The organism is Synechococcus sp. HJ21-Hayes (assembly GCF_024345835.1).
Taxonomy (GTDB): Bacteria; Cyanobacteriota; Cyanobacteriia; order PCC-6307; family Cyanobiaceae; genus Vulcanococcus.
On record NZ_JAGQBW010000002.1, the window covers coordinates 1 to 54,825 of the forward strand.

At 61.8% G+C, this 54,825-nt stretch carries 63 protein-coding genes and 1 pseudogene (1 of these 64 only partly in view); 35 read left to right on the forward strand and 29 right to left on the reverse strand.

Going from position 1 to position 54,825, the window contains the following annotated elements; translation table 11 throughout:
- The 3 genes from KBZ14_RS01895 to KBZ14_RS01905 form a co-directional block, all read right to left on the reverse strand.
- On the reverse strand, positions 1 to 202 hold a 202-nt coding region (locus tag KBZ14_RS01895), incomplete at its 3' end, for an IS3 family transposase (RefSeq protein WP_255116601.1).
- Between the two features lie 154 nt (positions 203 to 356).
- Positions 357 to 626, reverse strand: coding sequence for a transposase (locus KBZ14_RS01900; RefSeq protein ID WP_255116602.1), 270 nt, complete (start codon positions 624 to 626; stop codon positions 357 to 359).
- A 388-nt stretch (positions 627 to 1,014) separates the two neighbouring features.
- Positions 1,015 to 1,422 carry a VOC family protein gene (locus KBZ14_RS01905; RefSeq protein ID WP_255116603.1) on the reverse strand — a complete coding sequence of 136 codons (408 nt, stop codon included), beginning with the start codon at positions 1,420 to 1,422 and terminating at the stop codon, positions 1,015 to 1,017.
- A 126-nt stretch (positions 1,423 to 1,548) separates the two neighbouring features.
- Between KBZ14_RS01905 and KBZ14_RS01910 the strand changes: the two are divergent.
- Positions 1,549 to 1,755 (forward strand): annotated as a pseudogene (locus tag KBZ14_RS01910) (leucine zipper domain-containing protein); the annotation flags it as partial.
- Positions 1,756 to 1,791: 36 nt separating this feature from the next.
- Here the strand turns inward: KBZ14_RS01910 and KBZ14_RS01915 are convergent.
- The 3 genes from KBZ14_RS01915 to KBZ14_RS01925 all read right to left on the reverse strand — a co-directional run bounded on the left by KBZ14_RS01915 (position 1,792) and on the right by KBZ14_RS01925 (position 3,181).
- Positions 1,792 to 2,451 carry a DDE-type integrase/transposase/recombinase gene (locus KBZ14_RS01915; protein ID WP_315856116.1) on the reverse strand — a complete coding sequence of 220 codons (660 nt, stop codon included), beginning with the start codon at positions 2,449 to 2,451 and terminating at the stop codon, positions 1,792 to 1,794.
- A gap of 226 nt (positions 2,452 to 2,677) precedes the next feature.
- A complete protein-coding gene (locus tag KBZ14_RS01920) occupies positions 2,678 to 2,878 on the reverse strand; it encodes a DUF1651 domain-containing protein (protein ID WP_255116606.1) in 201 nt (66 codons plus the stop codon).
- A 9-nt stretch (positions 2,879 to 2,887) separates the two neighbouring features.
- Entirely contained in the window at positions 2,888 to 3,181 is a 294-nt protein-coding gene (locus KBZ14_RS01925; RefSeq protein WP_255116607.1) for a galactose oxidase, read from the reverse strand.
- A gap of 96 nt (positions 3,182 to 3,277) precedes the next feature.
- Here KBZ14_RS01925 and KBZ14_RS01930 point away from each other — a divergent pair, with 96 nt between their 5' ends.
- The 5 genes from KBZ14_RS01930 to KBZ14_RS01950 all read left to right on the forward strand — a co-directional run bounded on the left by KBZ14_RS01930 (position 3,278) and on the right by KBZ14_RS01950 (position 8,517).
- Positions 3,278 to 3,604, forward strand: coding sequence for a hypothetical protein (locus KBZ14_RS01930; RefSeq protein ID WP_255116608.1), 327 nt, complete (start codon positions 3,278 to 3,280; stop codon positions 3,602 to 3,604).
- Positions 3,605 to 4,396: 792 nt separating this feature from the next.
- A complete protein-coding gene (locus tag KBZ14_RS01935) occupies positions 4,397 to 5,596 on the forward strand; it encodes a site-specific integrase (RefSeq protein WP_255116609.1) in 1,200 nt (399 codons plus the stop codon).
- Between the two features lie 703 nt (positions 5,597 to 6,299).
- Complete coding sequence (locus KBZ14_RS01940) at positions 6,300 to 6,746, forward strand: DUF2493 domain-containing protein (protein ID WP_255116610.1); 447 nt, start codon at positions 6,300 to 6,302, stop codon at positions 6,744 to 6,746.
- A 76-nt stretch (positions 6,747 to 6,822) separates the two neighbouring features.
- The gene (locus tag KBZ14_RS01945; RefSeq protein WP_255116611.1) at positions 6,823 to 7,455 is read left to right on the forward strand and encodes a siphovirus Gp157 family protein; all 633 of its coding nucleotides are present in this window, start codon (positions 6,823 to 6,825) and stop codon (positions 7,453 to 7,455) included.
- Between the two features lie 114 nt (positions 7,456 to 7,569).
- Positions 7,570 to 8,517, forward strand: coding sequence for an RAD52 family DNA repair protein (locus KBZ14_RS01950; protein ID WP_255116612.1), 948 nt, complete (start codon positions 7,570 to 7,572; stop codon positions 8,515 to 8,517).
- Between the two features lie 76 nt (positions 8,518 to 8,593).
- Here KBZ14_RS01950 and KBZ14_RS01955 read toward each other — a convergent pair whose 3' ends face one another.
- Entirely contained in the window at positions 8,594 to 8,791 is a 198-nt protein-coding gene (locus tag KBZ14_RS01955; protein ID WP_255116613.1) for a hypothetical protein, read from the reverse strand.
- An 842-nt stretch (positions 8,792 to 9,633) separates the two neighbouring features.
- Here KBZ14_RS01955 and KBZ14_RS01960 point away from each other — a divergent pair.
- Positions 9,634 to 10,095: a hypothetical protein gene (locus KBZ14_RS01960; RefSeq protein WP_255116614.1), complete on the forward strand. Its 462-nt coding sequence runs from the start codon at positions 9,634 to 9,636 to the stop codon at positions 10,093 to 10,095.
- A 30-nt stretch (positions 10,096 to 10,125) separates the two neighbouring features.
- On the opposite strand, the gene KBZ14_RS01965 is transcribed toward KBZ14_RS01960, so the two are convergent.
- Positions 10,126 to 10,602 carry a hypothetical protein gene (locus KBZ14_RS01965; RefSeq protein ID WP_255017223.1) on the reverse strand — a complete coding sequence of 159 codons (477 nt, stop codon included), beginning with the start codon at positions 10,600 to 10,602 and terminating at the stop codon, positions 10,126 to 10,128.
- A gap of 385 nt (positions 10,603 to 10,987) precedes the next feature.
- Positions 10,988 to 11,650 carry a hypothetical protein gene (locus tag KBZ14_RS01970; RefSeq protein WP_255116616.1) on the reverse strand — a complete coding sequence of 221 codons (663 nt, stop codon included), beginning with the start codon at positions 11,648 to 11,650 and terminating at the stop codon, positions 10,988 to 10,990.
- Positions 11,651 to 11,735: 85 nt separating this feature from the next.
- Between KBZ14_RS01970 and KBZ14_RS01975 the strand changes: the two genes are divergently transcribed.
- Positions 11,736 to 12,197 (forward strand): helix-turn-helix domain-containing protein, encoded by a 462-nt coding sequence (locus KBZ14_RS01975; protein WP_255116617.1) that lies wholly within the window; start codon positions 11,736 to 11,738, stop codon positions 12,195 to 12,197.
- 23 nt (positions 12,198 to 12,220) lie between these two features.
- On the forward strand, positions 12,221 to 13,306 hold the full coding sequence (locus KBZ14_RS01980) for an IS3 family transposase (protein ID WP_255116618.1): 1,086 nt from the start codon (positions 12,221 to 12,223) through the stop codon (positions 13,304 to 13,306).
- A gap of 434 nt (positions 13,307 to 13,740) precedes the next feature.
- On the opposite strand, the gene KBZ14_RS01985 is transcribed toward KBZ14_RS01980, so the two are convergent.
- On the reverse strand, positions 13,741 to 13,905 hold the full coding sequence (locus KBZ14_RS01985; protein WP_255116619.1) for a hypothetical protein: 165 nt from the start codon (positions 13,903 to 13,905) through the stop codon (positions 13,741 to 13,743).
- Between the two features lie 53 nt (positions 13,906 to 13,958).
- Positions 13,959 to 14,150, reverse strand: coding sequence for a hypothetical protein (locus tag KBZ14_RS01990; protein ID WP_255116620.1), 192 nt, complete (start codon positions 14,148 to 14,150; stop codon positions 13,959 to 13,961).
- 278 nt (positions 14,151 to 14,428) lie between these two features.
- Here KBZ14_RS01990 and KBZ14_RS01995 point away from each other — a divergent pair, with 278 nt between their 5' ends.
- Both KBZ14_RS01995 and KBZ14_RS02000 read left to right on the forward strand, forming a co-directional pair.
- On the forward strand, positions 14,429 to 15,028 hold the full coding sequence (locus tag KBZ14_RS01995; RefSeq protein WP_255116621.1) for a thermonuclease family protein: 600 nt from the start codon (positions 14,429 to 14,431) through the stop codon (positions 15,026 to 15,028).
- A gap of 137 nt (positions 15,029 to 15,165) precedes the next feature.
- Positions 15,166 to 15,534: an AbrB family transcriptional regulator gene (locus KBZ14_RS02000; RefSeq protein WP_255116848.1), complete on the forward strand. Its 369-nt coding sequence runs from the start codon at positions 15,166 to 15,168 to the stop codon at positions 15,532 to 15,534.
- A 31-nt stretch (positions 15,535 to 15,565) separates the two neighbouring features.
- Here the strand turns inward: KBZ14_RS02000 and KBZ14_RS02005 are convergent, their stop codons facing one another.
- The 3 genes from KBZ14_RS02005 to KBZ14_RS02015 are packed head-to-tail and all read right to left on the reverse strand — an operon-like array spanning position 15,566 to position 18,476.
- On the reverse strand, positions 15,566 to 15,946 hold the full coding sequence (locus KBZ14_RS02005) for a type II toxin-antitoxin system PemK/MazF family toxin (protein WP_255116622.1): 381 nt from the start codon (positions 15,944 to 15,946) through the stop codon (positions 15,566 to 15,568).
- 8 nt (positions 15,947 to 15,954) lie between these two features.
- Positions 15,955 to 16,212: a hypothetical protein gene (locus tag KBZ14_RS02010; RefSeq protein ID WP_255116624.1), complete on the reverse strand. Its 258-nt coding sequence runs from the start codon at positions 16,210 to 16,212 to the stop codon at positions 15,955 to 15,957.
- A gap of 41 nt (positions 16,213 to 16,253) precedes the next feature.
- Positions 16,254 to 18,476, reverse strand: a complete 2,223-nt coding sequence (locus KBZ14_RS02015) for an AAA family ATPase (RefSeq protein ID WP_255116625.1) — start codon at positions 18,474 to 18,476, stop codon at positions 16,254 to 16,256.
- Between the two features lie 128 nt (positions 18,477 to 18,604).
- Here KBZ14_RS02015 and KBZ14_RS02020 point away from each other — a divergent pair, with 128 nt between their 5' ends.
- The 11 genes from KBZ14_RS02020 (at position 18,605) to drmC (ending at position 36,827) form a co-directional block, all read left to right on the forward strand.
- Positions 18,605 to 19,600 carry a hypothetical protein gene (locus KBZ14_RS02020; protein WP_255116626.1) on the forward strand — a complete coding sequence of 332 codons (996 nt, stop codon included), beginning with the start codon at positions 18,605 to 18,607 and terminating at the stop codon, positions 19,598 to 19,600.
- Positions 19,601 to 19,794: 194 nt separating this feature from the next.
- The gene (gene drmD / locus KBZ14_RS02025) at positions 19,795 to 23,163 is read left to right on the forward strand and encodes a DISARM system SNF2-like helicase DrmD (protein ID WP_255116627.1); all 3,369 of its coding nucleotides are present in this window, start codon (positions 19,795 to 19,797) and stop codon (positions 23,161 to 23,163) included.
- 137 nt (positions 23,164 to 23,300) lie between these two features.
- Positions 23,301 to 24,752, forward strand: coding sequence for a hypothetical protein (locus tag KBZ14_RS02030; RefSeq protein ID WP_255116628.1), 1,452 nt, complete (start codon positions 23,301 to 23,303; stop codon positions 24,750 to 24,752).
- Between the two features lie 3 nt (positions 24,753 to 24,755).
- Positions 24,756 to 28,865, forward strand: coding sequence for an Eco57I restriction-modification methylase domain-containing protein (locus tag KBZ14_RS02035; protein ID WP_255116629.1), 4,110 nt, complete (start codon positions 24,756 to 24,758; stop codon positions 28,863 to 28,865).
- A 10-nt stretch (positions 28,866 to 28,875) separates the two neighbouring features.
- Entirely contained in the window at positions 28,876 to 29,430 is a 555-nt protein-coding gene (locus KBZ14_RS02040) for a hypothetical protein (RefSeq protein ID WP_255116631.1), read from the forward strand.
- Positions 29,414 to 29,920: a hypothetical protein gene (locus KBZ14_RS02045; RefSeq protein ID WP_255116632.1), complete on the forward strand. Its 507-nt coding sequence runs from the start codon at positions 29,414 to 29,416 to the stop codon at positions 29,918 to 29,920. The genes KBZ14_RS02040 and KBZ14_RS02045 overlap by 17 nt, the downstream gene beginning before the upstream one ends.
- Positions 29,917 to 30,228 carry a nucleotidyltransferase family protein gene (locus tag KBZ14_RS02050; RefSeq protein WP_255116633.1) on the forward strand — a complete coding sequence of 104 codons (312 nt, stop codon included), beginning with the start codon at positions 29,917 to 29,919 and terminating at the stop codon, positions 30,226 to 30,228. The genes KBZ14_RS02045 and KBZ14_RS02050 overlap by 4 nt, the downstream gene beginning before the upstream one ends.
- Positions 30,218 to 30,574 (forward strand): HepT-like ribonuclease domain-containing protein, encoded by a 357-nt coding sequence (locus KBZ14_RS02055; RefSeq protein WP_255116634.1) that lies wholly within the window; start codon positions 30,218 to 30,220, stop codon positions 30,572 to 30,574. Before KBZ14_RS02050 ends, KBZ14_RS02055 begins: the two co-directional genes overlap by 11 nt.
- A 3-nt stretch (positions 30,575 to 30,577) precedes the next feature.
- Positions 30,578 to 34,114, forward strand: coding sequence for a DISARM system helicase DrmA (drmA, locus tag KBZ14_RS02060; protein WP_255116636.1), 3,537 nt, complete (start codon positions 30,578 to 30,580; stop codon positions 34,112 to 34,114).
- Positions 34,115 to 34,134: 20 nt separating this feature from the next.
- Positions 34,135 to 36,033: a DUF1998 domain-containing protein gene (drmB, locus tag KBZ14_RS02065; protein WP_255116637.1), complete on the forward strand. Its 1,899-nt coding sequence runs from the start codon at positions 34,135 to 34,137 to the stop codon at positions 36,031 to 36,033.
- The gene (gene drmC, locus KBZ14_RS02070; protein ID WP_255116638.1) at positions 36,030 to 36,827 is read left to right on the forward strand and encodes a DISARM system phospholipase D-like protein DrmC; all 798 of its coding nucleotides are present in this window, start codon (positions 36,030 to 36,032) and stop codon (positions 36,825 to 36,827) included. Before drmB ends, drmC begins: the two co-directional genes overlap by 4 nt.
- Before the next feature lie 249 nt (positions 36,828 to 37,076).
- Here drmC and KBZ14_RS02075 read toward each other — a convergent pair whose 3' ends face one another.
- Positions 37,077 to 37,595, reverse strand: a complete 519-nt coding sequence (locus KBZ14_RS02075; protein ID WP_255116639.1) for a hypothetical protein — start codon at positions 37,593 to 37,595, stop codon at positions 37,077 to 37,079.
- 389 nt (positions 37,596 to 37,984) lie between these two features.
- Between KBZ14_RS02075 and KBZ14_RS02080 the strand changes: the two genes are divergently transcribed.
- Positions 37,985 to 38,572, forward strand: a complete 588-nt coding sequence (locus tag KBZ14_RS02080) for a sigma-70 family RNA polymerase sigma factor (protein ID WP_255116640.1) — start codon at positions 37,985 to 37,987, stop codon at positions 38,570 to 38,572.
- Positions 38,573 to 38,588: 16 nt separating this feature from the next.
- On the opposite strand, the gene KBZ14_RS02085 is transcribed toward KBZ14_RS02080, so the two are convergent.
- The 7 genes from KBZ14_RS02085 to KBZ14_RS02115 form a co-directional block, all read right to left on the reverse strand.
- A complete protein-coding gene (locus KBZ14_RS02085; RefSeq protein ID WP_255116641.1) occupies positions 38,589 to 38,780 on the reverse strand; it encodes a hypothetical protein in 192 nt (63 codons plus the stop codon).
- A gap of 3 nt (positions 38,781 to 38,783) precedes the next feature.
- Positions 38,784 to 39,833, reverse strand: coding sequence for a beta propeller repeat protein (locus KBZ14_RS02090; protein WP_255116642.1), 1,050 nt, complete (start codon positions 39,831 to 39,833; stop codon positions 38,784 to 38,786).
- 11 nt (positions 39,834 to 39,844) lie between these two features.
- A complete protein-coding gene (locus KBZ14_RS02095; protein WP_255116643.1) occupies positions 39,845 to 40,522 on the reverse strand; it encodes a hypothetical protein in 678 nt (225 codons plus the stop codon).
- A gap of 42 nt (positions 40,523 to 40,564) precedes the next feature.
- Positions 40,565 to 40,807 carry a hypothetical protein gene (locus KBZ14_RS02100; RefSeq protein ID WP_255116644.1) on the reverse strand — a complete coding sequence of 81 codons (243 nt, stop codon included), beginning with the start codon at positions 40,805 to 40,807 and terminating at the stop codon, positions 40,565 to 40,567.
- Between the two features lie 77 nt (positions 40,808 to 40,884).
- Entirely contained in the window at positions 40,885 to 41,607 is a 723-nt protein-coding gene (locus KBZ14_RS02105) for a hypothetical protein (protein ID WP_255116645.1), read from the reverse strand.
- 10 nt (positions 41,608 to 41,617) lie between these two features.
- Entirely contained in the window at positions 41,618 to 42,052 is a 435-nt protein-coding gene (locus tag KBZ14_RS02110; protein WP_254932038.1) for a hypothetical protein, read from the reverse strand.
- Between the two features lie 127 nt (positions 42,053 to 42,179).
- Positions 42,180 to 43,091: a major capsid protein gene (locus KBZ14_RS02115; protein WP_255116646.1), complete on the reverse strand. Its 912-nt coding sequence runs from the start codon at positions 43,089 to 43,091 to the stop codon at positions 42,180 to 42,182.
- A 633-nt stretch (positions 43,092 to 43,724) separates the two neighbouring features.
- Here KBZ14_RS02115 and KBZ14_RS02120 point away from each other — a divergent pair.
- Positions 43,725 to 43,976, forward strand: coding sequence for a DUF2811 domain-containing protein (locus KBZ14_RS02120; protein WP_255116648.1), 252 nt, complete (start codon positions 43,725 to 43,727; stop codon positions 43,974 to 43,976).
- 13 nt (positions 43,977 to 43,989) lie between these two features.
- Positions 43,990 to 44,292, forward strand: a complete 303-nt coding sequence (locus KBZ14_RS02125) for a hypothetical protein (RefSeq protein WP_255116649.1) — start codon at positions 43,990 to 43,992, stop codon at positions 44,290 to 44,292.
- A gap of 323 nt (positions 44,293 to 44,615) precedes the next feature.
- Here the strand turns inward: KBZ14_RS02125 and KBZ14_RS02130 are convergent, their stop codons facing one another.
- Positions 44,616 to 44,795: a hypothetical protein gene (locus tag KBZ14_RS02130; RefSeq protein WP_255116650.1), complete on the reverse strand. Its 180-nt coding sequence runs from the start codon at positions 44,793 to 44,795 to the stop codon at positions 44,616 to 44,618.
- Positions 44,796 to 45,237: 442 nt separating this feature from the next.
- Here KBZ14_RS02130 and KBZ14_RS02135 point away from each other — a divergent pair, with 442 nt between their 5' ends.
- The 9 genes from KBZ14_RS02135 (at position 45,238) to KBZ14_RS02175 (ending at position 49,925) form a co-directional block, all read left to right on the forward strand.
- Positions 45,238 to 45,630, forward strand: a complete 393-nt coding sequence (locus tag KBZ14_RS02135; RefSeq protein WP_255116651.1) for a VOC family protein — start codon at positions 45,238 to 45,240, stop codon at positions 45,628 to 45,630.
- A gap of 73 nt (positions 45,631 to 45,703) precedes the next feature.
- Positions 45,704 to 45,994, forward strand: a complete 291-nt coding sequence (locus KBZ14_RS02140; RefSeq protein ID WP_255116652.1) for a DUF1801 domain-containing protein — start codon at positions 45,704 to 45,706, stop codon at positions 45,992 to 45,994.
- A gap of 174 nt (positions 45,995 to 46,168) precedes the next feature.
- The gene (locus tag KBZ14_RS02145; RefSeq protein ID WP_255116653.1) at positions 46,169 to 46,624 is read left to right on the forward strand and encodes a hypothetical protein; all 456 of its coding nucleotides are present in this window, start codon (positions 46,169 to 46,171) and stop codon (positions 46,622 to 46,624) included.
- 265 nt (positions 46,625 to 46,889) lie between these two features.
- Complete coding sequence (locus KBZ14_RS02150) at positions 46,890 to 47,048, forward strand: hypothetical protein (protein WP_255116654.1); 159 nt, start codon at positions 46,890 to 46,892, stop codon at positions 47,046 to 47,048.
- Positions 47,049 to 47,106: 58 nt separating this feature from the next.
- Entirely contained in the window at positions 47,107 to 47,493 is a 387-nt protein-coding gene (locus tag KBZ14_RS02155) for a hypothetical protein (RefSeq protein WP_255116655.1), read from the forward strand.
- Between the two features lie 529 nt (positions 47,494 to 48,022).
- Positions 48,023 to 48,316 (forward strand): hypothetical protein, encoded by a 294-nt coding sequence (locus KBZ14_RS02160; RefSeq protein WP_255116656.1) that lies wholly within the window; start codon positions 48,023 to 48,025, stop codon positions 48,314 to 48,316.
- A gap of 67 nt (positions 48,317 to 48,383) precedes the next feature.
- Positions 48,384 to 48,782, forward strand: a complete 399-nt coding sequence (locus KBZ14_RS02165) for a LexA family protein (RefSeq protein WP_255116657.1) — start codon at positions 48,384 to 48,386, stop codon at positions 48,780 to 48,782.
- A gap of 303 nt (positions 48,783 to 49,085) precedes the next feature.
- A complete protein-coding gene (locus KBZ14_RS02170) occupies positions 49,086 to 49,391 on the forward strand; it encodes a hypothetical protein (RefSeq protein ID WP_255116658.1) in 306 nt (101 codons plus the stop codon).
- Positions 49,392 to 49,673: 282 nt separating this feature from the next.
- A complete protein-coding gene (locus KBZ14_RS02175; RefSeq protein WP_255116659.1) occupies positions 49,674 to 49,925 on the forward strand; it encodes a hypothetical protein in 252 nt (83 codons plus the stop codon).
- Positions 49,926 to 49,960: 35 nt separating this feature from the next.
- Here KBZ14_RS02175 and KBZ14_RS02180 read toward each other — a convergent pair whose 3' ends face one another.
- Positions 49,961 to 50,188 carry a Nif11-like leader peptide family natural product precursor gene (locus KBZ14_RS02180; RefSeq protein ID WP_255116660.1) on the reverse strand — a complete coding sequence of 76 codons (228 nt, stop codon included), beginning with the start codon at positions 50,186 to 50,188 and terminating at the stop codon, positions 49,961 to 49,963.
- Between the two features lie 365 nt (positions 50,189 to 50,553).
- On the opposite strand from KBZ14_RS02180, the gene KBZ14_RS02185 reads away from it, so the two are divergent.
- On the forward strand, positions 50,554 to 50,802 hold the full coding sequence (locus tag KBZ14_RS02185) for a hypothetical protein (RefSeq protein WP_255116661.1): 249 nt from the start codon (positions 50,554 to 50,556) through the stop codon (positions 50,800 to 50,802).
- Positions 50,803 to 50,843: 41 nt separating this feature from the next.
- Here the strand turns inward: KBZ14_RS02185 and KBZ14_RS02190 are convergent, their stop codons facing one another.
- The 5 genes from KBZ14_RS02190 to KBZ14_RS02210 all read right to left on the reverse strand — a co-directional run.
- The gene (locus KBZ14_RS02190; protein ID WP_255116662.1) at positions 50,844 to 51,119 is read right to left on the reverse strand and encodes a hypothetical protein; all 276 of its coding nucleotides are present in this window, start codon (positions 51,117 to 51,119) and stop codon (positions 50,844 to 50,846) included.
- A gap of 34 nt (positions 51,120 to 51,153) precedes the next feature.
- Complete coding sequence (locus KBZ14_RS02195; RefSeq protein ID WP_255116663.1) at positions 51,154 to 52,104, reverse strand: hypothetical protein; 951 nt, start codon at positions 52,102 to 52,104, stop codon at positions 51,154 to 51,156.
- Between the two features lie 69 nt (positions 52,105 to 52,173).
- On the reverse strand, positions 52,174 to 53,343 hold the full coding sequence (locus tag KBZ14_RS02200; protein WP_255116664.1) for a LysM peptidoglycan-binding domain-containing protein: 1,170 nt from the start codon (positions 53,341 to 53,343) through the stop codon (positions 52,174 to 52,176).
- 3 nt (positions 53,344 to 53,346) lie between these two features.
- Entirely contained in the window at positions 53,347 to 53,844 is a 498-nt protein-coding gene (locus tag KBZ14_RS02205) for a hypothetical protein (protein ID WP_255116665.1), read from the reverse strand.
- A 16-nt stretch (positions 53,845 to 53,860) separates the two neighbouring features.
- A protein-coding gene (locus tag KBZ14_RS02210) for a DUF4055 domain-containing protein (protein ID WP_255116666.1) crosses the window boundary here: on the reverse strand, positions 53,861 to 54,825 show its 3' portion. The gene runs 619 nt beyond the window's last position; 965 of the gene's 1,584 nt are visible here — the last part of the coding sequence; the start codon falls outside the window, past its right edge — the gene reads right to left on this strand; its stop codon occupies positions 53,861 to 53,863.

Below are 54,825 nucleotides of genomic sequence, written 5' to 3' on the forward strand. Positions count from 1 at the left end.
CCACCAGGCAGGGAAACCGCTCAGAGGGAGATCCTGGAACAGTGGTGCGCGGTTTCTGGTAGATCGCCCGTAAACCCATGCGTCGCATGAGGTTTCGCACCCGGTCACGGCTGATTGGGATCCCTTCCCTGGCCAGATAATCAACCATCCGGCGGCTGCCGCTGCAGGGATCCTCCAGATACAGAGCGTCGATCCTGGCCATGATCCGGAGCGTCGATTCACGCACCGCTGTCGGTCGGTAGTAGAGCGTGGATCTGGGCAGGCCGAGCAGCGCACATTGGCGGTTGATGCTGAGCTCAGGGTGGTCGTGATCGACCAGCTTGCGTCGTTCACGGGCATCAGAGCAGCTGAGATTTTTATTTGAGCCACTCCAGCTCCATCTGCAGCCGCCCGATCTGCTGGAACAGCTCAGCCTCCTTGGCCTGGCTCTCGCCAGTGTCCTTGCTCTTCTTGCCTCTGGTGAACAGCTCGCTGGCGCCATCCAAGAGCTGTCTCTTCCACTGGCTCACCTGGATCGGGTGAATGGTGTGGTCGGCAGCGATCTCCTGGATCGTCTTGCGGCCACTGATCGCCTCCATGGCGACCCTGGCCTTGAACTCGGGGCTGTGGGTGCGGCGCTTGCTCATCGGTGGGAGCCCCTTTCAGGGGCGGTGCCCCGCCTCAGAGGTTAACGATGGGGCCTGTCCAGAAAAACCAGACCACCTCAGCATCGCGACGGGCACTCAACGCCTGGGCCCGCTGGTGCAATCAGGAGGCTCTGCCTGAGCAGGCCTCCTGATCCAGCAAGGTGCGCAGCTGAGCGGGGCAGTCAAATCCATTTGCCTGCTTATACCAATCGGCACTGGTCACCGCTGCTCCAAAACTCAGATCCTGCTCACCGATCCTGCAACACCACTCCCTGCCGTAGCACGGATACGCGATCCACCAACAACCCATTGTCTTTATAGACTCTCCTACCTTGCGAAAGCCTCGGGGATTTGGCGCGAGGGGATGAGCGCCCGTGGAGCCGAGCTGTTATGCAATGTACTTAGCAGCCAGTCGTTCACCGCCATAGGGAACGGTGAGGATTTCGAGGAGATGGCCATTTGGGTCTTTGAAATAGATTGACCGGCCACCATCATCAGTGTTGATTACTCCTGGAAGCTTGCAGAAAGGGTCTGACCAGAACTGCATTTTCCGCGTCTGAATGCGTGCGAAGATCGCGTCAAAGTCGCCCTCATCTACCAGGAAAGCGAAATGCTCCCAGACGATCTCGTTGTCCGGTGAATCAAGGAAATCGAGTGTGGCTCCATTGTCAAGGCAAACGACCTGAAAGCAGTGAAAGGGTCTTGGCTCAGGCAAGCCGAGCACGTCGGCAATAAAGGCGGCAGATTCTTCCTTGTTGTAGCAGTGAACGACGATGTGATTGATGACAACTGCCATAACCCTTCAGCATTGAGCTTGTCGCATGCTAACTGTTCTGTCTCAGCAGGTTGGTCAGTAGCCAATGGGGTGTCAGGTCGCTACCACCGGTTGAGGTGTCACCGCCAAACCGAGACCTCACGCCCCATACATACACACGCCAATGCCCGCCTGACGCAGCGAGGCCGGCTGCGATTGGTTACTCAACACCTGCATAAAAACCGCTCTCTGCCCGAATTGGCTGCAGAAGCAGGGATCAGCCTCCGCTGTGCCTACAAGTGGCTGGCCCGGTTTCGCTCAGGCGGCGCGGCATCACTGGCGGATCGACGCAGTGTTCGCCGCACCCAGCGGCGGTGACTTTCAGGAAAGGTGTCACTCCTGGGCTACCGTTCAGGCGGCCTGCACAAACGGTAGCTGCCCTGGATCACCGAGCTCATCCGGCGGCTGATTGATCCAGACCACATCCGGTTGACGCCAGCACCTCGTTGATCGTGACCACCGCCTTGGATGGCGCTGGCGGGCCTGTTCATAGACGACAGCGCGGTGGCGGCTGATCTCTACGGCTTGACCGCAGTGACGTTGCTGGGGCGTCACGAATTTGATGCCACTGTGGCGGTGTTGGTGGTTGTACCAGTCACCGAACGATGCCACCCACTGACAGGCCTCGTCCTTGCTGGTGAACGGCTTACGCGGGTAATCAGGTCGATACTTCACCGTCCTGAACAGGGATTCCGAGTATGGGTTGTCGTTAGACACCCGTGGTCTGGAGAACGACCTGAGCACGCCCAGGTCTTCCAGGCGGCTTTCCAGCGTGGCCGCACGCATGGCGTTGCCGTTGTCGGCGTGCAGAACTAACGGCTGCTTCCGCCCCTTACCGATCCGCTCTCTCAAGCAGGCTCTGCCTACCAGATCGGCTGCAATGGCTGGGTCTTCTCGTTCGGCGACATCCCAGGCGACGACCTTTCGGCTCCAGACGTCGATCACCAGATAGAGGTACAGCCACACACCTCGAACAGTGGTGGGCAAGTACGTCATGTCCCAGCTCCACACCTAATTGGCTCCTGCGGCCCGGAGCCTTGGCACGGCCCTGGGTTCCTGCGGTGGCCTGTAGTCAGCGGTGCTTCTACTGCCGCTGGGGTGGGGTATCAGCCATCGGTGGCGCCTCCCTGGGTTGGTGCACATAGATTCGCTCCGCCGAGCGCCCTGAGCAATCCGTTGTTTCACGCATTGCCTTGCCCGCTGAGCAGGAGCAGCGTGGTTGGTTTGGCCTTGTTTCTCAGCGCCAGTACTCCATCGGCGGTGGCTGGGGTGGCTGCCATTGCGGGGCGCAGGGTGTCCAGCCCTCAGCGCGGCGTTGGCGCCACAGCTCAACGGCCTTGTCACGGCTGAGCCGCTGGCGTCGTTTCAGCAACGGCGCGGCCTGATCACTCAGCCAGGCCTCAGCCGGAGAGGAAGGGATTCGCTGCCCCTGGTGCACCCACACGGGTCAGCCCGCCTCCGGCGCCCAACCGCGCTGGCGGGCCATGGCATCGGTCCAGCCCTGGCAGCGACTGATGAGGTGCTCGCCCTGGGCAATCAGGCCCTGGTGCAGCTGGCAGGTGAGCAAGGGAATGCACTGCGCTCCGGCGTGATGCCGGAACCAATGGCAGGTCATGCAGACCTTGCGGCTGCGGCTGGGGCGCAGCACACCCTCATCCAGATACGGCCAGGCCTCACAGTCGTCTGCGGCCTCAGCCGCTGCCGCCACAGAGCGGGCTGACCTTGAACGGGAGAGCGCCATGACCAAACCCCTGCGATGCGTACACCTGTACTAGCAGGGATTGGCTTAGCTGGCCCGTGGAGTGTCGGAACCCTTTAGGGCCTTACGCACGCTCCCTTGCTTCTCTTCCTTCAGCACATCACGGCCCACCTCCGTTCGCTGTTTCAGCGCCAGAGCGCCTGCTCCTCGCATCTCGGGGGACTGGCCTGCCAGCAGCACCACGCCCTTGCGGCCTTGGAGCAGGGCGACTGGCTCGCGGAGCTCGATCTCCTGCAGCTCGCCAATGCCCTGCAGCGCACCGCCCTCGCCCGCGGCGGCTACGACGGCCGCTCCTTTGATCTGATGTTCGCCATCGCCGACGTTCTGGAAGCCGATCACGGCTGGAGCTTTGAGCAGTCCGATGCCTGGCTCGAGCGCATGGGGCTCTGGGAGGAGGAGGTCTGAGCGATCGATCTCTCGCTGGTCTTCAGCGAAGGCCTCGTCGCACCGGCTGGGTTCGGTGCGTTTTTTGTGGCGTTCGTGCGCCCACATGGCTGGGCTCCAGGTGGTGCGCTGAGCGCGCCGTGGCCTCACTCATCACCGCCTGGCACTGCTCTAGGTGGTACTGGACGGGGGAGTTGGGACTGGGGAACTTCCGACGCCAGTGCTGACCCGCCTGGAACAGCCCAGAAGAGCGCCAGCGGGCCAAGGTGCGCTCACTGACCCCAAGTTGGTCGCGGGCCTCCCTGGCGGTGGCCCAGGGGCAATGACGGGTCGATTCCATAGACGGGATGCAGGTGTGCCCCCATGGGGCTGGTGATGCATCCGATCGCGCGGATCCGGATGCACGGGAGGCTACCCGCGCTGCCCTGTCCACCCCTGTCCAACCCCTTCTGGGCAGGCCCTGACCTGGGGCCATCGGGCCCCTTCGGGCGAGTTTTTGCGCACATCTTGCGCACAATTGGCCAAAACGGGGCACAAAAAAGGGCTCTCAGAATCCCTGAGAACCCTTCTGCTGGAATGGATCGGGGCGACAGGATTCGAACCTGCGACCTAGTGCTCCCAAAGCGACTATTGGGTTCAGCCCCCATAAGGCCGTTTCTGTGTTGGCAAGGGTTTTGGCCGACGCTGGGTGGCCTTGTCCGGTCAGGCTGGGCTAGTTTTGCCCACATCTTGCCCACAAGCGGGCTGTCGAGGGCCCCTGCTATGCCAGCGATACGTCGCCAGGAGTCCTGGTCAGAAGCTCTAAGAACATCGGTGCGCAGCAGCACCGCCAAGGGCTGGAACGTTTACGAGTTCCGCGGCCAGGTGCGACTAGAGCTCCGTTACCCCGGCCAGCCCAAGCAGACCGTCTTCCTTCCTTTCGACTGGGCCAAAGCGTCAGTTGGTGATGTTCTCACCCGTGTACGCAATATCTACCCACTGGTTGCAGAGGGGCACAACCTGAAGGCCGCAGCTGAGATTGCTGATGGCAAAGCACCAAAGCCAGTTATGGACTGGGCTGGCGCCGTTGAGCGGTTCCGAGTGCAAAAGATGGAGCACGGCCGTGCGGTCAAGCAGGTCACGTGGGACCACAGCTACGCGCCTGTGATTGCCGATGCCGTTGCGGCGCTTACCAGCCAGAAGGCACCAACGTCACCCGCCAATTTGCTGGATCAGATGATCCGGCAGTGGGCTACGGGAAGTCGGATGAGACAGATTCGAGCTCAGTCCTTGTCGCAGTTTCTGCGCTACTGCGTTGATCGCGAGGGATTCCCGGCGATGTGGCTCCCTCCCAGCGATCTCCGCGCGCACATTGGCAGCAGGCCCACAGAAGATCTCAACCGAAGTAAGGGGGATCCAATCGAGGATCAACAGATCATCAACCTCCTGGCTTCCTTGCCCGTCGATGCGGCGGGTGGGCGATGGGCAGAAGCGGTGCGGCTTCTAGCCGAACTCGGCCTGAGACCGATCGAGCTCCTGCACCTCTCGGTACAAAAGGACCGCAGCACCGGCCAGCCCTACTGGTGGTGCAGCTATCGGAAGCGCAGCGGCGGCGGCGACACTGAACCGCGGCGAGTGCATCCGCTGCCGTTGGTGGATTCAGAAGGCACGGTGCAGCAGTGGAACCTGATGGGGCGGTGGCAGGCGGGCTTGATCGAGCTCCCGCCGCTACGTAGCGGAACCGGCGCTGGGGATGCGATCGGCACCTATCTCAACCGCCAGCACGGCTGGTGCAGCCTCAAAGCGCTGCTGGCTGCCAAAGGTGAGCGGCTAGTGCCCTACAGCTTCCGGCACAGCTACAGCCTGCGTGGCCACCTGCGCGGCATCGATGCCGGGTCGGTGGCATTGAGCATGGGTCACAGCTTCGAGGTCCACTGCCGCGCGTATCCATGGGCAAGCCAGTCAGGAACGGCTGCGGCCTTCGAGCGGGCGAACGCAGCGCTCCTGGGGGTTGATCTTTCTGCTGCCCAGTAACCGACGGCCAGCAGCGAAGACGTCCACCAGCAGCGGACCTGGGAACCGTGGGGCAGGAGAAGCAGGTCCTCGTTCAGGCTGACAGGGCAAACCTCATCGATTCAAGGTGGCTCTGAGCGGCCCGATGGGTGCATGGCGCCTGCGACCGACGGAGCGGTTGGCTTGGGGCTGATCACGACACCGCACGGCTACGTCCGGCAGCGGCCGTCCTTCAGCGTGCCACGGCTGGGCCGTGGCCTGCATCGGCCAGCCGCCGCCGCCCGCCGCTCTGGGGCCGGTGATTTGGGGGTGGTAGGCAGGGCCACTTCCCCGCGGCTGCGGTGGCCGGGCATTCGCCCGCGCTGATGGGGAGGTGGAAGGTTCCAAGTCTTCTCGCGCGGCTGCGCGGCCGGTTGGGTATTAAGAGCTGAATCTGGTGGGGCTGCTTATCAATTGCAGATCCCTAAGAGCATGGCCAGGTTTTGCATAGATCCATTGCCCTGCAGCCACTCTGGCCATCCATAAGTGCACTTGTACTGCTAGAATAAGGGCTGCGCCAAGGGCCCCAAGCTCATCGCCTGCGGCAATCCAATTCTCTGATCTCGCCATCACTGCTCTATTGCTTTAAGCAGCTGTGATGCCCCGATCAGTTGTCACCTCTGGCAGCTGATTCATGGATCTTTATCTCTCATCTAGCACTGAAATAGCTCCATCCCGTTCATTGGTGATCGCAGCCGGAGGCGGCCGTGATCTGGCCTGGCCCCAGCAGCGCATCGCCGCTGAGCTGCTCGCCCGCAGCGGTGGCCGGCTGGTGCATCTGGTTCTCCATGGCGGTGCCCGCGGCGCTGATGCCGCCATTGGTCGCGCTGCGCAGCAGCTGGGTTGGTCAGCCCTGGTGATGCCGGCCCAGTGGCAGCTCCATGGGCGGGCCGCTGGGCCAATTCGTAATCGGGAGCTACTCGAGCAGGCCGTTGCCCGGGCTGTTGTCCACAGCTCTCCTGGCTCTATCGCTTCGGTGCTGGTGGTGGCCTTCCCCGGTGGTGCTGGCACGGCCTCGCTGGTGCAGCAAGCCAGGCGCATGGCCTCGCGCTCTCCGGTGCCGATCTCCGTAGCTGAGGTCAGCTCAGCTGCCGGGCTCTGCGCTGTTCCGGCTGGCATCGCCTGCTCGTAATCCCCCAGCACCAAAAGCCTTTGGCGCCCCTGGCGCTCCGTTCCGTTCATTCCATCCCCATCGCTTTCTCACCGTCATGGCTGTTCTCACCCCCATCCCTGCTCCAGTCGCTGCCCCTGCCCCAGCGGCTGCCCCCTCGGCATCAGGCCCAGCCTGCTCCCTGCAGCGCTCCGGCTCCATCTGGAAGCTGGGCAGCGAGGCCCAAGAGCTCACCACCGCTATCGGCCAGCTAGCCGAGCAGCTGGAAACAGAAGACCCCGAGCAGCGCGCCCTAGCCCTTGCCGAGCTGGAGGCCGCCCTGTTGGCAGAAGAAGGCAATAAAGCTGCCCTCGCAGCTAAGGCCGATGCCACCTGCTGGGTGATCGAGCACCTGCGCGGTCAGGCCACTTACCGGAGCCAGCAGGCCAAGCGGCTCGCCGATCTGGCCCGGAGTGATGCCGGCCGGGCTGATGCGTTGGAGGAATCGCTGATCTTTGTCCTCACCCAGCTCCAGCCAGCCGCTACCCGCTTCTCCTTCCCCGATCACGAGCTCAGCAGCCGCAAGTCCTCAGCTGTCGTGATCGACGACGAACAGGCCCTCGATGCCGAGTGGCTCACCTTCTCCACCACAAGCAAACCCGACAAGAACGCCATCAAGGAAGCCCTCAAAGCCGGCCGTCAAATCACCGGCGCTCAGCTGCTCAACCGCCGCTCCTGGCGCATCCACTAAGGGCCAGGGGGGCAAAAGCCCCTCACCTGCGGGGCTCCGGGGATGCAGCCGGGGCCCTTCTTCCTGACCCAATTTCGCTCCTTTCTTCTTCTCGCTCCACCGCTTCCCATCGCCATGACCGTCGCCGCTCCTTCCGCCAATGGGTCCAGCACCAGCAGTCGTCCCGCAGCTCCTCGTTCGGCCCAGCGGCCGCCCTCCGCTCTGGAGGTGATCCGCTCTGCTGACCGGTCCGATATGGAGACCTCAGCAAACCCGCCATCAGCCGCGGCGCCGCAAGTCCTCCAGGCTCAACCCCTTGGCTTCTCCCCCGAGCAGCTCGCCGCCCTGGCCGCTCCGCTTGATCGGGCCAAAGTCCGACAGAGGGAGCAGGGCCGCAGCCGCGTGAGCTATTTGGAGGGTTGGCAGGTAATCGCGGAAGCCAACCGCATCTTTGGTTTCGATGGCTGGCAACGCCAAACCATCGCCGTTCGCTGCGTTGCACAGGCAGAACGAACCATCGGCAGAGATCAGAAGCCCGGCTGGGGCGTCACCTACACCGCCCGCGTACGCATCACCGTCACAGCCGGAGGCATGACGCCCCTGGTTCGTGAGGGCACTGGCGCCGGCCACGGCATCGATGCCGACCTGGGCCAGGCCCATGAGTCCGCCATCAAGGAGGCTGAGACCGATGCGATGAAACGGGCGCTGATGACCTTTGGCAATCCGTTTGGTCTGGCGCTCTACGACAAGCAGCAGAGGGAGGTCACCAGTTCAGCCACTGCGGCCCCAATCGCCTCCACCAGAACAAGGCCCGCAGAAGCTGCTCCCCGGCAGCAGCCCCAATCACCTGCACAGCAGGAACCTGATCCAAGCCTTGACCCGCTCGATCCAGGCACCATCCAGCAGATCCTCGCCACCGTTCGTGGCTTGCCCCGCCCTGCTCTGGAGGGGTTTACCAAGGCATTCCGCAAGCGGTTCCAGGTGCCGGAGGAGGCCGCATCGATCGCCGATCGGATCTGCCAGCGGCGTCACCACGACTGGATCGAGACGTTTCTGGTTCAGCACCAGCAGCTGGTGGCCTGAGCCTCAGCGGTGCAACAAACAGCGCAGCAGTTTGAAGATGCGCGCCTGGTATGGGTAGCCAGAAACGGGTAGCCGCCTACGCGCCTATATGAATAGTCAGCAGGAAAGCGGCACCAGCATCGACGCCAGCGATGTGGTCGATTAGGCGATCGCTGCGTGGCTTGACCAGCAAGCCGTCTAGGTTTCCGTAAGCCCTGAGCACATAGCGGTGGAAATCTTGCTCATCGTCGTCTTGGCAGTGCTCTTTGCCTGTTTCACCTGGACTGTTGCTCAATCAAAAGGTCACGAGGCTGGCTGGTGGTTTTTTGGAGGGCTCTTGTTTGGTCCCTTGGCTCTCTTGGCTTCGATTGGGCTCCCTGATTTGAAGCTCCGTAGAGCCATAAATGACTTGCTTCCCCCCTCGACGTTTGGGCAGGGACCTAGAGATCTAGATCCGCCAGAGAGAATTAGGCGCCAGCCTGCGGCGGATTAGGCAGCGCAAGAGGGCAAGCCGCCTAGGTGACTATCGGCCTAGGTTTCCGTAAGCAGAGTTGCGCCGGTCAGCCAAGCCGCAAGCTGCTTAAATCCGCCGGATTGGCGGGGCCACATAGGCGCCGTTGGTGTCGGTGCTGCTGTAGCCGAGGGTTGCCCGCAGGCAGAACACATCGCCTGCCCTCCAGGCCGTTGGGCACAAGTCCCAGCCAGATAGCGAAACCCTTCATTGCCTTTCCCCATGGAAGTGAGGGAGGGGTTTCGTTGGCTATGGTCAGCTGCTGGAAGTAGTTCAATCACTCCTGGTGGATTTCTCTCTTGACTTGAGCAGTTGCAGCTAGTGAGCAAATGGCTATAGAATCAAAAAATAATGCAGGGATGGAGCCCAGTTCTACCTCGGAAGGGTGTAATTTCACAATCCTTTGCGTATTAGGCGAATAAACGATTATGCAATTTCGACTTATTCTGCCGATACTTTCCGCATTCTTGACTGCATCACAGGCCTGTGCGGGAACCTATGAAGCCTTGTGTGGCTCAGCGGAGTGCACTATCACTTTAAGCCCGCAGTCCATAACTACCCCTTACGGGATAATTCCAACTACAAGGGTCGCTAATTGGGGTGGGACTGGCTCATCAAGTCAAGACTTGGTTCTTGGCGCAGCTGCCACCTACGTATTAGGGCCAGTTGGCCTTATTGGGTTCTTAGCCAAGACACACGATTACAACTATCTAATCACAGGGTACGACCAATTAGGTAATCGAACCTCTGTTCAGATCAAGTTTCAGAACAGTACACCCGCAAAACGGTTTGTTCAGGAGATGGTCGACATAACTGGCATTGGCATGGGCCAGGTAAGAACTGCAACGGAAATCAAGGAACTGGAAAAGCGTGTCGCCATTCAAGGTATTTCTGCAATTAAGCAACCAGCGCTAAGCCTGGAGCAAGAATATGCAAAGGAGAAAGGCCTTGCTCCTGCGATGAATGCCTCACAGGACAAGTCCGAATGCTGGTCGGAGTACGTAACCAGCAAGCCTGACGTTGAAACATGGGCCAATGCAAACCCAATTCAAGCGAAAAGTTTGCGGAAGAAATATGGAGATTGTTGACAATGGCCCAAATTAACCCGCTCGCGACGACTACAGCTTAGACGGAATATCTTTCAGCCTTTGCGGTACTGCATCATTTTCGCAAAGGAATTTTGCGTCAATGACTCCAATTGGCTGATCAAGCTCAACAAATGCCTGCGGACACACTGCTTGCCTAAACCATTGGTGCTTATTGGTATTCCAGGAACTAATCGTATTGGTAATTCTTTGCGGGCCAGGGATATAAGGTGTGCATCCCAGGGCTTTCCATGCACCACCCTCCAGCCAACGCGTATCGTTACCTCCAAGATCAATTAGGTTGCCCGAACCTTCTTTCCTGATTGACACAGCTACAAAATTTCGTTCCGATATTGATCTAATACAATCGACAAGAGATTTTTGCTTGCACTCGGCGAATGCTATGTCGGCTGACACGTTCATCTTTGCTTGCATATTTTTTGTACAAGCCATAATGGCTGCGTCCTGAGCTCGCGCATAATGTGGCGCAGCTACAGCGAAGACAACCATAGGCGCCAATACAGCTGCGATGTGATGCGGTTTCAATAGTGCCCCTTTCGTATGATTAGAAAGCTATACCCAGCAGAAGGGTCCGTCGTATAATCGTTGAAATATCTTGACCTTTCATAGCTTGGTTGTTGGAGTTGTGAAATCCATGGGACGGCGGTTGGCGGTCCCCGAAGCAGAGGCGAGCTCCTTCTGGATTCCCCCAAGCACCTTAAAGTCAAGATTTTGATGAGATATTCTACTTGAAAAATTACGGACTAGGCACGAAGTTGAGATGTAGTGGCTTCTCTCATATGTGATTAGAAGTCACACCCTGAACACCTTCTATTGTCAAAAGTGTCTCCAGAGACCAGGCAAAAGTAAATCAGTTTCAACAAAGAAGAATGCTCTACTTTCGACTATTGTATTCCATGCATCCCTTATAGTCTAATGCCTTGAGGCATTTGGCTTCTATATCCTTAGCTGCTGGCAATGGTCCTGTTTTAATGGTGGATTCCTTGGCGACAGGCGCTTCAATAACATCGGCATCAACTGCTCCAAGCTTGAGTGCCTCCTTCCTCGCCAGTGCTGGATTCAGCTTGGCCCAGTCTTGGATGCTTGGGTTTTCTAAGAGATATTTGCGATAGCTGCATTCGTACTTTTCTATAATCTTGTTGCAGTTTATGGAGGAATTTCTGACTACCGTTGCACTTGTGTCCTTGCATTCATTTGCCCAGGGATTCCAGTTGCAATAGCTAGGATGCTTGGGGTCATCCAACTCACTTTTTGGAGCAGTTTGTGAGCCTTGGCTATCGCCAAGATACTCCGGACACTGCTTCCTGATTAAATACTCAAGTGAGTCCCTCATGGTGCTACCGCCTGTAATGATCGTAGCGATATTGGAGGCAAAGCTTCCTCCCATGCTGTTAACGAGAGCATTGGAAGCTGCTCTGCTTGCCTGTGATGAACTTTTGCCTGCAGCCCTTGCTGCACACCACGCGGTAGCTCCGGCTTGTGAGCCGTCACCACCTCCCCACTGAGCCATCGCCCCCGGTTTCAGGAAAGTTGTCACCCCTCTGATCAGTACATCCGGGGGCTTGAGGACATGACCAATGCGTCGTTACAGCGAGGCTGTTAAGGCTGATGTGAGGAGACGGATGCACCCGCCCCACAGGCAGAGCGTGGCCCGGATTTCAGAAGATCTGGGCATTCACGTGATGACCCTCTACAAATGGAGGAAGGCCTGGCGGTTGCAGGGAGAGGTGGTGCCGGCATCTGAGAAGGAACCAGAGGGCTGGAACGCCGCCGACAAGTTCACGGTGGTGCTGGAGAGCTCTGGCCTCAACGCCACAGAGCTCAGCGCCTACTGCCGCGAGCGGGGCCTGTTCCCGGAGCAGGTGGAGCGCTGGCGGCAGGCGGCTCAAGATGCCAATGCCAAGCCGGTGCTGACTATGGCCGAACAGAAGGAGCTTGAGAAGCTCCGCGCCCAGGACCAGCGGGAGATCAAAGCCCTCAGAAAGGAGTTGCAGCGCAAGGAGAAGGCCATGGCGGAAATGGCGGCTTTGCTGGTGCTGCAAAAAAAGTGGGATGCCTTCTGTTCGGAGGACGAGGAAGGCTGACCAGCGCCGTGCACCGGCGGAAGGTGATCGAGCTGATTGGCGAGGCCAATGCTGCCGGCGCCGGCCTAGTGAGGGCCTGCGGTGTGATCGGCATCTGCCTGCGCACCCTCAAACGCTGGCGGAAGGACTTCCTGGGTGATGGGGACGGCGTGGATCGCCGTAAAGGCAGTGCCCGCCTAGTGGGTCACCGCCTGAGCGAGGAGGAACGGCAGCGAATTCTGCTGACGTGCAACCAACCGGAGTACGCCGCGCTGCCGCCAGGGCAGATCGTGCCGGCACTGTCCGATCAAAAGCTCTTTATTGGCTCAGAGAGCAGCTTCTATCGGGTGCTGCACCAGGCGGGTCAGTGCCACCGCCGGGGGAGGGCCAGGCTGCCTCAAGAACCGCGCTCGGTGCCGCGCCTCAGGGCGGATGGCCCGAACCAGGTTTGGAGCTGGGACATCAGCTTCCTGCCGACCACGGTGCGGGGTGTGTGGCTGTACCTCTATCTGGTGGTCGACGTCTGGAGCCGCAAAGTGGTGGCCTGGGATGTGGCCGAGGTGGAGTCGGCTCAGATCGCCGCGGATCTGGTGCAGCGGGCCTGCCTCAAGGAGCGCTACCACCGCCCCAGCGGCTTTGGCAGCCGCCAGTGCCAGCAGCAGCCCCTAATCCTCCACGCCGACAACGGCAATGCAATGCGTGGGGCGACGCTGGAATCACGGCTGGAGGAGATGGGCGTGCTCAGATCCTTTTCCCGGCCAAGGGTCTCCAACGACAACCCGTACTCGGAATCCCTGTTCCGTACGGTCAAATACCGGCCTGATTACCCGAGCCGGCCCTTTGCCAGCAAGGACGAGGCCTGTGAATGGGCGTGTGCCTTTGTGGATTGGTACAACCACCGGCACCACCACAGCGCGATCAAATTCGTGACGCCCCACCAGCGCCACAGTGGAGCCGCCACGGCTATTTGCCAGCAGCGAGCAGTGGTCTACGAGGCCGCCCGCCAGGCCAATCCAACGCGCTGGAGCGGAGCCACCCGTTGCTGGAGTCAACCGGCAGAAGTGTGGATAAACAAGCCAACAGAAGAGCCCGATCCGCTCCTGGCGCTACCCTTAATCCAGGCCGCCTGAATGGCAGCCAAGGAGTGACAACTTTCCTGAAAGTCACCGTCGCAGGACCCGAGGCCATGACAAAAGCGGCAGCGAGTAGGAACTGACGCATCGGTTGTTAGCAGGCTCACCATTATCGCTCGGCTATCAGCGCGTAATTCCTAAGCGTGATGATTTGATTGTATTGAAAGCTGGTGGCTATCCCATCAGGGATGTCCCAAGCGGAGCTACCCAGCTCAATGGAAGGTTTCACGCCGATGGTCCCAGCGTGTTCGAGGGGGCATTGACAAACTTTTTTCGACACTCCGTAATTGCGGTTTATGCAGTAACCGCATAATTCGCGCACCCCGAGGCCGGGGCCGTCCGGCTGAAATGTGCAGCGCTTGCTGTGGTCTCTGATCAGTAGGTGCCGGTAGGTGTCCGCAAAGTGGTCGGAATAGGTGGTTTTTAGCGCCTCACACCTGCTCCTCAAATAACGGTCCAAGGGGCGTTACTGGCAACTGGCCCTGCTCGGCAAGCTGTAGGCCCGGTGGCAAGTCCTGCTCAGGGCCAAAGAGCTCAGGCGGTGGGGTATCGCTGCCCAGCGGTAGCGGATCTTGGCGGTAGCGCGGGCGGGGCATGGCATCTATTGCCTGGCTCCTAAGCATTGCCCAGGGAGGGGGCAGTTGCTGAATCAGCGGCTCTTGGCGCAGTAGTTGCCGGAGGAATACCAACCCAGCGGGCATCCCTTGCCGCTCTTCTGAATCGCTTCCCGCTCGTTACTAGGGCTGCTGAGGCAGTAGTTGCCAGAGGAATAAAACCCCAGCGGGCAGCCGGCGCCGCTTTTCTCGATGGCGCCGCGGGTGTTGCCCCCGGAGCTGGGCACGCAGTAGCCGCCAGAGCTGTAGTAACCGAGCGGGCAACCTCCAACCTTGGGCAGCGGTTGAACCGGCTGCTGGGCTAGGGCGCTTCCTGCCGCCAAAGCTGCACTCGCGCAGGCAAGAAGCAGCCGATTGCGGCCCATCGTCTTTTGAGGCATAGGTACAGATTGGCGCAGATCAGCCAGCTGCAACCAAGTCATGCAAGAACCGCATGAGAAGGCTGCCGGTGCAAACTCCGGCAATGGCTAGGAAGTTTCTGCTGGGTCTGGTTGCGTTAACAGCCTTGGCCTGGCCAGCGGAGGTAGTCGCACAGGGCGTCAAGGCCACCGTGCTCTCCATCGGCGACGGCGACACCATCCGCGTGCGTCAGGCGGGCAAGGCCCTCACCGTGCGACTGGCCTGCATCGATGCCCCCGAGACGGCCCAAAGCCCATACGGACAGCAAGCCCGCACGTATTTGCAGCAGCGATTACCGATCGGCAGGGATGTAAGCCTCAACATCAAAACCACCGATCGCTACGGCCGCTCAGTTGCCGAGGTGATCTCTGACATCAACATCAATCTGGCGCTGGTGGAAGACGGCCAAGCCTTTGCCTACCGCCACTACCTGCGCGGCTGTGATGCCAAGGCTTATCTAGAAGCAGAAGAGCGTGCTAGTCGCGCCCGCCTAGGGGTTTGGCAGATGCCGGGCGGCATCACCAGGCCGTGGGATTTCCGCCGCACTCGCCGCTCTGCCGTCATCCCAGATGGCACAACCCCGGGGGGCCGCCGTTACCGCTGCAGCGAGATCAGCTCCTATGCCAAAGCCCAGGAGCTGCTACGTCAGGGACACAGCTATCTAGATGGCAATGGCGATGGAGAAGCCTGTGAAGCACTCCGTTGACAGTCATCTTTTCCCATATTTCGTAGCTGCACTACCGGTTGTTGCAGAGGCCTTGAAAGCAAAGGCTTAACTCGTGAAGTAGTCGATTGACATGTCATGCGGCTTTGGCATATTATAAAACAACTGCAAAATTCACAATGTTTACCGGTCCAGATCTGCTCGCCAAGGTAAAGGAGCTAGGCGATGTCTCCAAATCTGAGCTGGTGCGCGAATGCGGCTACTTGAGCACCAAAAAAGATGGCAGCGAGCGCCTCAACTTCACTGCGTTTTACGAGGCACTGCTGAATGCCAAGGGGGTGAACCTTGGCACCGACAGCGCCGGCCGGAGCACTGGCAAGGGTGGCCGCAAGCTGAGCTACACCACCAAGATCCAGTTCAACGGCAATCTCATGATCGGCAAGGCCTACACCGCCATGCTCGACCTCAAGCCAGGCGATGAGTTCGAGATCAAGCTGGGCAAAAAGCAGATCAAGCTGATTCCTTTGGGCAGTACAGAAGAGGAGTGAGCTGCTCCTCGGTTGAGCTGCTTGCGGCTCTTCAAGAGAAACCCCCGATCACCAACACAACCAGCTGGCGGAGTTGCTGCAGCTCGGTGGGAGTCACGCAGCATTCGGTGGCATCTGTGATGCGAGTCTTGGCCACACAGGTCAGGTTCTGTGGCAGCAGATAGCTCACCTTCCTGCAGCCGTTGGTGCTGTTGGGTTGGAGCACGACAGTCAGATCGGCCATCGCCAGTGAGGGGTCACCAGTCATTGGCACCACCAGCACTGTTGGATAGGAAGGGTCAAACAGCTCGCAGTCCTGCACGACGACAGCTGGCCGGAGCTTGTTGGGCTCCGGAGGCTGAGGGTCCAGCCCAGGGTCGTATGGATCTTTGCGCCAATCAACGGTGATGATCTGCCCAGCCCTCAAGTCCACGCCTGTCTTCAGCGGTTGAGGGGTTCAGGCGTGGCCCAGTCGGCAATGAAGGCACTGGCCTCCGCATCGGTGGCGATGTGCTCTGCCACCGCTTTGCTCTGCGAACGGATCCGTGCCCGCAGAGCATCCATAGCGCTGAGCGAGCTGCTCACCTGCACGATCCGTCGTCCCCCGCGCTGCCTGCGGCGCACGGAGAAGGGAGCCTCGGACTGTTCAGTGGCGTAATCGGCAGGGGTCATGGCGGCGGTGGCCTGCGCTGACAACACGGAGCCACAGCTCAACGGTAAGCCCAATCCCACGTTCAAGCTCAGCTGCCGGGGCGTCGCTGAGCCAAAGCCAGCATCTCCAGCGCCTGGCCCTGCTGCTCCTGCCGCAGCGCTTCCGGTGCCTCGATGCGGATGGCGCTGCCATGGGAGAAGAGCCAGCGGCGCAGGGCGACGCCGCGGGCCAGGATCCACGGCGGCAGGTCGATCTCCAGCGGATGGGGATGACTGTCGCCGCTGGGGTTGGGCGTCAGCACTCGGGCCAGCTCCGGATGTACCCAGTCGGCTGTGGTGCCCTGGGCCGCAGACCTGGGCTCCGCTTGCTTGGCCGGCCGTTCCAGACGGATCTGGTCGAGGGAGAAGGGAAGCTGTCCCTGGCGAATTGCGGCGTAGGCCTCGCTCTTGCAGGAGCAGCGCAGGGTCTGCAGCTGGCGGCGGCGCTGCTCGCTGCTGGGCTGGCAGAGACCCTCCTGGGCTGTGAGGTCATCGCCCAGCTCGATGCCACCGCAGTGATGAAGCAGCCGCTGCAACCTGGCGAGGGCGGTGCTGTGGTCGGATTCGTTGCGGCGACCCCGCGGTTCGGCCTGCAGGAACACCAGCTGTTCCAGCCGTTCGCTCTGCAGCAACCCATGGGGCCGGCCAATGGCGTCGTCCTCCCAGGCCAGGTACCAGAGCCCCGCTGAGAAGACCAGCTGCAGGGGCCAGGCGCGGATCTCCTCGCCGCGGTTGTCGCCGCCGCCAAAGGTGCTCTGGCGCAGCAGGCGTACGCGCCGGTGCTCCAGGATCGCGGTCTCGATCCGCTCAGCTTCTCTTGGTTCAGCCAGGCTGCCCTGCTGCTGGCTCTCAGCACCGGGATGGGCTCCATCGAGATAGGTGCGCAACGGTGGCGCGGCCGTCACCTCGATGCCGCCCCAGCTGAGACGTTGCTCCAGCTCATCGAGCAGATCCTGCGCAGTCGGATCACCCAACCGCTCAGCCGCGTGCTGCACCACCCCATGGATTTCCACCAGCCGCGGCGCTGAGAGCAGGGCGGTGCCAAGGCAGTAGCCATGACGTGGGTTGTCGTGGTGCAGCCGAAAGCCGTAGGGGGTGAGGGTCTTCTCGATGTCCTTGCGCAGCGTCGCCAGCTCACCTGAGCCATGACCGCCGGGGATCTCAGCGAGACGTTCCAGCAGGTGCCGCTGCATCGCCAGTGCCCCCGGACCTTCCGGTGGCCGGTCAAAGGGCGTCTGCAGCAGATGGCGCAGCAGCGTCATCACCCGCACAAACACCGCCGCATCAGCCATCGGCGGCTGGCCGCCATGGACACCACCACTGCGGGGGGCCTGCTCCTCAGAGGTGGCAGCCAGCAGGGGCAGGGGCTGAATACCCGTCGTCACGGGGGTGGCGGAGAAGAAGCCCTGGCCCTCCAGCCAGCTCAGATCGCGGCGTACAGCCTCGGCATCGCCGTAGCAGACCCCATGGAGCGTGCGCAGCAGGGCGGCCGCCCGCTGGGGCAGCTCACCGCTGGGCAGCGGTGAAACGAGCGTTTCTAGGGCCTCGCGGCTGCCCTGATCGGTCGTCGCCAGATCGGGGTGCGCCGCCAGCAGCTGCAGCAGGTAAAGCAGCCGCTCTAGATCAAGCAGGCGCGAGTGGCCGTGGAGCAGCAGCTGGTGCTGGCGATTGCAGGCCGCGCTGATGCGGCGGGTAAGACGGGAGAGTTCGCTCCGTAAATAATTAGTGAGGTCGCGCTGCTGGGTGGGCTGCACCGCCACCACCGACGCAAAGCCTTCCGCCCGCCCCGGGCCAAAGGCTTCATCCGCCAAAGCAGCGGCCATGCGGCGAATCACCGGGACGGGAACGGGGCGCTCCCGTTTCTCGTTCCAGCGCAGGCAAGTGCTCACCGGTGTGAAGTGCCACCAGCCGATCCACTCCACTGGCCTGGGCAAGGAAAGCTGCTGGGTGATCGCCAGCCGCCAGGGCCGCTGGGCATGGGTGGCGTCCACGATCACCGGCATGCCGGCTGCCACCGCACCGATCAACCGCTCATGCAGCCGCTGCTGGATCGACGGCCAGGGGCCCTGAACGGCCGAATCGCCGAACACCTCAGCGCGGATCGCATCGGTCGCGAGCACCACTGCCGGCTGCCCCTCAGGCCCTGCAAGCAAAGGGGCAAGCGCCGCCGCAGTGGTGCTCTTGCCACTGGCGGGCGGGCCGATCAGTAGGTGACAGCGCAGGGGCTCCATTGCTGCAGGTTGCTGGCCCTTACGGCCAGCGGCAACAGCCACCAACCAACTGGTGCAGCCAGCTCAGTGCTGGCAGGGGGTTTCAGCGGGCTGGGTTCTTCGCGGGAAGGAGGGTGGACGGGAGCTGGAAAAGGGCAAGGCTGATTGCCCCGTTCTGCTGCCGCGCTGCCGTGCCAATCCAGCTCTCTGCTGCCGTTGTGCCGCCTGCGCGGCGGCGGCGCAAGTCCTACAGGCCGCCCGAGATGCTGCTGAACCTGCACGTGCTGGATCTGATGGAGGTCAGCGGCAGCCAGATGCGCGCCGCCCGCTCCCTATCGATGCACCAGACCACGGTGAGCCGCAGCTACTGGGACCTGGCCGAGCAGTTCCGCCTCCAACCCGCGCGTGGTCCCCGCCAGGTGTGCCGCTGGGGGGGAAGCAGCAGCCTGCGCTTCCTGCGTCTGGCCAGCAGGGCCCATCGCCTAGAAGACGGCCGCTTGCGGCTGGCCACCGATGCGCTGCACCAGTCGCTGCTTGCTGGTCTGCCCGGGGTGTTGCAGGTGCCGCCGTGTTTCCACCCCGCTGGCGACTGGGCAACGCTGGTGGCCCAGGGCGTGCTCGATGGAGCCTTGGTCTCCTCCCTCTGCCACAACCAGGAGCTGGCAAGCGGGGAGCTGCCGCGCTGGCCGGGCGTGCAGGTGCTGCCGCTGGGAACCTTGCCGCTGCAACTAGTGGCCCATCAGCGCTGGGCTGAAGCGTGGGAGGAGCAGGTGTTGCTGCCCGCTGCCCAGATCATGCCGCTGCTGCATGGGGAGCTAGAGCCCTGCTTCTGCAACCTGGAGCGCGCCTCGCGGGTCTGGCAGGACCCGCAGTCTTGGCTAGAGCAGCTGCAGCAGCGGCCCATAGCGGTGCCGCTCTGCCCGGCCTTGGCCCCCAGGAGCTGGTGGCAGGAGCAGGGTCTGGTGCCGGTTGCCGATGGGCTGTTCCTGCAAGAACAACTGTGGCTGCTGCTGCCCCAGGAGCTGCAGGCACCTACAGCCGCCAAGGCAACGCTGCGGGTGATCCAGCGCCGCGCCTTCCGTGCCGTGGCCCGGGGAGCTGGGGCACTGCTGGGGTTGGAGGGGTCGCTGGAAGAAGGGGTGGGTGCTGGCGAGGGAGATGTTGCGACACACCGCAAGGGGCAGTGAAAGGGCACTACCCGCAACAGCTGGAAACCTCGAACTATGCAGACTATGCATAGTTCTCAAATCCAAGGCTGCAAGTGCTGTCGAAGTACTGCAACCTGGCTTCTGTTAGGTGCAGACTGACAGCAGTAGGAGGTGCCCCCGGTGCCGCCGCCGCCGCTACCGCCAGTGAGCTACGCATCGCAAGGAGCTGACTGATGAAACCGGCTGCCACCAGCCCAAGCCCCAGGCTCAAGCCGGGTTCGGTTGTGCGCTGCCGTACCCGCCGCTACCTGGTGGAAGAGGTGGAGCCCCCCATGCACCGCAAGGTGGCGGATGGGGGTGACAGGGTCGTGTCCCTGGCCTGCATGGAAGACGACGCCATCGGTCAGCGCCTCACCGTATTTCTGAGCAGTGAGGTCGACTTTGAGGTGCTTGGGGAGAGCAGCTGGGAAGCTGTGGCCCAGCGAGGCTTCGACCAACCCAAGCAGTTCGCCGCGTACTTAAACACCCTGCGCTGGAACTGCGTCACCGCCACCGACGCCGAACTGTTCCAGGCCCCCTACCGGGCCGGCATCGACGTCAAGGCCTACCAGCTCGAACCGCTGCGCAAGGCGCTCCAGATGCCCCGGGTGGGCCTGTTTATCGCCGATGACGTGGGCCTGGGCAAAACGATCGAGGCCGGCCTGATCCTGCGGGAGATGCTGCTGCGCCAACGCATCAAGCGGGTCGTGATCAGCTGCCCGCCGTCGGTCTTGCGCCAGTGGCAGGAGGAGATGGCCAGCCGCTTTGGCCTTGCCTTCACCGTGATGGACCGGGCCTACGTGGCCAAGGTGCGGCAGGAGCGGGGTTACGGCACCAACCCCTGGAGCACCGGCAGCCGCTTCCTGATCTCCCACGCCCTGCTGCGCAACTCGGAATACTCGGCCCCGCTGCGGGTGTGGCTGGAGCAGGGCAAGGGTGGGGAAGACCAGGCCCCGGTGCAGAGCCTGCTGATCCTTGATGAAGCCCACAACGCTGCGCCGGCCAGTAACAGCCTGCGCTACGCCATCGATTCCGGTTTGACCCGCAGCCTGCGGGACCTGGCGCCCCTGTTCGAGCACCGCGTTTTTCTTTCGGCTACACCCCACAACGGCCACAGCAACAGCTTCACGGCTCTGTTGGAACTACTCGATCCAGCGCGCTTTGTGCGGGGTGTGCCCTTTGAGCCTGGGGATCTGGACACGGTGTTGGTGCGCCGCCTCAAGGACGACCTACGCCGCATCGGCGAGGAGTTCCCTGAGCGGATTGTTGAACCCCTCTCCGTACCAAAAGGCAGCCTGCCAGCAGATACCCCAGAGCTGGAGCTCTCCCGGTTGCTGCAGAAATACCGCAAGCAGCGGGAGCATCGGCTGCTCCTGGGGGGTGCCACCAAGCGGCAACTCAATGCCGATCGGCTGGTGATCACCAATTTGCAGAAGCGATTGCTCAGCTCGATCGAGGCCTTCGCGCGCACCCTCAAGGTGCACCGCAGGAGCCTGGATCAAAAGCAAGAACAGCGGCGGGAATCCCTGGCGGCTTCAGGTGCCCAACTGGATCTGCTGCTCGGCGGCGTGAATAACGACAGCGACCTAGCCGAACTCACAGAAGACGAGCTGCTCAACCTGGAGGAGGCGCAAACCCGAGCGGCTTTACGCCAAACCGTTGAGGCTGATCAAAGCGATCTGGCCCTACTGGAGCGGATGGGGGAGATCGCAGCGGCCAATCGATCCCTGGCCGATCCCCGCATCAAGTTGCTGGAGAAGTTTCTGCGCAGCCACCTCTGCCCAAACCTCGGCGAAGCCAAGGCGATATGGAACCCAACCAGGCTGCTGATCTTCACCGACTACGTCGACACCAAGCGCTACCTGGAAAGGCAGCTGAGGCACCTGCTTGGTGACGCCGATGCCGACCGTCGCGTCGCTTCATTCACCGGCGGCATGAGTGAAGACAACCGCGAGCGGCTTAAGGCCCAGTTCAACGCCGATCCCGATCAAGAGCCGCTGCGCATCTTGATCGCCACCGATGCCGCCCGGGAGGGGGTGAACCTGCAGAACCACTGCAAGCACCTGATTCACTTCGACATCCCCTGGAACCCCAGCAAGCTGGAGCAGCGCAACGGCCGCATCGACCGCAAGCTGCAGCGCTCTCCCCAGGTGTGGTGCCACTACTTCGTGCTGGAAGACCGGCCGGAGGACCGGGTAATGGATGTGCTGGTGAAGAAGACGGAGGTGATCCGCCAGGAGCTGGGCTCGCTTTCACCGCTGGTTCAGCGCCAGGTGGATGAGGTGCTGGAAGGCGGTATCGACACCGACAACACAGAAGCGGTGCAGCAGCAGTTGCTGGCGATGGATTCCGCCGATACCGATCGCGGCGCCATGCTCAACCGAGCCCGAGAGGAGCTGGAGGCCAGCCGGCGGGTGGAGAAGCTGCAGCAACAGCAGGATGAGCTACGCCAACTGCTGGCGAAATCCCATGAATGGCTGGGCTTCGATGACGATCCCTTCCGGGCCGCCCTCAACTGCTCTCTTGACCTACTGGGCGTGAGCGGCCTGGTGCAGGGCAGCGACGAAAAGGATCAGCCCTGCTGGCGCTTAGAGCACCCTGAGTCCTTGGTAGCTGGCAGCAATGACCGCAGCTGGGAGCACACCCTCGACAGCCTGCGAGGCGTGTGGGATCGCAAAACGCCGCTGTGGCAATGGCGCCAGGAGCACCCCATTAGGCCAGTGATCTTCTCTGATCCCGGCAGGCTCAATGCCGAGGCTGTACACCTGCACCTGGAGCACCGCTTGGTGCAGCGCCTGCTCAGCCGTTTTCTTAGTCAGGGGTTCCTGCACCACGAATTGAGCCGGGCCTGCGTGCTGGCCAGCCCCGACCCCCAACCCAAGGTGTTGGTGCTGGGGAGGCTGTCGCTGTTTGGCCAGGGCGCCACACGGCTGCACGATGAGCTGATCAGCGTGATCGCCGACTGGCATCCCGGCGCGGATCGGGCTGCGGCGCTCCAGCCGCTGGTTGGTGCTCAGCAAGAGCAGGCCTGGGCAGTCCTCACCAAGGCGATGGAGGCCGGAAATAATGAAGCGATCACCGCTGCTATCCGCAGCCAGCTGCAGGCGGAAGCCCCAGCCGATGTAGCTGCTCTCAAGCCTGCATTGGATGCGGCGGCGGAAAGAGCCCAGGCCTCTGCAGCTGAACTGCTCAGCCAACGGGGCACCACGGAGGCCGCGGCGCTCAAGGAGGTGCTCCGCTCCCAACGCAAACGCATCAACGCCACCGTGAGGCAGCGCAACCGCGATCTGGCCAAGCTTGATCGCCAGGTCGCGGCAGCCGATCCCACGGCGCTGATCCCAGGGCTGGAGGAGCAGCTGGAGGTGCCGGCCCTGGATCTACAGAAGCTCTCGAGCCAGGAGCGCAAACAACTCTCGGCTGACCAGAAACATTGGCAGCGGCGCCTGGAGACGATTGAAACGGAGCTGGCCTCTGAACCAAAACGGATCGAGGAGAGCTATCGGGTAATCACCCAGCGGCTGGAGCCGGCGGGGCTCGTTTACCTCTGGCCGATCAGCGGTTAACCATGGCACTTCGATTCCACCTTCTGCAGTTCGTACGTCGCCTGGCCAGCAGGATTGCTGGTATCGCCGAGCATTGGGCCTTCCACTTGGACCCAAGCCGTTCACTTCCAGCTCGGGCTAGGCGATCGGCTATCAGCTTGGCTGCTGCGGAGATATCGCCTACCCAAATTGATGAAGAAAAGCCCTATGAACTGATACCCCTTCTCAACGATGCTGGAGAAGTGCAGGCCGGGGCTTTTGCCTACGGCCTGGAGGAATCAATGCAGATGATCGAATTCCTCCGAACTGAAAGCTTGTATGGGTCTGGGACTGCAGCCAGTCAGTCAGTGAGCGGAGTGGTTGGCGACTTCGCAGCAAAACTCACCCCCTCGATGGCTGCTGCCGTGCAGACCGGCCAACTGATGCGGATCGTCGGGCCGGCCTCAGTCGTTGATGGGCTGGCTAAAGGAACCATGACAATGATGCAGAGCGGAGGCAACAATCTCGGTGGCGTCCTAGTTCAGGGCTCCTCAAAGATCGTCGGGCAGGCCCGCTTTTCCCCAGCAGCTGGTGTTCTCGCCCCACTGGTGGTCTATCAGGCTATTCACGCCATCGTTGGCACACAGCAGCTCAATGAGATCAATCGCAGGCTCGCCAACATTGAGCAGACCTTGTCAAGAATCGTTCAGAGGCAGAACGCCAAAGATATCGGCGAAGTCATCGCTGCGGCCTTAACCCTTCAGGACATCCTTGCTGAGCATGCCCACACCGGTCACTTCAATGCTCAGATGCAGGACCGCATTTCCCATTGCGAACGGGATCTGCGTGCCCATTTGGAACGCCTGAAGATTCTCAAGGCCAACTTCCACGACAAGATCAACCAAGCACGTCAACGTGCCCGGAAGAGAGAAAAGCCCCTTGAGCTTGCGGGGTTGATTAAAGAAGAAGGTGATCAGTTCGGTCAGGACACGCGTCTGCTGGTCGCTCTCTGCGCTGCTGTCATTCAGCTGGAGCAGGGATTGATGCTCATCGCACTGGAGCATCACCCTGAAAGCCTTGCCTATCGGCAGAAGCAGATGGTGGCTCAGGTCAACCAATGTCGCGAAACACTTGCGGACATGTTGGATCTGTCTGAAATCAAGAGTGAGATCAAGCTCTGCCTCGACGACATGAACTGGTGGCAGCGCAATCTGTTTGACCGTAGTGCTGCTCATTTATTGAAGCAAGCCTCCGAGCTTCCGCTCGACGCGAGCCCGGTCAAGTCTTTGCCAGAGCACCAAGGAGGAGGCATGTTGATCTGGAAGGATAATGAGCGAGGGATACAAGTTCGCGCTGTTGCGGCGGCGCAGCTTGAGACAAGTAGCGAGAGCTCTGATGGGGATCCAGAGGAATGGCCAGAACCTGCATACATAGCCCTCGCGCCATCAACGAGTCTTCGCGTTGGGGAGACTTACAAGCTTGATATTCATAACTCAAGCCCTCTTGAGGAATGGAGCAAACGCGATGTGCCTATTCGCATCCTCAAGTGCACTGGAGTGGGTGAATGGGTTGGGATGCGAATGGACATTCCCGAGGTTGCGTTGGTCGAGATCTTTGTGAGGAACAACTGACCCATGCCCCGTCGCCCCTCCACTACTGACCCCGAACTCCTGGCCCACCAGCAGTGGCTGGGCTATCTCCAGCCCGTGGGCTTGGTGGTGGCTCCTGCAGCAATGCAGGACGCCGGTTGGGTGGTGGCCCGCAGCGGCAGTGAGCTGATCGAGCGGCAGCAGCGCTACCGAGATGGCCTCGAACCCCTGGGCGGAGACGACGACGATGCGGATGAGCGAGAGCTGGGCTTTACCGGCATCGAGACCTTGTTGGTGGAGCAACTGGGCTGGGGCACCGATCAGGTGCAGAGCGACCCGAAGCTGATTGAGGGCTACACCAGAGAGCTGCCTGAACTGGGGGAAACGCTGCAACCGACGGCAGTGGTTCCAGTCGCCAGCGGCGAAGGCGCGCAGCTGCTGGTGCAGGAATTGCCACTGCTCATGCCACTAGATCAAAAGCTCACCGCTGGTGAGCACCTCTGGAGGGCTTCACCGCAGGAACGCTTTGAGCGCCTGCTGCGCGAAACGGGGGTGGAAGCGGGGCTGCTGTTCAACGGCGCCCAGCTGCGGCTGGTGGTGGCACCCAAGGGGGAAAGCTCCGGCTATCTCACCTTCCCGCTGGCGGATCTGGCGGAGGTGAGCGGCCGGCTGATGTTCTCGGGGCTGGATCTACTGCTGGGGCAGAGCCATGTGTTCCTCGATCCCGATGGCTACCGCCTGAGCGATGTGCTCAAAAAAAGCCGAAGCTTCCAGGCGGTGGTGAGCAATGCCCTGGCCGATCAGGTGCTGGCGGCGCTGTGGGATCTGCTGCGGGGCTTCCAGCAGGCCGATGAGCTGAGCCAGCGGCAAGACATTGAACTGCTGGGCGACTTGCCCGAGCGGGATGCCCAGCAGCTCTATGGCGGCTTGATCACCATGCTGATGCGGCTGGTGTTCCTGCTCTACGCCGAAGACGAAGCGCTGATGCCCAGCGATGCGGTCTACGAGCAGAACTACAAGCTCAGCGGCATCTACGAGCAGTTGCAGCAGGACGAGAGCGAATACCCCGACACCATGGAGCAGCGGTTCGGGGCGTGGGCCGGGCTGATGAGCCTGTGCCGGCTGGTGTTCGATGGTGGCGGACCCACGGCCGACTACCTACCGGCACGCCACGGCCAGCTATTTGATCCGGCCGTGTACCCCTGGCTGGAGAGCCCGTGGATCAGCGACGGCGTGGTGCTGGCGCTGTTGCGCAACTTGCTGATCGTGAATGGCGAGCGCATCAGCTACCGCGCCCTCGATGTGGAGCAGATCGGCTCGGTGTATGAGGGGATCATGGGCTACGCGGTGCGCCGCATCCCCGGCCGCTGCATCGGCCTCAAGAGCAAGCCCCAGGGGGCCAAGAAACAGCTAACCACGGCGGTGGATCTCGATGCCCTGCTGGCTATGCCCGGCGGCAAACGCAAGGCCTGGCTTGAAGAGGAGGCCGGCACAACTCTGCCGCCGAAATCTGCAACGGCGTTGAAGGACGCCAGCAGCGAAGCCGAGCTGCTGGAAGCCCTGGCCCCGCGCATCAACCGCGAGCTGTTCGATGGCCCCCAGGCGGCCGGCGGCCTGGTGTTCCAACCCACCGAAGAGCGCCGCCGCAGCGGCAGTCACTACACACCCCGTTCACTCACAAGGCCGATCGTGGAGGAGGCCCTGCGCCCCTGGCTGGAGCGCTGTGAGCATCGCCCCACAGCAGCCCAGATCCTCGACCTGAAGATCTGCGATCCGGCTATGGGCTCAGGAGCCTTCTTGGTGGAGAGCTGCCGCTTCCTGGCCGAACTGCTGGAGCTGGCCTGGAACCGGGAGGGTTTGCCTGATGCCCTCAAGCCCGGCGGCCACGCCCACGGCGAAGAACCACTGATCTACGCCCGCCGGCTGATCGCCCAGAGCTGCCTGTATGGGGTCGACAAGAACCCGTTTGCGGTGAACCTGGCCCGCCTCAGCCTCTGGCTGGTGAGCCTGAGCAAGGACGCGCCGTTCACCTTCGTGGATCACGCCCTGAAGTGCGGCGATTCGCTGGTGGGCATGGAGCGATCCGAGATCGAGAAGGCCATCAAGGGCGCCAGCCTGCAGCGCGAGATCCAGATGGCCTATCTCGATCAGGTGCGCCAACAGGAGGCCAGGAGCTTCGCGCTGTTCCATGTCGATAGCCGCAGCGATGCCGACGACGAACAGAAGCGCCAGGCTCTTGATTCGCTGAATGCCAGCACCGCCTACCTGCGCACGGTGGGTGATCTGCTGGTGGCGGCGTTCTTCAACGGCAAGAAGCCGAAAGACCGCGAAGCCCTAAAGAATCTGTATCTGGAGGCCACGCTGCAACACAGCTCAGTGTCGGAGCTGGAGGACGAGCTGGCGGAACCGCTGGAGCGACTTCGCGAGGGCGAGAAGGGCATTCAGCCCCTGCATTGGGGACTCGCCTTCCCGGACGTCTTTAAGAGAGAAAGCCCAGGCTTTGACGTGTTCATCGGCAACCCCCCATATCTAGGAGGGCGACTCATCGCAAGCGCCCTGGGTGATGCCTACACCCCATTGCTTAAAAGTGTCCTGAGGATACGAAAAAGCTCGGCAGATCTTTCAGTTTATTTTGTTGCTAGAGCTTCTAGGGCCATCTCCGAATCCGGGGGAATTGCACTTATCACTACCAAGTCAATCAAAGAGGGAGATACTCGGCCCGTTTTTCAAGACATTCTTGAGGAGATGCAGTTGAGCATCTTCTATGCAACGACATCGAGGCTTTGGCCGGGAGATGCTGGCACTTCTTATGTATCTTTTGCGATGACAAGGGGTGCATACAAGGGACCAAAGCTTTTAGATGGTATTTCTGCGTCAAATATATCATCGTCACTTCAGGCAGAAGATTCAGAGGCTAATCCAATGGTGCTTTTCGGGAAAATTCACGCCTCTCGCGGCATTACATTAATGGGAGAAGGCTTTATTTTATCCCGAAATGAGGAGCAGGAAATAATCGAACTGGAACCCAAGTGTAGAGATGTGATCAAATTCTACACAGGCTCAGAGGATATGCTCAATAGAGTTGGCGAAGAATTCCCCCGCTTTTGCATAGACTATGGCGACATGCCAGAGAACCTGGCATCATCCTACGAACCCACTTTCGCCAGGCTAAAGGCCCTGGTCAAGCCCTCGCGCGACAAGCTATCCAAGCAAATTCACGAGCACTGCTTCTGGAAGCACTGGGACAAAAGATTAGACTTTTTTGCATGCCTATCTGAAGTAAGCGTCGCGATCGTAATACCACGCGTCGCCAAGTATATGCTGCTAGAACGCCATGAAGAAGTTCGCGACAAGCTCTATAGCGATTCAGTGAATGTCTTGGCATGCGGAGACTGGGAAGTTTATTCGGCCCTGCAGTCAAGGGTCCACGAAGCATGGGTGAACAAGTTCAAATCCTCTAGGGATGCTCGTATAATCTATAACGTCAAAAGTTGCTTCAGGACATTCCCGTTGCCAAGGCAGTTAGCCCACTTACCAGTAGAGGCCCCTTCGGCTTCTTGCCTCGAACCGCTTAGGGCCTCGGGTTCAACATACTATCGGCGTCGACTTGATGCAGTCACGAAATACAATGAAGGATTGACCATGATCTACAACCGCTTCCACGATCCATTTGAAACTAGTTGCGACCTCCTGGAGCTGCGCCGCCTCCACAGCGTGATGGATCAGGCGGTGCTAGTCGCCTACGGCTGGAGCGATGTGCCCACCGCCTGCGGCTTCGGGCTCGACTACTTCGAAACCGAAGACAACGCCACGCTCCCCGATGAGCTGCAGGAGCGCATCGACAGCGGCGAACTGTTCTTCTGGGACGCCAGCGACGCGCTGGATTTCCAGGGCCAGCTGCATGCCCATGGCGCCATCACCGGCCGCCGCAAGCTGCCCTGGCGCTACCGCTGGCCCGATGTCGTGCGCGACGACGTGCTCGCCCGCCTGCTGACGCTGAATGCCGAGCGCTACGCCGAGGAGGTGGCCCAGGGGCTGCATGGCAAGGGGGGCAAGAAAGCTGCACCAGCGGCAGCGGGGGACGGGAAACGGCGCGGCCGCCCGCCGAAAGCGGCCCTGGCCACCGATGGACAGCAGATCGGACTGGCCCTATGAAGACCGACCCATGGCCAGCCGCCCGAGACGCCTGATCACCACCATGCCCCGATCCACTGGCCCAACCAGCAAGCCCGCCGCGGAAATCGGCAAAACCACGGCCCGGCGGTTTCCGCTGGTGCACAAGCTGATTCACTTCGCCGATCTGCGCAACTTCTATCGGGAGATGCGGGAAGCCCTGATCTCCGCCAACCGCCGAGCCGGGGCCCAGCAGGGTCTGGTGACCAAGGCCAAGAACAAGATCGCCCTGCTGGAGGCGGAGATGAACCTGCTGGAACAGGAACGGGACGACCTTCTCTCCTATCGCCAACGGGTGGAGGAGGAGGCCAATCAGATATCCGCCGTGCTGCCCCGCCTCAAGGGCCGGTTGTTGCAGGTGCAGCAGATCGAGCAGGCCCTAGAGAACCTGGCCGATATCAAGGAGGCGGTCGACCAGCAAGAGCGTGCCCATGGTGGCCCCACCGGCCAGTCGATCCAGGATCTCAAGCTTGCGGTGGAGCGGCTACTGGAGCGGGCCGATGCCGTTGAGTTCTTCGAGGAATCGATCGATGACGACCAAGCCTGAGCCCCGCCGCCGCCGCGGCACGCCGATCAGCGACAGCCTTGGCGCCGATCTCCACACCCTGGGCACCGTCCTTGCCAACCACACCCGCGGCCTCGACGACTACCTCCAGCGCCAAGCCGGCCGGATCGAGGAACGCCATGGCAATCTCCTTTCTGAATCCGCCGAAATCCTCCTACCCCCGGGGCAGGATCTCGATACCCTCACTGCCGGGGAGTTGCAGAACATCTGCCGGCAGCAGCGGTTGCGTGGATGGTCGAAGCTGCGCCGCAGCGAACTGATCGCCTTCCTCAAGGAGAGGTTGGGCACTGAGCTGGAGGCCCCAGCCATCTCAGCGCCTTCCTATCCCCACGATGCCAACCGCATCGAGCGTTTGCTCCTGCTGTTGCTGCAGAAACTAGGCACCGCCACCGAAGTGATCAATGACGCCTGGCAAGGGCAAGGGGACCAAACTGCTGGCCAGCCTGGCTCCGCGAGCACAATGGAACGATGAGCCTCGCCCTTGCCAAGCCCCAGCTGGACGCCATCGCCGACGCCTGCCGGCGGCATCACGTGGCGCGACTGGATGTGTTTGGCTCGGTGCTGAGGCCCGATTACCGGCCTGGAGAAAGCGACATCGACCTGCTGGTGGAGTTCCTGCCACTTGATCCCGGCAGGCTCTACAAGGCCTACTTCGCTCTCCTCAACGACCTGCGCCTGGGCCTGGCTACGGAAGTCGATCTGGTGATGGCCGATGCCGTCCGCAATCCTTACGTCAAACAAAGCATCGAGGCCAGCAAGCAGCAGATCTATGCAGCGTGACCCCCGGGCCTATCTCAGCGACATCCTGGAGGCCGCAGCTGCCATTCAGGAAGCAACGAGCACGATTGATGAAGCTGGCTATGGCAACTCGAGGCTGATTCGCTCGGCCGTCGAGCGTGAGTTCATCATCATCGGTGAAGCCTTGAAGCTGATCTCACAGCGAGATCCACAACTATTCGCGGCGATCCCAGAAGGGCGACAAATCATCGACTTCCGCAACCTGCTCACCCACGAGTATCTGAATGTGAGTGTTCAGGTGGTCTGGGGTGCCATCCAAACGGATCTGCCAGTTCTGATCGACCACTGCACGCAGCTGCTCAGCCAGCTCAACGTGGAACTCACCTGAACCATGACCTCCTCCGCCGAAATCCGTCAACATCTCGTCGATGCCCTTCGCATCGACTTGATCGGACCCAGTTGGGATGACGTCGCTCGGCGCCATGAACAGATCAACCAACCGCCATCGGTGCGTTACACCACCGGCTTCCTGGTGCCCCATGTGTTTCAGCAGGAGGCCGGCCGCACCACAAAAGAAGAGCAGCTTTCTTTCTCCGATCTCGCTGGGGAAGAACCCAGCAACGACGCCTCCAATCGCCTGGAGAAGAAAGAGAAAGAAGACGACGCCAACGACACCCTCGATCAGGCCAACACCCGCCGCAGCTGGTTTCCCTCCTCCCTTGGCCTGAGCTTTATCGCCAATCAGGGCGCCAGCTTGGTGGTGGTTGTGAGCTGGGGGGATTACAGCGCACCTGTAGAAGGAGACAAAGACAAGATCTGGACCCGCACGCCCCAGCGTCAAAGCATCAGTTTTGAAATTGATGCTCCCGGCACCAGCCCAGATATCCCTCTGGAAGGCAATCCACAAGGCTTGTGTCTGCGCTGGATCGCCCGGCCGGCACCAAAAAAGCTCAACTATCCAAGCGATCAACTTTCTGTCTCGCTCTTTCTGCTCAACAAGCGCGAGTCACCGCCCAAACAGATCCGTTATCGCGATCCAGTCACGGCTTTCCAGGCGGAGCTCTCGCTCCGTTGCCAAGCAGGCTTTCCGCCCCGCCGCGATGCGCTGCAGCAGGCCGCCAAGGATCCCGATGAACGCCTGGCGGCCCTTCAATACCGGCGCGATTACTGCTTTGCCAGCGGTCACAACGTTGCAGTAATTGCTGCCGATATCCCAGAAGGCAACCCTGCCATCTGCCACACCCTCACCACCACCTGGCTACCAACAGCCCGGGTCTACCGCACGCTGCCAGAGCCACCCGCCGGCACCAACGTGCCGATGGATATGGAGGCCCTAGCGGATCTAGCCCGGAGCGAACGCATCGGGCAGGAGCTGATGCCGATGGTGAAGGCCTACCGGGCATGGATAACCCAGCAACCCAAACACCCCATTAGCGATCCAGCTCAGAACGAAACCGCCAAGCAGCTCCGGGCCCAGGCAGAAGACTGCGCCAGGCGCATTGAAAGCGGGATCAAGCTGCTCAGTGATCCCTTGGTGCGAGAGGCCTTCCGCACCATGAACCTGGTGATGGCCCGCGCCAGCCGGCAGCGGAGTGCCTTCAGCGCCAAGGTGCCGCCCGATCAAATCGGCATTGCACCAAACACCCGCAGCCCCAAGTGGCGCTTCTTCCAGCTGGCTTTTGTACTGATGAACCTGCCTGGTCTCGCCACACCAGACACCCCAGAAGGCCGGTTAGATCGTGAAGCCGTTGAACTGCTGTTCTTCCCCACCGGTGGCGGCAAAACCGAGGCCTACCTGGGTCTTGCCGCGTTCACCCTGGTGCATCGCCGCCTGCAGAACCCAGGGATTGAATCAGCCGGCCTCACCGTGTTGATGCGCTACACCCTGCGGCTGCTCACCCTCGATCAGCTCGGCCGTGCTGCCACCTTGATCTGCGCATTGGAGCTGGAGCGGCTCAAGCGCGCTGAACAAGATTTCCCCTATCCGCTGGGTGAATGGCCCTTTGAGATCGGCATGTGGGTGGGCAAGGCCGCCACGCCAAACAAGCTGGGCGGTCCGGGCGACAGCGATCAGCAATCCACCCATGCCGTTCTCAACAACTGGAAATCAGGCAAGCGCGAGCGTCCGATCCCGATCGAAACCTGCCCCTGGTGCAACCGACCCCTGCAGCCTGAGGGGTTTCATCTGCTGCCTCCCAAGAATCCCGATCGGCTTGAGATCTACTGCCGCGAGCCCAGATCGCCAGAAGCCAAACAGGAATTTGCCCACATGGGTCCGTGCGCTTTCCACAAGGGCACACCACTACCGGTGCTGCCGGTGGATGAGCAGATCTACCGCCGCCTGCCCTGCTTCCTGATCGCCACGATCGATAAGTTCGCTGCCCTGCCTTGGGTTGGTAAAACCTCGTCCCTCTTTGGCAATGTCAGCACTTATCAGTTGCCCACCGGCAGTGGCGCTGCAGGTTTCTGGGGGCCATCTGAGAAGGCGGCTGGTGGGCTCAAGATTCCCCACGGCCGGCTGCTGCCACCAGCGCTCGTCATCCAGGACGAACTTCATCTAATCAGTGGACCGCTCGGCACCCTCGCTGGCCTCTATGAAACGGTGATCGAGGCTCTGATGCGTCCAGACGCCTCCACGCCGCCGCCCAAGATCATCGCCTCCACCGCCACCGTGCGTAGGGCTGAGGCTCAGATCAAGGCCCTATTTGCCCGCAGCCAGGTGCGCATCTTTCCGCCGCCAGGCCCGGAGCGTGATGACAACTTCTTCTCGCGCACGATTCAAGATCGAGACCAAGCCCGTCTCTACGTAGGTCTCTCCGCGCCGGGCCGAAATCTCAAAGGCGTGCTGCTGCGCTCCTACCTGGGCCTGATGGCTGCAGCTCAGAAGGGCTGGAACGACAACAAGGCCATGGGTGCAAGCAACCCAGCCGATCCCTACATGACCCTGCTTGGCTACTTCTCCAACCTCAAGGAGCTGGGCGTCACCCGCAGCATCTTGGAAGACGAACTCGGTGGCCAGCTGGAACAATTTGCCAAAAACCGAGCCCTTGATATGGAGGGCTTCATTAACCCTTTTGCTACTCGTAAGCGGCCCAATGAACCGCAGGAGCTCACCTCTCGCGTCAACACCGCCAAGATCAGCAGCACTAAAGATCGGCTCTCCAAGCCCTACGTCGATAAGGACCACCTCGATGTGGCCCTAGCCACCAACATGATTTCGGTGGGCCTCGACATCTCTCGCCTGGGTCTGATGGTGGTGCTCAACCAACCGAAAACCGCCGCCGAGTACATCCAGGCCACCAGCCGCGTTGGCCGCCAGCTCAGCGACATCCCGGAGCAAAACAAGCCGGGGCTTGTGCTGGTGCTGCTCAACCCCAACCGCCCAAGGGATCGCTCCCATTTCGAGCTGTTTCCCTACTGGCACCAAACCTTCTACCGCCATGTGGAGGCCACCAGCTGCACACCCTTTGCCAGCCGTGCCCTTGATCGCGGCCTACCTGGGGTGGTGGTGGCTATGGCCCGCCACAGCGATCCAGCCCTAGCTGGTGCCAAGGGCGCTATGGCAGCGGACGCCCTGCAAGCCATCAAGGCTCAGATCGCCAAGGCTTTGCAGGAGCGCTGTATTGCCACAGGCGCTGCCGATGACAGCCTCGATGAACACCTACCCACCGAAGTGCGCGATCACGTGATCGATCTGCTGGAAGCTTGGTGGAAGCTCACCCAAGAGCCAGAGGCCAAGCTGCAGTACTGGACCCATGAAGAGAAGGGCGCTGGTGCGGGTTTGCTGCACACATCCCTCGATAACGACCCGATCTACCAAACGGAGGGCTACAAGCAGTTCAACACCAACTGGAGCCTGCGTGATGTGGAGCCTTCTGCTCCGATCCGGATGGTGAACTTCAGGGAAGAAATCACAGCCGACGACTGAGCCCAGTAGCCACCACCCCCATGCCCGCCTCCACCCGCCGTAAAGCTGCTCCCCCGCCCCTCGGCGAAGCGCGTCAAAGCCAGGTGCTCCAGCTCTACGGACCTGGCGCCATGGTCGACCTGCCCGACTACTCCCTACTGATTGGGGGATTGGATTTCTGGAATAACAAAGGTTGTGATCTGATCCACGAGCCGCGGCTGCTGCAGTTGGTGCGGCAGGCCACCGGGATGGCCCGGGTTGACCTGCGCACCCCGCCCAAGGAGGTGGATCCGCTCAAAAATGTCAGCGGTTCAATCAAGGCGTTTCGCTTTCCCGAGTGGTCCGTGGCTCAGAAGGTGAGCGAGCGGATGGCCTTTGGTATTCCCTGCCGGGCCAGGCCCCTGGTGCACTTCAACGATGGCTGCATCTCGGACTGGCGCACCTATCAAGACGATGAGGGCAAGTACCCGGTGGTGCCGGTTCGCTTCGTGATGGCCTGCCCCCATGGCCACCTCAGCGACATCCGCTGGCGCGACTTCTGCTTTCGCCAGTTCGGCTGCAAGAACAGCGAACGCCTCTACCTGCTCGAAGCCGGCACCGGCAACGACTTCACCCAGATCTATGTGCAGTCAGAGGGCGGCACAACCCGCAAGCTCGCTGATGCCTTGGTCACAGAAATGAGCCCCCTAGGTCTTTGCCAAGGGCAAACGCCCTGGTTGGGCCGCAACGCCCGCGACCCTGACAAGTGCAAAACCGATGGAGAGCCCACCCAAAACCGGCTACTGGTGCGCTCTGCCACCAACGCTTACTTCACCGAAACCATCTCGGTGATCTCCCTGCCGGAGGAAGCAAATTCCCTGGCAAAACGTGTCACCGAACTCAAGGACGACCTCGCCTTGATCGAAGCGGAAGCCGATGTATCAGCAGCCCTCAAATTCAACCCACGCCTCAAAAGCGCCTTCGTTGGTGTGGATCCCGCGCTGCTCTGGCAAACGATCGAGGCTCAACGGGGAGGCATCACCGGCCAGGCAGCCCAACCCAAAGATGAGGAGCTGGCCCTGCTGATTGGCCCGATGGATGGGGTCTCCAGTTCTGCAGAAGGGAGCCTCTTTGAGGCCGATCAATGGCAGCCCCCCAACCCGCCAGCCTGGTTCAGCAAAGCCATCAAACGGGTGCTGCTGGTGCACCGCCTGCGGGAGGTGCAGGCGCTAGTGGGCTTCACCCGCTTCACGGCTCGCACCAGCAGCCTCGGCGGCTTGCCGATCGACACCACCAAGGTGAACCGCCGAGCACCGCTGGCCAATGATCTGCGCTGGGTGCCGGCGAGTGAGAACAAGGGGGAAGGGATTTTCATCGAGTTCGATCCCGCCACGATCAAGGCCTGGGCGGCCAGTGATCCGGTGCAAATGCGAGCCGGTCAATTCACCAAGGCCTTCGAGAACGAATGGCTCGCGTCGCGTGGTCTCGACGAAAAACAGTTCCCTTTCCCAGGAGCTCCCTACCTCTTGCTGCACAGCCTCAGTCACCTGCTGATCACGGAGATGGCACTGGAGTGCGGCTATGGCGCCAGCTCCATACGGGAGCGCATTTACGCCAACGACGAGATTGGCTATGGCATCTTGCTGTTCACCAGTAGTTCCGGCTCGGAAGGCACCCTGGGCGGCCTGGTTGGGGCCGGCAAGCGGATCGTCAGTTATCTGGACAAGGCCTTTGAGCGCGGCCAGCTCTGCAGCAACGATCCCTTCTGCTCCGAGCACGACCCCAACCACCCCTTCGACATTCGCCCTACCCACGGCGCCGCCTGCCATGGCTGTGAATTGATCGCCGAAACCTCCTGTGAAATCCGCAACGAGTTCCTCGATCGGGCCCTGGTGAGCCCCACCGTTTCATTCGACCCTGAAACGGGTGATCCGTCCTTCTGGGAGTTCATCAACGCATGAGCCTCACGCTGCCAGCCCAGACACTTCGGGGCGTAGCGATTGATCTACGGCGTCTGAACTACACGCCCACCAGCTGGCAGGGACTGCTCTCTACTCACAGCGAAGCGATCCGCCTCCAGCTCGAGCCGCTACTGGTGGAGATGGTGCGAGAGGGGGCCCATCCCCGCCTGATGGCGTTGCTGCTTGATCGCCTCGCTGATGCGCAAGAGGCACTTCAAACAGAGCGAAACGGCTGGAGTTTCGTCTGGTCTGGCCCGGATCCCCTCCATGCCAAAACAGCCGACACCTTTGCCACGGTGGATCAACTCATCGGTGAAGCGCGCTGCAGCCTGTTGATCGCCACCTACAACATCGGCCTCAGCAGTGAGTTTCGTGCCTTGTTCGCCTCCATCGCAGATCGCTTAGCCAATGGTCAGCTGAACAGAGTCGACCTGTTCTTCCATCCCAAGCAGATTGAAGATCGCCTGGGCGCTGACCCGCTAGCAACGATCTCAACATGGTTTAACCGGGAAGTCTGGCCTTGGCCCGCAAAACCTCATGCCTACGTGGACCGACGGCTGATCTCAGGCTCGGCTGAGCGTTGTTACCAACATGCCAAGATTGTCATTGCTGATGCAACAACACCTGAGGCCAAAGCCATTGTTACCAGCGCCAACTTTAGTGAAACGGCACAGCGGCATAACTTTGAAGCTGGCTGGCTGACAAAATCCGTCCCAAGGGTTCAGGAGATCCAAAGGCAATTTTCCATGGCCGTTGATCAAGGACTTTTTCTGCCTCTTGAATTTGCCGCCTAGAAATTAATTGCATGGTGCACATCTAAATAAACTGTGTGACTGGCATGGCCAGTCCTCGCGCCGCGTCAATGATCGGGTCATGCGCTCCTGTCTGGCATGGGATCGACGCTGGCCAAGCGAGCACATGGGGCTGGGCTACCTGTTGCCCCCTTGGGAACCCAGCAGAGAGCCATCAACGCAATTCTGAGATCCGGCAACTATCACCAAAAGAGCCCCGCAGCTGGTAGCGATCACCCTGTTTCGTCCCACTCACTTTGCCCCAACAACGTTGTCGCAAAGCGCAGCGATCATTCGCTGCTTGGCGTACTGCTCTCCTGCATCGCTGCTACTGGTCGCAATGGGTACGGCCCATCCATGCCAATGCCCCGGCTTGGTGTTGGCCATGTACCGATCCCTCACGGCCATCCTCATCGTTGCGCAATCCACCGCCACCTCAGTGTGGAGACTGCGATTGCAGCGCATCGCGGTGGTGCGGATGCTGGTGCCTGGGATGAGCTTCCAGTCGGGCCAGTAGTAGGAGCACTCCTCACGCTGCATCCCTGGCTTCATCAGCCAGGTGCTGGCGGCCTCAACTCTTTGCTGCTCTCGCTCTATTTGCGTCAATGCCTTGGACTCTGGGGCACCTTGCGGGAAGGTTCGCCATTTCGCGTTTTCGACGCTCTGGCGTTGTTGTTCAGCGGCCTCCACTTGTCGGATTCGTTCAAGACTTTGGGATAGCCCTGGCTGGACCTGCTGCGCTGAGGCAATAGGGCCGAGCACCAACGTCAAGACAAGCAGGCTGATGGGGCAGGGGCTGATCTTGGGACGCACTGGTAGTGCCGCGGAAGCGCTGACCTAGCTCTACTACGCGCCCCTCACGCCGGTGAGGGCATTCCCCCCTCAGGGTTCCCATCCCTCACCTGCTCCCAAGCGGTTCCTCTCAACCCAGCTGGCCGCAGCCTCGAGCCCGCAGCAGGGCAGCCTCAGAGGCCACGAACGAGTAGGCGCTGCTGGTAGCTGGGTATTTGGGGCAATCGCCACCAGGCCGTCAAACACCCACCTAAATCCCTCGTCCAGTCCTCGCGCTGCGTCAAGGATCGGGCCATGCGCCCCGGTGGGGCGTCCTTGTCGCAGCGCTGCGGCGGGCCGTTGGGGGTGGGGTTCTCTGCCGTCCCCAGATGGCTGCCCCCCTTTCCCGCTCTGCCCTCCGTGCCCGTGATGCCTTGGTGCTGGAGCACCTCTCCCTGGCAGATGCCGTTGCTTCAGCTATAGCCCGCCGCTTCTTCCCTTTGGTTGAGCGGGAGGATCTGATCCAGGTAGCTAGAGAAGCCCTGCTCCGCTCCGTGCTGCGCTGCAAAGCAGGTGAGCCGCCAGAGCCCTATCTGCGCCGCTGCATCTCAGGTGCCCTGCAGCATCACCTGCGCGATCGGGTGCGGCTGGTGCGCATTCCACGCCGGCTGCATGAGCAGGGTCAGTGCCCCCTGGGTCATATCAGCCTTGATGGCCACGCCGCTGGCGAGCCGTGCCTGCTCGATCAGCTGGCGGCCCCAGAGCAAGAAGCAGCCGGGCCCGCTGATGATCTGGCGCTGGAGCAGCTAGTAGATCAGCTGCCTGCGCCGCAAGCTACGGCCCTGAGGCTCACCGTCCTTGAGGGCCTATCGCTCCGGCAGGCAGCAGAGCAGCTGCAAATCAGCGCCATGTCCGTGCAGCGGGCCCAGAAGAAAGCTCTTGAGGCCCTGCGGCAGCAGCTGGTGGGCGGGGGCTGAGGCCCCTCCTCACCAGTCACTGCTGGAACACCAGCGTGGAGAGCGGCCACCAGCCGCTGCCACCCTCGTCGTAGGCCAGCTCCACCATCGGGTCGGCATCACTGCTGTCTCCCGCCAGGCTGAGCACGGTGGCGCCGCTCTCTGGGCTGATCAGGTCGCGCCAGCAGCGCGAGCCAACCACCGGCAGGGGTGCCTTGGTTTCAGTCATGGTTCAGGGGCTCACCATCACCCGGTTGCCAGCGCCGCTGTTGCTCACCGCCGCAAACTGACGACGCTGGGGCGACCAGCAGAGCGAGCGCCAACCCAGATCTGCCGGGGAGCTGCGCACCGTCCAGCTGAGGCCATCGCCGCTGGTCATGATCCGGTTGCCGGTGCCGCTGCTGGCCGCCGCTACCAGCAGCTCCCGCTGCGGCGACCAGCAGAGGGAGGTCCAGGCGTTGTCGGCCGCCGAGCTGCGGCTGCTCCAACTGATCCCATCCGGGGAGGTCATCACCCGGTTGCCCTTGCCGCTGCTGCTCAGCGCCACCAGGAAACCCAGCTCAGCCGCCCAGCAGATCGCCGTCCAGTTGTTGGTGGTGGCCGCTGTCCGCAGGGTCCAGTTGCGGCCATCGCTTGAGGTCATCACCCGCTGGTTGCCGCCGGTGCTGCTCACCGCCACCAGCAGCCCCAGCTGAGGCGCCCAGCAGATGGAGCGCCATTCCTGATCTGCAGCAGCCTGGCGGGCTGTCCAGGTGAAGCCATCGCTGCTGGTCATCACCCGGTTGCCTGTGCCGCTGCTGGCCACGGCCACCAACAGTCCTAGCTCTTGCGCCCAGCAGATCGAAGTCCAGTTGTTGTTGGCTGGCGTCTGGCGCAGGGTCCAGCTGCGGCCATCCGCTGAGGTCATCACCCGATTGCCAAGGCCGCTGTCGCTTACGGCGACAAACAGCCCCAGCTCTTTGGCCCAGCAGAGAGCTACCCAGTTCTGATCGGCTGCTGATGGCTGGGTGCTCCAGCGGATGCCATCGCTTGAGGTCATTACCCGGTTGCCCGTGCCGCTACCCGCTACGCAGGCGTAGAGCTGCAGCTCCGGCGACCAGCAAATCGCTTGCCAGCTGATATCCGCCGCCGAGCGCACAGTCGACCAGAGCACCCCGCTGATCCCAAGCACCGGCGGAGGGTTGAGCAGCTCCGCCAGCACCGCTGCCGGCAGCTGATAGGTGCCGGCCTGGGGCCCGGTGGAGCGGGTAATCGCCAGCAGGTCGCTTGCTTGAAGCGTCATCAGTTCAGCGCTCAGGGCAGGGCCGGCAGGGTGCTCAGGTCCAGCGGCATGTAGTCGCCGGCTGGCTGGGCGGTGGCCAGCGCAGCCTGTAGCTGGGCCGCATCCACCACCCGCCCAGGGGTGCCCTCCCCAAGAGCCGACGGATCTGCCAGCTGCACAACACCGGCAGCAGCGGTGGATGCGGGCCCAACGCTGAGCAGCGGTTGGGCGGGATCGCTCTCATCGACGTCCAGCGGAGCGGCCACCTGGATCCGGATCACACCCGCGCCATCGGGGCCCAGGGCGGCATTGGCGCTCCATGTGGTGCCGTCAAACAGCAGCAGGTCTCCCTGGGCTATCTCCTGGCCGGCGATGCCGCTCCAGCTGGCCAGGGCAGGACCGCCGGAACTGGCCAGGTACACATCCCCGACTGCAGCATCTGCCGGGGCCTCGCTGGTGGTGGGGTCGATCGCACCCCGGTAGGTGAGGGCACCGGAGATGGCGGCATGGAGGGTGCCATCGGCATCCACTGAGAGGTTGGTGCCCGGCTTGATTGCACCAATCGCTGCTGTGGTGGCGGGGCTGAGCATGAATGCCTTGACCTCATCAGCCGTGGCCCGGAATGGCGTGCTGCCGCGCTGCACCAGCAGCAGGTCGCTGGGCTGGGGCAGGGAGCGGCTGGCGGTGCGGCTCTCGGTGGTGGTGGCCATGGCGATCAGTAGAGAAAAAGAGTTGGGCGATCAGTGCTCGGGTCAGGTCGGCAGGGGGCCAAGCAGGCGCAGGTCCAGCGCGAGCAGCAGCACCCCATTGCCGGCGGTGGCACTGATGAGCGGCGCCAGAGCTTGCACCGAACTGACGCCCCCGGCTGGGGGCGGTTCAGGGGTGCCGCCGTCCTGCAGCTGGGCCTGGCCCAGGAAGATCACCCCCTGCGGCCGGCTGCTGCTGCGGCATTGGGCCGTCAGCTCGGCCAGCACAGCCGGATCGGAAGTGGCCATCGGCGCCAGGGCAGTGCTGCTGAGCTGTTGCCAGCCCCCAGCCAGGAATGCGTTGGCTCGGTTGCAGTTGGCCGTGATCAGAGCAGGGCATCACCCAGCTCCAGGGCAGCGAGATCAGCAGGATCGCCGCTGGCAACACCAGTGCCCTCGCTGGTGGCTGTACTGCTGCCGCTGGCCTGGGCTTCCAGTGCCGTGGCTTGCTCCACCAGCTCGGCTTTGGTCTGGCTGCTATCGAGCTCCACGCCGTAGACGCTGGAGCAGTAGTCGACGATCTGGGCCTTGGTCATGGCCTGGAAGTCGGTGGGCTCAGAAGCCAGCAGGGCTTCTTCGTCGCTGGTGGCGGTTTCCGTTGACTCCAGCGGCTCGGCGGTCGGCGTGGTCTCATCCGGTGCCGAGGCGGGTTCTGTCGCTTCCGGTTGCTCCAGTTCGAGATAAAGCGCATCCACCAGCTCCGTTGATGGCTGCGGCTCCGGTTCAGGTTCCGAAAGTGGTTCTGGCTCTGGCTCGGGCGCAGCTTCTGCCGGCTCCGTGTGCAGCTGCCAGCCCAATGCCTGCCAGCCGGCCAGGTGCACCGGCCAGATCGAGCGGCTCTCGCCGTCCTTACTGATCAGCAGCTGGCTGGGCGGCAGCAGGGATTCATCGCCTACGGCTGAATCCGGGGTGACAGTGAGCCGCTGCTCCGGGCCCGAGAGGTGAACCGGCGTGGAGGCAGGGTTGTTGCTGTCGAGGGGTTGCAGCAGCTCCAGCGGCAAGGCCTCAGAACCCGCCGCCAGGGTCAGTGACTCCAATGGGTTACTCATGGCACTCACCTCAAAGCCCCTGGTTGGCAGTCAGCGCCACGCACATCCCGACCGGTGTGCTCGGAGAGATCACAGCGCGGGCAAGCCGCAGGCAGGGCGGCGTAACCAGTTCGCTGTCGGCTGGATTCAGCAGCAGGGCAGCACCGCTGATGCTTGCCTCCACCTTGCCGCCAGCGGCGGGGATAGCGACCGCAGCGGCAGTGATCCAGCTGCCGGCGGTGCCATCAGCCAGCAGCGGTGCTAGCTCCAGGGTCACGGTCACCGCGTCGCTGTGGCCGGGGTGAGAAGCCACCAGCACAAAGGAGCAGGAGGCATCGAGGTCGGTGCCGAGATTGATGACATCGCCGCTGCTGCGGCTGTGCTCGTAGCAGTCGGTTGCCGAGTGGTTGATCCAGCCGACGAGCACCGTCTGGGCATCGAGCAGCCGGGTGGCTTGGGTGGTCATGGATGGAACTCCAGTGAAAGGAACAAGGAGCAGCGCTGCCGTTGGCTCGGCTATCGCGCGCTACGGATTTGGAAGGTCCAGCGTCAGGCGTTCAGGTAGGCGCTGGCAGGTGGTGGCAGGCAGTTGCTCAAACCACCAGCGGCATGGGCGCCACGTTGTAGAGGCGTGCCGCTGCCTTGCGGTTGCAGACCGCAAAACCCACGTACCAATCCACCCGCGTGCGGAACACCGGTGCGTCATGCACCTCCCCGAAATCACGCACCGCAATGCCATACCTGCCCTCAAACGGACCCTGCAGGCCGCAAACCGCCGCATCACCCAGCACGCAGCAGTAGATCGAGGTGGTGCCTGCCGGTTCGTCGTAGCCCAGTACGGCATGGCCCTCGGCGTCTTCCTCCACCAGCAGGATCTCGATCCCCTCGAAATAGTGGCGGCCGTCGATCACCTCATAAAGCTCCCCGCCGGCCTGTCGGGAGGCGGTGCTGATCTGGCGGCGGGCCGCCTTACTGGCGATCAGCACCTTGTCGCCCCCGTAGCCGATCACGCTGTCGCTCAATGCCTCAAGCGCCAGCAGGTTGAGCGTGCTGCCGCCGTTGTCGATTGTCTGCTCGTCTCCAGGTGCCAACCGCTTGCTCAGGCCGTTGAAGGCCCGCGGATCAAAGGCGTCATCGCCGTTGATGATCGCGGCTTCCAGCGTCAGACGCATCGAGCGCACCTTCATCTCGGTTTGGGCAGCTCGGGCCTCGGGGCCCTGCAGATCAACGATCGAGCGGTCCACATCCAGATCACCGCCAAATAGGTGCACAAACTCCGAATCGGAGTTGATGACGCCATAGCTCTGGCGGTAGCCCTCGTTCACCGCCCGAAAACCCACGCGGGGGAGTTTCGTTTCAGCCGGGAAGCTCAACGAGCCACCTACAAGGTTGCGGAAGGGCAGGCGGCGCAGCAGCTCCCCCTCAGCAAAGGTCTTGAGCACCGCCAGCTGTTCCGCGCGGCGGGCATATTTCTGCGCCTCGATCAAGGTCAGGCCCAAGGGCACTCTCCCGGGGCCTTGCCCCAGTGACAACAGGATCTGTTGCCAGGTGCCGTCAGGACGATCGGTTGGTGGTCAGCTCAGGCCATGGATGGGGTGGTGCTCACTCCTCGGCAGCTCAGCAGCAGCGCCCTGGCCGAGATGCCGTGTGAAGCACGAGCGCATGTACTGACAGTTCATTGCGGTCAGTCCGCACCAGCCGGTTTATCGGTGATGCGCCAGTGCCGCTGAGGCTGCTGCAGGGGCGGTTGTGCGTTGGAGATCAGACAGGAGCTGGTGTTTCGCTTAACCCGATTGGGATTGCTGCAGGGGCATGGGGGGATCGATAAGGGGTGTTGAGTTATGGGTTTTTCAACAACATTCAGTGGTTTCCCGCCATAACCGGCGACTTTTCCACAGGCTGAACGCCCAAGACCCCGCTGCTGGCGCCAGCAGTGCAGCCCCCGCTGTGGAAAAGCCCTCTCCTCTTGACCGGCGGCAGCGGGGAGTTTTGGCCTGCCCAAGAGGAACAGCAAGCCGCCAGGAAGGCAGTTCAGGACTTGCTTCTCACGGAGAGACACGGCCTTGTCGGACTGGTTTTGCTGCTTTGACGCTGGTGCGGTGCTCGTGACTTGATGGGTGCACTGCCGTGATGAACGCATGAGCCAAATCCCCGACCATCTGCCTGTCCACGTGAGCGTCGTCAATGAGTTCCCGGAGGACCTGTACCAGGCGATGCGGGAATTCATCAGCAGCCATCCCAACTGGGACCAGTACCGCCTGCTGCAGGCAGCGCTTGCGGGCTTCCTGTTCCAGCACGGCTGCAAGGACCGTGCCGTGAGCCGCCACTACCTCGACGGTTTGTTCCAGCGCGATCCGGCTACTACGGCGCGGCCGATCTCCCACAACTGATGGAGCTGGCGACGTGGTGATTTCCATTGCAGGCCTGGCCGGCACGCGCATCCGGCGGCGACGCAGCCAGCACCAGCTGGTGGGGCAGTGCTGCGACCGGTTGCGGCCTTCTTTCCTGCGCCGGCGGCTGGAGCAGCTCCTGCCGCTGCACACCGCGGCTGGAGCGGCTCTGGTGGACTGGCGCTGGGACAGCGTCTGTCAGCGGGTGAATGGGGTGGTGCTGCAGGACAACGAGCTCCTGCCCTTCCGCTGGTGGCCCAGCCTCAATCGCTTTGAGCTGCGCGCGGCGATCATGCAGATCAGGCCGTTGGGCTAAGGCCCAGCAAGCTGCCATCTCTGGTGGTGGCAGCTGCAGCCGCTCCGCAGGCTGAGCAAGCCAGCTCGATCCGCCAAGCCTTCTTTCACCTTGTCGCCAAGGGCAGAACTAAGGCGCGGCGCCTGTTCCTCGATGGCGAGGGTCAGATCTGCGCCGCTTTCCACTGGCTGCCGTCTGAGCAGGCCCTGCTGCTGGCGCACAATCAGCAGCTGATCTGGGGTTCAGCCGCCTGGGTGATTGTGCTTTCAGAGCGCATCTGCGAGCCCGAGGGACAGCGGGTTTGGGCTGCTGACCCAACCACGGCTGCCGCTGGTGCCTGGGCCTTACAGCGACTCCAGCCAAGAAAACAAAAGGCGGTGCTTATTCATGCCCTTGATGGAGGCGACCGGAACGGCCTTCACATGCACGTCAGGGTGCTGGGCCAGGACGATATCCACGGCATGGGCCTCATCAAGGGCCTGCACCATCTCGATGCCATCGCCCAAAGAACCAGAGAAGAGCACGGCGTAGTGGATGGGGTCTCCCGATCAGCAGCCTTCATTGATAGCAATGGAGGTGCCGGACGCCAGCACCTGGGTGCGAAATCGGCTGAGAGGCCATTGAGCTGGGGCTGGGCTACGGCGGTGAGATACGCCAAGAGGTGCATGCTCAGACTTGGCCAAGAGCAACGATCGCAGCTGTTGTAGGAGCAGGGTCTGTTTATAGCTGGAAGCAATAGCGTTGACCACTCCAACTCTCGCCTTGTGTATCGGGCTGGACAGGTGGTTTGCAGACCCGAGAACCACAGCTAGCCTTAGCTCACAGCAACTCAAAAGTCATGTGAGAGATGGAGTTGGTGAGATTATGGAATGGGCGTCTACCTTGGTTACCGGAAATAGGCAGGACGATCCGAATGGTTCTCGGAACCATCCAATAAAGAGTTAGGTCTTACAAAAAGGAGTCGTCATGAAAATCAATTCTCTGTCCCCATGCATCACGTCCAACAAGGTTGAGGAGTCACGCGATTTCTACGTGAAGCACTTTGGTGCAAACGTCACCTTCGATTGTGGATGGTACGTCAATCTCGAATTTGACGGAGGCGCTTCCGTTCAGTTCATGGCGCCGCAGAACGACCAGCCCGCTTGCAATCCGACAGGGCTGATGTACAACTTCAGCGTTTCGGATGTCGATGCCGAGTATCAGTCACTCACGGCATCCGGTCTGGTTGCCATCATGCCCATTGAAGAGCACCCTTGGGGGGATCGTGGCTTTGCCGTTCAAGACCCGAACGGCATCGTTCTATACGTCTATTCTGAACGCGACCCAAGCCCTGAGTTCAAGCAATATTACAAGTCCTGACGCCATGGCCGCCGACCGCATCTCGAAACTTCTCGATGACATATGACTTCTCAACCCAGATCGCTTCGAACTTGTGCAAGAACTGAGGGAAATCATCCTTGGTTTGGATTCCTCCGTGTCCGAGGAAGTGAAATACGGCGGGTTCTTGTTTTCCGCTGACCAGCCGTTTTGTGGTGTCTTCTCCTACGCAAAGCACATTTCGTTGGAGTTCGGTACAGGCGCATCACTTCCAGACAATTTCAACGTACTGGAAGGTAAGGGAAACATACGCAGGCACATAAAGCTGTTATCGGCGCAGGACATTTCGGAGAAGCACGTTCGTGAGTATCTCGTTTTGGCCCTCAAGGCGTCGGCTAAGCCATGAGACCCAACCACAGCGTCAACTCGGACGCCCGACTCCGCTGCGCTCCGTCGGGCGCCGGTTACGCTGGCCGTTAGCTGGATGCTGACAGCCCTGAGTAAGTCATAGCAGCAAGACCTACAGTGAGGCAGTCCGAAAATATGCTAGATATACAAGATATTTCATCCCTGCTCTTGAATGGACTACGGAAAGCTTGCTATTGAGGCTGCAAAGATTGGATTGAACCCTACCGGCTACCTCTTAAGCCAGATAGCCGAATCAACGTCGAGGAATGTAACACATAGTGACGCTGCCGCTGATAAGGAGCTCACCACGCTTCGCATTGAGGCGGAGAGACAAGAGTTGCAGATGCGGATTTCCGAAGCCCAAGCCAGAGTTGCACAGGAGATTGCCATTGCAAGGCGAATAGAGTCTGCTGATGAAGTTGAGATGGAAGAATTCTACGATTATTCAGGAGAAGCAAGCGTTGGAGGCAAGCTTGATGAAAAGGGTGTATTTGTTGGCGCGGGCGGATCAGGAAGGCGTGTTAGTAAGCGTATTTACAGATTCAGGGGGCATTCAATGCATACAGCTGATGAGATTGTGGTAAATGCTGAGAGGCGGCTGCCACCCGACGAGACCTTGGCAACCTAATTCGCACAGTTAGCTACCTACGTTTCTCAAGCTAAACTGGTGAAACTGAAGCTCCATTCTTGAATCCTCGATATTCGAGCCACCCTGCTGTTCCCTCAGCAAGCTTCTACGTTCAATACTGACCAGCTAACGAGACCCTTGAGTGGGCAGGCACCACAAGCTCTCTGCTTCGCAACCCCAAGCTCCATACCTGCCACTGAGGGGCAGCGATCAATATGCAACCCTGATCCTGCAGCATGGCATCTCAAGTAACGCTCTGAAGGAATTGAGCCTGCCGTTCGACGTGATCGCTGACCTGCCCGAGGGCATCACCGTGATGCCGGTCTTCGCTGCCGATAAGCACGAGGCACTGAAGGCTGCCAAAGAGTTGTTTCCAGGCCATCGGGTCACTGTCGTGCTCAAGGAGGGTGAGCCGGGCACTTGACCCGTGAGGCCATACCCGCATCGCTGCCAGCTTTATCCACCTAATCCACTCGATTTAGGTGGCGATTGCGGTGCCAAGTTGTCTTTATGCTTTCTCCTTGACCTGCATCCCATTGAATTCTGTAGTCATATCCAGGTCGACCAAAGCCTCTGTTTTTCTTTTCAACAACAGTTCCCTTGTCGCCAGCTTCTGGAAAGTGGAAAAAGTTCTCTACTACTTTCGCTACCCCAGCGCCTGCCGCACCTCCAACACCAGCGACAGCGCCTGCTCCTACCCCAATACCCGCACCACCAGAGACTATGCCAATTCCAGCACCAATAGCGCCCGGCAGCGCGGCTGGGAGCGCAAACGCACCTACGGCAACACCCGTACCAATCGCGCGCGATTGAATGTAATTGCGGTGCTCCTTTGCACCTTCTCGCGTGATGCAGACGCGGTCACCTAGCGAAAAACTATCTAAGAAAGACGAGGACATTTGTGACGAACCAAGGCATTCGTTTATGAAAGCCATCATGACGCAGGCCGCCGAGGGCTTGGGCGGGCGATGGATGCTGACCCCTGCTGCTGTCTTAGCTGGATTGATCAGAAGTAAGGCAGAAATCAGTCCAGCATCCGGATCCAGACCCACCACACCAGAGCCACCGGCACCATCGCCAGAGCCAGCACAGCAAGGCTTTGAAGCTGTTCTGAGTTCATTTGCCCCTCCTTGTCCGGGCAGCGAGCAGGAGCGCCACCAGCTCCTAGCGGCGTGGGGCAGGGGCGAGGGGTGAGCTGGGTGGTCTTGACTTCCCCGCCCGGGTTGTAACACTCGCCGTCACTCACCAGGAGCCGTAGCGAGCCTTAAATCAAGACTATGACTGGGGCTTGGCTTGTAGCAACCGGGACTCCAAAAGAACCCGCGCTACCCCTGTGCCATGCGACACGAAAGCTGATCCACCTGGCAAAGGACGATCCATCGACCAAACTACCTGGGGTTGTCCCTGTTCCGCCCTGCCGGAGCGGGCTGCCGCACTGGCAACGAATCGCCTGCGGGTTTCTACGGTGCAGCGATGGCCCCAGACCTCAAGCACCCTGCCACCGGCGATTTGATTGTGTTGGCCGATGGTGAGCAGCTTTGGCGGATCGGCTGGCCTGGTGCACCGGTCCTTGTCGTCACTAAGAGCGAACCACACGGCACCGCCCTCTACCGGCTGGCTGATCCCAAATGCAAAACCTGGAACAAGGTGGGGGACATGAAGCTGGTTCCCTGGCCAGAGGCAGGCAGCTGAGCCGACCCAACCCAAGCCGCCTCACCAGGAGTAGAACAGCTGTACTGCTGCCACTGCTGGTTTGATGTTGGCCAACCTGCCTATTGGCGAGCCTGTGCCCTTCTGCCCGGGCTCTTTGGGTGAGGGCTTGGATCTCCAGGCCGCCCTGATTCCCAACCCGGTCTGCACCTTCTACATGCGGGCCAGCGGCAATGGCATGCGCCAGCACGGGATCAACGACGGCGACCTGATGGTGATTGACCGCAGCGTTGAACCCTGCTCCGGCCATGTTGTCGTCGTTGCTCACCAGGGCAGCTTCTTGATGCGGCCGCTACTGCGTCAGGGGGAGCAGTGGTTGCTTGAACCGGTGCGGCCAGGAGAAGTCGCAATTCCTTTGGACCTGGAGGTCTTTGATCGCTCAGGGCTATTTGGCGTGGTGGTCCATGCGGTGCATCACCTCAACAAGCCGCGCTTGCGAAAGATCTGAGCTGGGGTGGACAGGGGACAAGCCGACTCAAATAACCGAAATTCGGGTGTTTGATCGCTCCGAGCTTCCACCCGCTCGCTCCCGCTCTGGGATTCCAGCTCTGCGCTGAACAGGCCGCACATCTGGCCTTGCTGCACCCACTCGCGCCTGCTCAGGGATTCCACTGCAGCCCAATCAGGCCCAGGTCCAAAACACTTGCGTTGCCCACCAGTGGCTTGCTCCGGGCTTCCTCAGTCTGAGGCATTCCTGCGTCATGCCTCCGCTTCGGGAAGTCCCGTCGCTGCGCCCAATGGCGCCGATTCCATGGCTATCCGCTCTGCTGCTGCCTCTCCGTTCTGCAGGCCAGAGGAAGATCCGTTCCTGCTGCTCGAATCCACCCTCCGTTCCATCGAGGTGGTGCTGATGCTGCGGCGTGATCTGCCGCTGCGCCGCACCTGGAGCGAGCAGCCCTATGGAGAAGAGGAGATCACCCGCCTGGAAGAGGAGGTCCTGCCCGCCATCCGCAAGTGTCTGGCCCGCGTTGATGAGCTCGATCAGCGGCTGCTTGCCCAGCATGAGTTGCTGGTGCTGCGCTGCGAGCTCGAAGCCAAGCGGCACGCTGTGGCCTAAGGCCTAGGAGCCACAGGCTCAAGCCCGGCCGGGGGCCTAATCCGGCTTTCTCCCCTTTTGATTTGCTGAAGTTCAGGGTCAGCCGTGGTGCACCACAGGGGAGAGCACTTCCCTGATGGTTCGCCCAAGCGCCAGCAACCTGACGGGCTGGCAGCGCCGCAGCGTCAAGGCCAAGGCGAGCGCCCGGTGGGAATTACTGAGTGCACCTTTCGGTGCCACTCGGGCGGCCTTGACCCGGCGGCTTAGTGGGCGCGAGGGGGGGCGTTTTTTCTCCTTCCTGCGATGCAAGCCACCTCCACCCTGCTCCGCTCCAGCAGCACCAGGCAGCACAAAGCCGGCACGGCCACCACAGCAGCTCGGCAGCTGGTGCTGTTCTCCTTGCCCGAGCCGATCGCCTGCTGCTGGGATCTGATCTGCCCAGAGGAAGCCTGGGAGCAGCCCCTGCGCTGGGCCGTCAAGGGCCCAGGCCCGCTGGAGGCCTACGCCCCTCCACCCACTCGCGCCTGCTCGGGGATTCCAGGGCTGCGGCCCTAACCCGTGGTGCACCAGCTGGCCTAAATGCAGGCAGCTCAGCTGCCGCCAGCTTCCCAGCGATTAACACCACCGGCTCCGTTGACTTCCGCAGCGTTGTGGTGCTCCAGCCAGGCATTCAGCAGGTCGCCTTTGGTCACCCGATAGCCCAACTGGCGAGAGGTGTGCAGCAGCTCCTGGCGGCTGCGGCAATGGCTGAGGGTCTGCTGGAGCTCCTGGCTGGTTTCTGCATCAGCCACTAACCGCTCCAGATCAGACCAGCTCATGCGCGTGCGCCCGGTATGTGCTCACGTTCGCGTGAGTTGGTCGCTGGCACCAGGTTCCGCAGGGCACGCTGCTGCACTCCACCCGATTGCTTTCTGCCCTTTATTGGGATGAGGTCCCCTGGGAAAACCAGACCTCATCCGGCCTGACGGGAGCAGCTGGACCACGCCTCGATCGCAGATGGGCGAGCAGGTCTGTTCACCGGACGCGGTGAGGGGGCAGCACGGGTCTTTCAGCAGGGCCACTAGGCGTTGTCTGGCCGGGCGTTGCGAAACCCCTCCGCAGCATGCCCCTGCGGCTCGCACCAGCAAGGGCTGACGCAAGGCTCGCTGCTCTCGCCCCTGGCTAGTGCTCTCCTTTGGGGCGCTTGGTCGGTGTTCTCCGCACCACCCCAGCCATGGCCACTCCCCAAGGCCCCGTCTGTGAAGTCCGCCTGCTTGTGGTTCACCGCTATCCGCCCGGCGTTCAGAAGCTCGGCTCCACTCCCTGTGAAGTCGAGTTCTTTGGCCGCCGCGGTAAGCCCGTCAAAAAGATGCGGCTGATCCCTGCTGAGAAGGCCTTTGCCTTTGCCCGCAAGCTGCAGGGCACCCCCGGTTGCACCGTCTCGGTCTGCTGAGCCTGGGGGCTCTGGCCCGGCTGCCGGTTGGTGGCCGGGCTTTACAGCCAATGGCGGTAGGCACTCCGCTGCCGCCGGGCCCTGGCCTTGGAGCGAGCACTACCGAATTGGGGGCTGGTGCCATCGCGGCGGCGCCGCACCCAGGTTCCTTTCCTGATCAAGCCAGCGTCTTGGGCGTTGGCGCGGCGTGCAGCAACGATCGCCCCGTAACCACGCTTTTGTTTGGCGCGGGCACGGGAGCGGGCCTGGCTGGCGCTGGCGGCTGGCACCACGGTGGATGTGGAGCGGTTGCGCCAGAACACCAGATACCAAGCCATCAGCTTCTGCAGCAGGGGGTAAACGATGCGCTCATCAGCGCCGTGGTGCAGCCGCCCTAGGCGTGGTGCCCTTGACGGCCTCCAGATAGAGCTCGGCGGTGCTCAGCGTCTGCAGGTTTGGGGCGGCGCTGTGGTCATGGCCCGCCTCAGCAACCGTGCCTGCGTACAAGCCGCTCCTCTGCTGGAACAGGAAACTGAATACCGGGTGACGGCGTAGCTCCTCCATGTAGTCGCCATCGCACAGCGCCACGCCATCGGCGGTGAGGGGTTGGCCCTTGCCATCCACCGGCAGCAGCCGCTCGCGGCCCTCCAGCTCGCCCAGTTGGAAGTGACCACCGCAGAGCGTCACGAAGGTGTCAAAGAACGTCCCCCGTTCATCGCCACCCACGCGGCCCTCGGCTTCTGAAAACAGGCGCTCCAGCAAGCGCTCCTTGCGCAGGTTCTGCACTTGGGAGCGGGCCTCGTCCCTTTCTTTTTCAACGCTGCGCACGCGGCGGATGTTGGCCTCATTGAGCTGGCGTTCACGGTCGCCCACCTGGCGTTCGAACTCTTCTCGCTTGCGCTCAGCGTCTTGCAGACGGGCGTATTCATCGGGATTGATCTCCGAGAAGCGCGACAGCTGGGCGCGGGCCTTGCGCAGCTCTTTCTCGAGCTGGTTGCTGCGACGGCGTTCGGCTCGCAGAGGCTCAGCATTGCTAGTGGCAGCAGGGGGGTCGTCGTTGTCGCTGCTGCCGCTGACACCTGGGTCTTGGGGCAGGGAGAGGTCAAAGGTGTCGTCGCCCTCGGCAGCATCCAGACCAGCGTCAGCGGCGCCGTCGCTGTCGAGAAGGTCGGAGTCAGTGGCAGGTGGAGCAGAGCCAGCGGGGCCCTGGTTGGGCTGCTGCTGTGGCTGGCCGTAGACCTGCCATGGAGCAGTAGGGGCCAAAGGCGCTGGAGCGGTGCCGCTGTTGGTGCGGCTGAAGTCAGAGAAGAAGGAAGAGGACATCACCCATCACGGCTGTGGTGCTGCGGGCGCCCCGTCCGGGCTGCGCTCGCATCTGCTGTTGCCAGCTCCTCAAAAGCCCTGCTCAGGCATCTCATCCAGCACAGCTGCAGAGCGCCTCGCCGGCAGGTAGATCCACTCCCCCGCCGGCAGCGGCGTTGAGGGTAAGTAGCCAGGCACCAGCAGTTGCATCCCGGCCGGGATTGGCGTGGTCGAGCGGTAGACAGGCAGCAGCAGGGTGGTGCCGGTGGGCAGCGGTTCCTCGCTGGGCCAGCTGCTCAGCTCCGGGTTGAACTCGCGCAGCAGGGAGAGGCTGAGGTTCTGCTCGCTCGCCACGCTGCTCAAGGTCTCGCCCTCGCCTGTGACATACGGCTCGCTTTGCTGCAGCACCGGGTTGAGGCTGCGCAGCTTCTCTTCTGTCGTTCCGTGCCGGCCAGCCAGCACCGCCAACGAATCACCCTCGACTGAGGTGATCGTTTGGGTGCTTTCCAGTTGGGGGTTGCTCCGCCGCAAGGTGGCCACGGTGGTGCCGTAGCGCTCAGCGATCAGGTTCAAGCTGTCGCCATCACGGAGCACCAACACGCTGTGGGGTCTAAGCACCAGCTGGATCGCTTCCCCCAGCAGCGGCTGCACCAATAAACCAATGCCGCCAGGGCCGTAATCCGCCCCGAAGTGCTGCACCAGGCAGCCGGCGAACTGGGCACGACCTCCTGATGGCAGCCCGCCCTGGGGAGAGAGCTGGGCCAGATCTCCCAGCCACATCACCCCCTGACAGGGGGCCTGCACCGTGCCCAGCAGATCCGGATCCCAGGGCAGTGGCGCCTCCTCTCGGAAGCCAGGAGTGGCCCAGGCCAGCTCTGCCGCCAGCCAATCGAAGGTGTTGCTGGTGCTCACCGGCAGGAGCGCTGAGCGGCAGAGGTAGCCGCGCAGCAACACATCACCCGGGTCGGTGAGGGCGGTGTCGTTGTAGCCGCCCACGATGCCGCCCTGCTCCAGAAAGCAGTCGATCACGTGGCGGCGAATAGGAACCGGACTGCGGCTCTCGGGCCGGTCCACCTCAAACAGGCAGAGGCGGGCATTGGCGTAGGGCTGCAAGGCCAGCCATAGAGGCGCAGCCAGGGGCTGAGCCACCCGGCTGTCGATCGCTGGTGAAGCGGCTGGCAATCCCACCAGCTGGCCCCACTGCCCTGCAGCACGCACGGGGTTAAGTCCCTGGTTCAGCGGCGAGAGGGGTTGCTCCATCACTCAGCCCCGCACCAGAGATCCCTGGAAGGGATCGGTGTTGCACTGGCGCCAGTTCTGCAGCCGCGGCAACAGCAGCGCCAGCTGGCCGATGTGCTGGCTCCTGTGCCGGTTCAGCACCAGCGCCGGCGAGGGCCCTGCTGGATTCCACTCGCTTTCGGTTTCCTCCAGCAGTAGCTCGGTGGCGTAGTCGACCACCGCCAACTTGCTCAGTGGCAGCGGGTTAGGCACGACCCCACCGGCCACGCCCTTGCGCCGGCTGCGCACTGGGGTGTTCACCTCGGCTGGACTCAGCACTGCCAGCTGCTGATCCAGAGCGGCGATGGCATCGAGGTGGCGCTGGGCCGTGCACACCCCCGTGGGGTAGTGGGTCTGCAGCTGAGCCATTTCCCGGTTCAGGGCCGCCAGGGCAGCACTGGTGACGGGGATGGAGAGGGCGATACGCAGGGCTTCTGCGTCGCCGGGGCGCCAGCTGCAGGTGGGTGGAGAGGACACGGTCATGCCCTCGTTTGCCAGATCAGCTGCCCCCAGTCATCTCACCCAGCCCCAGCTGCTGCCGCAGCTCGGCCCCGTCGATCACTCCACGCTCATGCAGCAACAGCCACTCCTGCACTGAGGGCTGGGGTTTGCGCGGCGGTTGCGGCGGCACCAGCGGACTGATCTCCACGCTGCAGGCCGGTGTGTCGGACAGCTTTTCGCCGGTGAGGCGGGTCCACTGGCGCAGCAGGGTGCTGAGCATCGAACTCTTCTGGCCCGCCAGCGACTGCAGCACAGCAAAGCTCTGGCCGGCGGTGAGCGAAATCTCCAGCTCGGTGCGAGCAGGGCCGTGACCGCCGGCCGGGATCAGGGCATCGCGGCGCATCGCCTCCTCCAGCTGCTGCAGATAGGCGCGGTGCTCCGCCAGCGAACGCGCCTCGATCTCGACCCACTGGAACTTGGCACCCTCCGGCAGGTCCATGAAGGAGGAGGTGGAGAGCACCAGGCGCTGGGGGCGTTGGGCATCTGATCCGCCGGTGGCGGCACCCGTCCCAAGGCCGCCGTCGCTGCGGCGAAAGCCGTAGGCATCCACCAAGCCCGTGCGCACGCCTACTGGCAAGGCGGTGCGTGACAACAGATCCTCGTAGTCACTGCGGCAGCGGTAGTGGTTGAGGTACTGGTGGGCTAGGCCCAGATGAGGGAGATCGCCTTCTCCAAAGGCGCTGCCATCCACCGAATACCAGAGGGCCGGTAGGTCAAACCGCTGGGGCAGCAGCGAAGGCTCGCCTGCCGGCACCACGTCGTAGCCATCAACAGCACCGGGGTTGGGGTTTGCCTGCCAGCTGCGCAGCACCAGACCGTCATCAGTGACCGAAAGGCTGCGGTACAGCCAGGCTTGTGGATCCGGCACTAAGCCGCCATGGGCGTCGATCAGCACGGTGGGCACGGCGGCATTGCCGCTGGAGAAGCGGGGCGGCAGGGCCTGGCGGCGTGGCTCCCGCCAGA

Coding starts and splice junctions, on each gene's coding strand:
- KBZ14_RS02200 (WP_255116664.1), bottom strand. CDS start 53,343: ATGGAGCAACCCCTCTCGCCGCTGAACCAGGGACTTAACCCCGTGCGT.
- drmA (WP_255116636.1), top strand. CDS start 30,578: ATGACCTCCTCCGCCGAAATCCGTCAACATCTCGTCGATGCCCTTCGC.
- KBZ14_RS02205 (WP_255116665.1), bottom strand. CDS start 53,844: ATGACCGTGTCCTCTCCACCCACCTGCAGCTGGCGCCCCGGCGACGCA.
- KBZ14_RS01965 (WP_255017223.1), bottom strand. CDS start 10,602: ATGGTTGTCTTCGCTGTAGCTGCGCCACATTATGCGCGAGCTCAGGAC.
- KBZ14_RS01950 (WP_255116612.1), top strand. CDS start 7,570: ATGACCGTCGCCGCTCCTTCCGCCAATGGGTCCAGCACCAGCAGTCGT.
- KBZ14_RS01905 (WP_255116603.1), bottom strand. CDS start 1,422: ATGGCAGTTGTCATCAATCACATCGTCGTTCACTGCTACAACAAGGAA.
- KBZ14_RS02175 (WP_255116659.1), top strand. CDS start 49,674: ATGCAAGCCACCTCCACCCTGCTCCGCTCCAGCAGCACCAGGCAGCAC.
- KBZ14_RS02080 (WP_255116640.1), top strand. CDS start 37,985: ATGGCTGCCCCCCTTTCCCGCTCTGCCCTCCGTGCCCGTGATGCCTTG.
- KBZ14_RS02120 (WP_255116648.1), top strand. CDS start 43,725: ATGAGCCAAATCCCCGACCATCTGCCTGTCCACGTGAGCGTCGTCAAT.
- KBZ14_RS01925 (WP_255116607.1), bottom strand. CDS start 3,181: ATGGCGCTCTCCCGTTCAAGGTCAGCCCGCTCTGTGGCGGCAGCGGCT.
- KBZ14_RS02105 (WP_255116645.1), bottom strand. CDS start 41,607: ATGAGTAACCCATTGGAGTCACTGACCCTGGCGGCGGGTTCTGAGGCC.
- KBZ14_RS02000 (WP_255116848.1), top strand. CDS start 15,166: ATGTTTACCGGTCCAGATCTGCTCGCCAAGGTAAAGGAGCTAGGCGAT.
- drmC (WP_255116638.1), top strand. CDS start 36,030: ATGAGCCTCACGCTGCCAGCCCAGACACTTCGGGGCGTAGCGATTGAT.
- drmB (WP_255116637.1), top strand. CDS start 34,135: ATGCCCGCCTCCACCCGCCGTAAAGCTGCTCCCCCGCCCCTCGGCGAA.
- KBZ14_RS02040 (WP_255116631.1), top strand. CDS start 28,876: ATGGCCAGCCGCCCGAGACGCCTGATCACCACCATGCCCCGATCCACT.
- KBZ14_RS02190 (WP_255116662.1), bottom strand. CDS start 51,119: ATGGCTTGGTATCTGGTGTTCTGGCGCAACCGCTCCACATCCACCGTG.
- KBZ14_RS02045 (WP_255116632.1), top strand. CDS start 29,414: ATGACGACCAAGCCTGAGCCCCGCCGCCGCCGCGGCACGCCGATCAGC.
- KBZ14_RS02050 (WP_255116633.1), top strand. CDS start 29,917: ATGAGCCTCGCCCTTGCCAAGCCCCAGCTGGACGCCATCGCCGACGCC.
- KBZ14_RS02180 (WP_255116660.1), bottom strand. CDS start 50,188: ATGAGCTGGTCTGATCTGGAGCGGTTAGTGGCTGATGCAGAAACCAGC.
- KBZ14_RS01900 (WP_255116602.1), bottom strand. CDS start 626: ATGAGCAAGCGCCGCACCCACAGCCCCGAGTTCAAGGCCAGGGTCGCC.
- KBZ14_RS02100 (WP_255116644.1), bottom strand. CDS start 40,807: ATGGCCACTTCCGATCCGGCTGTGCTGGCCGAGCTGACGGCCCAATGC.
- KBZ14_RS02035 (WP_255116629.1), top strand. CDS start 24,756: ATGCCCCGTCGCCCCTCCACTACTGACCCCGAACTCCTGGCCCACCAG.
- KBZ14_RS02055 (WP_255116634.1), top strand. CDS start 30,218: ATGCAGCGTGACCCCCGGGCCTATCTCAGCGACATCCTGGAGGCCGCA.
- KBZ14_RS02085 (WP_255116641.1), bottom strand. CDS start 38,780: ATGACTGAAACCAAGGCACCCCTGCCGGTGGTTGGCTCGCGCTGCTGG.
- KBZ14_RS01945 (WP_255116611.1), top strand. CDS start 6,823: ATGGCTGTTCTCACCCCCATCCCTGCTCCAGTCGCTGCCCCTGCCCCA.
- KBZ14_RS02090 (WP_255116642.1), bottom strand. CDS start 39,833: ATGACGCTTCAAGCAAGCGACCTGCTGGCGATTACCCGCTCCACCGGG.
- KBZ14_RS02145 (WP_255116653.1), top strand. CDS start 46,169: ATGGACTACGGAAAGCTTGCTATTGAGGCTGCAAAGATTGGATTGAAC.
- KBZ14_RS02170 (WP_255116658.1), top strand. CDS start 49,086: ATGGCTATCCGCTCTGCTGCTGCCTCTCCGTTCTGCAGGCCAGAGGAA.
- KBZ14_RS02195 (WP_255116663.1), bottom strand. CDS start 52,104: ATGTCCTCTTCCTTCTTCTCTGACTTCAGCCGCACCAACAGCGGCACC.
- drmD (WP_255116627.1), top strand. CDS start 19,795: ATGAAACCGGCTGCCACCAGCCCAAGCCCCAGGCTCAAGCCGGGTTCG.
- KBZ14_RS02095 (WP_255116643.1), bottom strand. CDS start 40,522: ATGGCCACCACCACCGAGAGCCGCACCGCCAGCCGCTCCCTGCCCCAG.
- KBZ14_RS01975 (WP_255116617.1), top strand. CDS start 11,736: ATGCACCCGCCCCACAGGCAGAGCGTGGCCCGGATTTCAGAAGATCTG.
- KBZ14_RS02110 (WP_254932038.1), bottom strand. CDS start 42,052: ATGACCACCCAAGCCACCCGGCTGCTCGATGCCCAGACGGTGCTCGTC.
- KBZ14_RS02135 (WP_255116651.1), top strand. CDS start 45,238: ATGAAAATCAATTCTCTGTCCCCATGCATCACGTCCAACAAGGTTGAG.
- KBZ14_RS01985 (WP_255116619.1), bottom strand. CDS start 13,905: ATGCCCCGCCCGCGCTACCGCCAAGATCCGCTACCGCTGGGCAGCGAT.